Source organism: Aeromonas sp. R2-2, from assembly GCF_040908355.1.
In the GTDB taxonomy this organism is placed as follows: Bacteria; Pseudomonadota; Gammaproteobacteria; order Enterobacterales; family Aeromonadaceae; genus Aeromonas; species Aeromonas veronii.
The window spans coordinates 1-55,228 of record NZ_JBFODQ010000098.1; the positions used below are offsets into that span (position 1 = coordinate 1).

A 55,228-nucleotide genomic window follows, 5' to 3' on the forward strand; every position below is an offset into this window, starting at 1 on the left:
CTTCTTGGCGTTGCTGATGCGGCGCAGCTCGCGCCATACCCCGACCGGGGCGCCGCCGATCTGCTGGAAGGTGCGAATGCCCCACCAACTGGCCCAGGCCACGGCATGCAAGGCGCCCTCATCGGCGGCAGTGCCTGCCTCTTCGTCATCGTCCAGGTAGGCGCCGTCGATGTTCTTGGCAATGTATTTGGCGATATAGCCCGCGGAATCGCCCTTGGCCGGGTCTATCTCTTTCCAGTCGAAGCGGGGAGTAAAGTCGGTAAAGGGTGGGGCGCCCTTGATATCCCGCACCAGCTCTTCGTGGTCATCGGTCAGGGCATAGCGTTGCAGGATGCCGATCACCCGGTTGCGATCTTCCGGGCGCATAAATAGCAGCAGGTGCCAGTGCGGGGTGCCGTCGTGGTGAGCCTCGCACACGCGAAATCCATAAACGGGCGCGTTCCACCGTTTGAGGGCGGCTCTGGCGCGGCTCCAGAGTTTGGCCAGATAGGCGCAGGTCTCCCGCGGCGTGGCCCCTTGATAGCGCTTGTTCTCTACCGCTTTGCCGTTGTGCTTTTGTGTCCAGGCATGAAAGCGGCTCGGGGCGGTCCAGGTGAAGAAGACCCCCACATGACCCTGCTCCTCTGCATAGTCATTGAACCCCCGAGCACGCACCATCATTTCGTTGCGGCGGTTCACCGGGTTGGCGTTGCTGGCCTCCCAGCAATCCTTCATCGACACGACCAGATCATACTGCTCGTTGACCACTTCCGACTCGGCCAACCAGCGCATCATGGCCCGCTTGCGTTCGCGCACCACCTTCATGGTGGCGTTCGATACATATGCCGACACGCCCTTGCGTACCTTGCCGAGCAGAATGTTGATCTGCTCCTGCAGCCGATCCCAGCAGCGGTTGACGCGCTTCTCCCACCACTTGGCGGAGAGCAGGCGCACCAGCACGCTCAGGATCCAGTTATCCCGCACCTCATCGGATTTGAATTTGGGCATCTTGCCGATAAAGCCCCACTGGTCGGCTGGTTGGCGCATCAGCTCCCAGGTCTGCAGCAGATCCGGCTCGGCTCCGTCTTTGATGCCCTGCTCGATGTGCTTGTAAATGGCTGCAGTCTGGTTGGCGAACTGGTGGGCCACCTTCTTGCGGCCATCTTCATCGCGCATCTCCCTTGGGTTGACCGGTATGGAGTGGAGCAGCTGGCGCACCCAGCGGGTGCGCTCCCGCAGCCAGATATTGGCTGCCCGGCAATGGGTGAAGCTGCAATCCTTGCGGCGCCGTGCATACTGCTTGAACAGGTCGCGGGTTAACTCGGGGGAGAGGCCATCGAGCAGCTGGATAGCCCACAGCAGATCGTATTGGCCGCGTGGGCCGCCGAAAACGGCGTCAAAGTTGACGCCGGGCAGAGAGTTGCAAAGGGTGTTGATGCGCTGCAGCTGTGCCTTTCTCGACAGCGGCAGCCGGGTGGTGAGCTTGGTCATGCGTTAAGCGGATAACGTCTTGATGCGAAACAGGCATCCACTGATGCGCTGCTGGGCATGGGTTTTCATTCGCCGGGCGGCCGCGCACTGACGCAGCAACAGCTTGATGCTGACGCGGGGGCGGGCAGGTAGCCGGCGCGCATGGGCCAGCTCCCGTTGATAAAGACGCAGCCGCGCTGCGTCTTCCCGATAGGTCTCTTGCCAGCGATACATCTGGCTGGTCAGTTCCTGCTGCAGGTGATGAGTCACTTGATCACCTCACCTTGCCCATGAAGTGGCGCGCACTCCTGCCACCACTCGCCAATCTCTTTGGCCAGCGCGGTTTCGCCCTGGCCCAGCGCCAGCCAATAGACAGAGCGCACGGCACCGAGCGCCAGCAGCTCCCGGGGGATATCCCGATCGCCTCTGGCCTCACCGCCGGCGGCGATAAACTCGGCGCGGGCTGCCAGCCAGTGGGTGGTCAGCGGGTTGTGTGCGGGGAGTGGTGCCGCCTCTTCATCGTCCTCGTCGCCGTCATCATCGAGCAGATCAGCCGGGTTGCTGGTCGCAACCAGCTGCAGCTGGATGTACTGCTGGCCGGAGTAAACCCCGCCCAGGGCGATGCGGTTATCTTCGGCATTGGCGGCGAACATATCGGCCAGCAGCCCTTCGGCCACCTTGGGCGCCTGGCGGGCAATCTTGATGATGTCGCTCATTGGCAGGTCCTCCGGTTGATGCTGACAAACAGCTGGTGCCAGCGCAGGGCACGCTTGGCCTGGGCTAACAAGGTTTTCCCCTCAGTTCCTCTGAGGCATGAGGAGTGGCGGGCTTTGGCGGTGAGCCGCTGGCGCAGGCGCGGCAACTCGGCCAGCGCCTCCTGCTCGGATACGGGATGGAAGATCTTGGTCATGCCTGCACCTCCGGCGTGGCGATACCGGTCAGCACCCAATCGACATGGCGTTTCAGCTCCGGGTGGTTGGCGATCAGCAGGAACAGGCCGCCCCCGATCTCGCGGTATCCCAGCTCGTAGTTCTTGAGCGTGGTGGGCGGAATGCCGAGCTGGTCGGCAAACTTGGGGCGGCTCAGCTTCAACTGCTCCCGCAACTGACGCAGGCGCTTGGCGGCATGGTGGTTGAGCAGATTGATTTGGGTCGGTTGTGCGTTCATGGTCAGGCTCCTTGTTGAGTGGTGCAGGGGTTGAGGCGGCTGAACAGAGAAGCCCAAGCCAGTGCGGTTGACCGCTCCATAAGCGCAACCCCGTCCGGGTGTTGGCTAAGACGGGCGCCATAGCGGCCCGTCAGCTTGCGTTGTTGGATGCGAAGGTTGCGCAGTGCGCAGGGGATCGCTAAAGTTGCCATGTCGACTTCCTCATACGTTGTTGATAAGGCCCGCTTGGAGTTGCCGCTCCGTAATGCGGGCTTTTTTATTGCCCAATGGGACGTGGGCCTTGCCCGGTCATCTGGCTTGCTGCCAGCACCGCGCGTTTCATGCGCAGCTTTGCTGCTCTCTCTTTCTTCTCTCTTTCGATATCTCCGATGGGTCTGGTCTTTGGTGCCGGGTGCCATTCCCTGCGGTCACAGCCACCACGAAATTCGCTTTGATATTCCAGTGCGATCACGGCAAGGCGGATTGCCTCGCGCTGTGCATATGGAAGCGATGACAGGGTTGCGGTCATCAGTTCACTCCGTGACTGGCGGGCGATGGCGCAAATCGCAGCTTTCTTGGCGGAGCTGAGCGCCAGCCAGTCGGTATCGAGACTGGAGCGATACTTGCCGAGAATCTCACGCAGGTTTAAGAAGCCTGCTGTGTTGATGGCTGCCTGTTGCATTGGGGTCAGACCAGCCAAATTGATTTGCTCATAGTCGATGTGCTTGGTTTGCATGGGTTCCCCCTTACATGGTCATGGTTTGCATCAGGATGTCTGACGCACAGGCCAGGGTCGGGACCGCTTGAAAGCGAGCCTCAATGTCGTGGATCAGGATGGCGAGTGACCCCATGGCCGAGGTGGCCACACTCACCAGGGTGTTGCGCTCAGAGCGGGAGATCCGGCCGCGGTCTGTCAGCTCCAGCGCCCGCTGGCCGATGCTGGCGATCTTGGCGTTTAGATCGATGGCCTGGTGGGGCAGGGAAGGGGCTCGATCAGCCTTGGGAATAGCCACTGCAGTGAGGCCACACTCCAACAACAGACCATCGAACAGGGTCTCATCCCCCTCGGTGGCGTGATAAATGGCCACCAGTTCCCGGGCGGTGAGTTGGTGCGGTTGTGCCGGGTTCAGCTTGTTACGCAGTACCTGCTCACCGATACCTGCAGCGCGGGCAACCTCGGCCAATGAATGGCTGGCGGCAAAGCGCGAGCATGCAGAGTCAAAGTGATGATGTTTGCTGCAAGTTTGCTCAAACATGGCTTTCATCCCTCTGCTTGCGCGACACTCTGGGACGACGCACTGGCGCCGTTGCAGGTGCCAGGCCCGGCTGATTCATGGCTTGCTGGGTGTAGAGCACCAGGTTGATCAGCACTTTTTCCGCGCGGCCTTGTTTGGGCATGATGGGAATGCGCCCGGCACGCACGTAGTTCTCGATCGTGCGCTGGGTCAAACCGGTCCGTTCGGAGAAGCTCTCGACCGTGCAAACCGGGGTGTCTATGTGGATAGGGGCTATGATCATGAGTGCCTCCTGTTGCTTAAGTTACGCGCTTCCTTGCGCAGTTTGAGTCTGTTCGGCTTTCAATTTGCCGCCAGTCAGTACTTCGATTTGGTAGGCTCGGCCCTTCGGGATTTGTTCAGCCCACTTGCTGACAGCTACATGTGAAATTCCCAGTGCTTTCGCGGTTGCTGTTACCGTGCCGAAGTGCTCTATCACTTCAGATTTTTGCATTACTCACCTCTCTTTCCGTTCCATAAGTGTCGGGATGAGATGAATGTAACTTAAGGGTCGATTTGAGATCAAGCGGTTTCGTTGCTTTAGTTACGGTGCGGGGTGGTAACTTAGGTTTATGGAAACTATCAATGACCGGATATCTGCACGCAGACGCGCGCAGAAAATGAGCCAAGACGAACTTGCTAAGCGAATCGGGATTACCCGCGTTTCAATCAGTAAGTGGGAATCTGGCCTGAACCAGCCTAAAGGCCGTTATCTGAACGATTTGGCCGAAGCGCTGGGGGTAACTGTTGACTGGCTTTTGACAGGGAGTGGGGATACACCTGAGCTAGCTGAAGAACAGCCTATTCCTGGTTATCACAACGTCGAACCGGCGGTAATGCTGCCTGGCAAACGGATCCCGATACTAAGCTATGTCCAAGCGGGCAACTGGCGCGAGATGTGTGAGCAGGCCACTACCTTCGATGGCAATGTTGAGTTCGTATCTGCAAGCGGTGAGATCGGCCCCTTTGGCTTTGGTCTTTGGTTGCGTGGTGACTCCATGTTGCCGCAGTTCAAAGAAGGGGACTTGATCATCGTTGACCCCGACGAAGCGCCACAACCTGGGGACTACGTCGTGGCCAAGAACGGCAGCAACGAGGCCACTTTCAAAAAGTACCGACCCCGCGGCATCGACGAGAACGGGCAAGAGGTGTTTGAACTGGTCCCTCTCAACGACGATTACCCCACCATGCACTCCGATCGACAACACATCCAGATCATCGGCGTGATGGTAGAACACCGGATTTTTCGTAAACGACAAGGGCGCTAATGCGCCCTTTTTTTATATTTTTAATGGGATGTGTAGACGATCGGGGATAATAAATGAAAGTAAATAAAATAATAATCCATCTTTTAAAAAAAGAACAAGAAAGCAATGTGACCGAGATTGTTCCTGGGGAAACATTATTATCATCAAGTGATGAAAATACTATAAAGTTAGTTGATCGTCTTGATAAATTGTATAGCCGTCGTGGCAATGCTGCAATTTATGGTTCCTTTTCTGATTCAGGTGTTAACCCTTTTCCTAATGCAGTCTCAAAATATGTCGCAGATGAAAGTGTTGATAAACAGTTCATTGCTATGAGTCGGGTGGCTATGAGCCAAGTTGAAGAGTCTGCAAGTAAGATATCTCAAGCTACAGGTGGTTATATTGTTTTTTCTCATTATGAGGATGACAATGAAGTAGAGTATATTTTGATTGCAAGTATTAAGGCAACCAGTGGTCTAAATATAAGTAAAGATCTTAAGATAATCTCTGTACCTGAAATCGATTTATCAAAAATTCACCAAGCTGCACGTATCAATGTATCTGCTTTCAAAACATCAACGTTAGGGGCTGCTACTGAGGACGTTAATGATTTAGTTGAAGATGAAGATGAAGATGAAGATGAAGATGAAGATGAAGATGAAGATGAGTCTGCTGAAGACAACGCACCTTATTATCTGAGCTTTATTAGCCCTAGAACAACGGATGGTGTGTCAGGATATTTTTCTCGTGGCTTAGGTTGTAGTGATGGAGTTAAACCAATCAAAGCAACAAAAAATACATTCAAGTTAGTAGATAAAATAATGTCTCACCCTGAATTAAATCAATATAGGATTGATGTTGTTCGGTCTGTGACTGATTACTTGAAGGCAGTTAAAGATGATAAAACATCTGTGGCTAGTATTGATGGTATTGAAAATGCAATAAAACGGGCAATTCCTATTAATTTGCATAAACATACTGGTGATATATTTGCCTTAGCAAACTCCGAAGAATTCAAAATACCTGAGGAGTTTAATGTTCATAGTAAAAAGTTAGATGAGTTAACCCGTATATCAATCAAGTCTAGAAAGTGGGAAGTTAACTTTGATAAAAACATGCTAGGGTTCACTGAGAAAAGTGAGATATGGTATAATGAAGATGGAAATTCCCTTGTTATTCGCTGCAATAAAGAACTTAAAGCAGCCTTGGATAAGATAAAACAGGACAGTCTCAAGTGATGGATAAAGCACTTCGCATAGCAGTTGAAATATTTAGGCTTATTGATGAGCCTGAATTTAATGACTCATGCTATAGTGGGGTGCTACCTGTATCGCCGAGGCTTCTTTCATTGTTGAAAGAACTGCTAGATAACTGCGATGATAAGTATGTCATAGATCTTCATGATAAGTCTGCTATTCCTGCAGTGCCTGATTTTACCTCGGAGATTGACAAGAAAGGCAGACTGACAGAATTCTCTGGTTGTTCATCGATTTTGATTAAGGTTGTCTTGCCTCAAAATGAAAATGGTTATTTTTACAAAGACATTAATGAATGGCTTAGTTTTAATAATCATTGTCTTTCGATAGAAATGATAGACTCACCATTCTATATCATTCATGGTGATCGATTGTCAGAGCCTGGCTGTGAGTTAATAAATAATGCAGGTTTGCTGTATCAATTTATTGATAAGTTGAAAAAGCTGGCAAACTATCACGACCAAAAATCAAAGTCCGGTTCATCAGAAAAATTAGTTTTCGTTAAGCCTGGTAAGGATGATAGTAGCAGGGCAACACTTGTTGTAGATTCCTCTGTGACATCTAACCTGTTTATGACTCCATTACCTGACTTAAAGTTACTTGAGGAAATAGTTTCATCCCAAGTGAATGATTTTCACCAATCAGAAAAGATATCTGTATTTAAAACCTCATTGATAGAGGTAGCCGAGCAATTAGGCTCAATGAATAACGTTGCGCTAACATCTATAATCGAATCTTGGTCTGAAATAATAGATTCATTTAACGAGTCGTGGGATAACTATCTTAATAACTTTTCATTTCAAAAAATCCGCTCTGAATTGGCAGAGCAACAAGTTGTATTTACTCAAAAGCTAACGGATACTGTCATTAGTTTAAGTGGAAAGTTGCTGACAATTCCAGTGTCAATAGGCACTCTTACATTTCTTGATAAGTATGCTGATGTTACAACACTCAGCTTGTCTATATATTTTTTGGCTGCAATTGTACTTGTTTATTCTGTTCGAGTGTCTATCGTGGTTCAGTATGATTGTTTAAAAGAAATACAAAAAGCATATAAGAGAGTCTTTATTAAAAAACGCAAAGAAACCAAACAGCAGTTAAATTTTATAGATGTAGAAATAACTAATATTTCATCTGCTCTTGATGGTTTATTTAAAAAGTTGGAAAGAAGAATAAGGCGCTATTTAGAATTGTCGTGGTTGCCATTGTTGGCGCTAATATTATTCTACGCGTATTCGTCATTAGATAATTGGTTCCCTTTTTATCAAGGGTTATTAAATCTTAAATAATATTGGTGTCCTGTTCGTTACTCTACTTCGTTTTTGGTTGGTCTATTAAGTTCTATTATTTTTGTATATTGTATTCCTAGCTAAACATACCCCATCATTATTGATATGCTGTATATAGGTACAGTGTTTTTTGGGGGGGATATGGCAGTAAGAAAACAAACATCAGGTAAGTGGCTTGCCGAGATCTATCCGGAGGGAAGGCCAAGCAAGGCTAACCCCCACGTGCCGAGGCTACGAAAGCAGTTTGCCACCAAGGGCGAGGCACTGGCGTTCGAGCGCTTTGTGCTGGACCCAGACAAGGGCAAGCCTTGGCTGGAAGGGCAGGGAGAACCTACCGATGGTCGACATCTCTCCGATTTGGTCGAACTCTGGTTTGGTCGCCATGGACAAAGCCTGCGTGATGGTGAGGCTCGTAAGTCCAAGCTGCTGACAGTCTGTCATGCCCTCGGGAACCCGATGGCTGTGAACTTCACCGCTCGCGATTTTGCGGCATATCGTGAAGCTCGTCTCTCGGGCGATATCACTGACCGACGCGCCATCAACCAGGAGAAACAGGGCGTCACACCCAATACGGTGAACCGCGAACATGCCTACCTGCGTGCGGTCTTCAACGAACTGAAAAGACTAGGGGAGTGGCAGGGGGAAAACCCCCTTGATGGGCTGCGGGCCTACAAGGTGGCAGAGGCCGAGCTGGCCTTCCTCTACCCCGACGAACTCAAGCGCCTGCTGGCCGCCTGCGCCGATAGTCAAAACCCCGATCTGCTGCTGGTCGTGAAACTCTGCCTCGCCACCGGCGCTCGTTGGTCTGAGGTGGAGGAGCTGACCCAGTCTCAGGTATCCCCCAATCGCATCACTTTCACCCGTACCAAGAGCAAGAAAAGCCGCAGCGTACCCATCAGCCCCGAGCTCTATGCCCAGTTGCCCAGAAAGCGCGGCCGTCTGTTTGGTGACTGCTATCGTGCTTTCGAAATGGTGGTCGAACGGGCAGAGCTGGAGCTACCACCTGGGCAGAATACCCACGTTCTACGCCACACCTTCGCCAGTCACTTTATGATGAACGGCGGGAACATTCTGGTGCTGCAGAAGATTCTGGGTCACTCCACCATCGCCATGACCATGCGCTATGCCCACTTTGCCCCTGATCACTTGGAGGATGCTATTCGTCTAAATCCTCTTTCTGTTTGTGGTTTAGAATAATCTGGGTAGGGTGGAGGCTGAGGGGTTCTGATGAAGGGAACTAGGTCTGATATCGAGTTGTGTGAAGCCCTCTCAGGGTTTTTCGTGGATAACGAAGTGGACTATCGCTACATCGTCAAAGTAGCCAAGGCATTTCCCATAGAGCATGTGGAAAAAGCCCTGTTCGAATGGGTTGCCCCTGTCTGTTACACCAACATGTTGACTCCTGTCCCTGAGATTTGGAGCGGCTTTGAGAGGGATCGGCTTTGGCTTGATATCCAGGCCCTGCTGAAAGAAGAATCCGAAGCGGGTCTTCTTAAGAAAACCACCATCAACTTGCGGCAGTTTTATCTGCGTCGGGAGTATGCCGAGGAGTGGGGAAAGCTGCAGAGAATGCTGTCAGGTGGGGGCTGAAAGTGGCGACAAAGTGGCGACAAAATTTTAAATGGGTGGTCATTTTTGGTTGTCATTGGTTAACTAACTCTTTGATTTTTATGTAAGTACTTGTTTTTTCATGGGGCTGAATCAGATTTAAAATCCCTCGACGTTCGCGTCGTGCCGGTTCGATTCCGGCCTCGGGCACCAAACTATAGTTTCATACAGTCTCAAGACATACCATAAACCCGCATAGCTAAAGGCTTTGCGGGTTTTTTGTTGTCTCTCGTCGTATCATAAGGCCTCATGACATCCCCCCGAGTTTGGGGGTACTTTTGGGGGTACATGTTCCTACTGGGGTAAAAAGTACCCCCACATGCCCGCAATCCCGCGCCATTCCTGGCCTGTGAGGTAGAGGCTTATACCCCCAGCGTCTGTCATGTACCCCCAATTGAATCGGGAGATACCCCCATGCCGCTATCTGATACCGCAGCTCGACAAGCCAAGTTCACTGGTAAGCAGCAGAAGCTGTCTGATGAAAAGGGCCTCTTTTTACTTATAACTTCGTCGGGGAAGTACTGGCGCCTCAAGTTCCGCTTTGCTGGAAAGGAGAAGGTGCTAGCTCTAGGGGTCTACCCAGAGGTTTCCTTGAAAGAGGCGAGGGCTAAGCGAGAGGAGGCGCGCAGGCAACTGGCAGACGGTATCGACCCCAGTCTTGCCCGTAAGCAGAGCAAGGTGGCCAACCGACTCGCCAGCGAGAACAGCTTTGAGGTCATTGCCAGGGAGTGGCACCAGAGTCAGCTAGCTCGCTGGAGTCCAGGCCATGCCCAGCGGGTAATCGAGTCTTTGGAAGCTGTGTGTTGCTCGCAGAGTGAGGTTGAAAATCCCCTTGAGCATCAGGAAGGTTGCGATGGTCTGGTCAGTGTAAAGCTGGCTGTGGCCCCGCCGCCCATGATGGTCGTGGTGAAACCAGTTGCTCATGGCCTCGGCATCAACCCAGAAGGTGAGTGAACCACGATTAATCAAAGACTTGTTGTATTTAGGCCAGTTTGTGATGGGGTGAAGCGACGTGCCCATGATGCAGATTTGAAGAGGATGGTGGTGATCAGATCACCGAGTCCTCAGTTAGTTCCATTCAAGCTGCATCTATTTGGGGAACAACGCCGCTTGCAGGCTTTGCTGACATTATTGAGCTCTTTGGCGAGCTCTAGCAGGCTGAGTTTGCGAGGTGCTACTTTCTCGTTGGTGGTCATACGGTGACTCCAGATAACACGGTAGGAGTACCGTGTTGTTATCCGGTTTGAAGCCGTATGACCACTCCCTTTTGTGGGCAACTGTCAGGTGAATACCATTTCCATACAGGAAGCCTGATGGTTTCACACTCAGCTGGCTTAACATTCTGCCTGCTTAAAAATGGGTGGTTTAAAACAGCAGTTGCGTCAGGTAGCCCATCAGGATCGCCATGCCGAGGATCACGGTAAGGAAGGCCGCAATCATCGGGGTTCTGAACATCGATTTGAGCAGGATCACCTCGGTCAGGCTGGCACCTGCACTGCCGATGATCAGCGCCATGACGGCGCCCATCCCCATCCCTTTGCCCAGCAGTACCGACGCCAGCGGGATCACGGCCTCGGCGCGGATGTAGAGCGGGATCCCGACGATGGCGCTGAAGGGGATGGCCAGCGGGTTGTCGGCGCCGGCATGGGCGGCGATCCACTCGGCCGGAATAAAGCCGTAAATAAACGAGCCGATGAGCACCCCCAGCAGCAGGAAGGGCAATACCGCTTTGAACTGCTGCCAGGCATCGATGCGAGCTTTGACCCAGGCGGTGGGGAGCTGTGGCGCTCTGGTCAGGGTTGCCGTGCCATCGCCGCAGCAGGAGAGGGTGGCCTGCTCTGCCATCTCTGGTTGCTGAGCCGGGCAGCACGCTGCCCCGTTGAGGGGTTTGATTGCGCGAATGGCACTGCGTTGGTTGTCACTGCAATGTGCTTGAGTGGTGGCGCGGGTCGCCAGGCCACAGCCGCTACCGCAAGAGGGGGTGGCCTCTTTGGGGTCGATGACATGGCGCTCGAATCCCAATCTGTCGAGCAGCATGCTCGCCATGACGGAGACGCTAGCGGCGATCACGGCGTAGAGCAGGGTCACTTTCCAGCCGAAGGTGGCCCACATCAAGCCGACGATGATGGGGTTCAGCAGTGGCGAAATAAACAGGAAGGTGAGGGTGGGGCCAAAGCCAGCCTTGGCCGAGAGCAGCCCTCTCAGCATGGGGATGGTGGAGCAGCTGCAAAAGGGGGTGACGGCACCGAGCAGGGCCGAGAGCAGATAGCCCTTGCCATGGCGCGCCCCCAGCATCCGCTGGATCTTCTCGTCGGGGATCTTCTGGCGGATCAGGCTGACCCCGGCGCTAATGACCAGAAACAGCACCGACAGCTCGACAGCCAGAAACAGGAACATCTGGGCTGCATCGGTCAGCATGGTTAACCACTCATTCATTGTCGTATCCTCACTTGGTTTCTATATTTCCAAAATAATCGAAATGAATGGTCAGTCAAGATATTTCTGGTATTATCGAAATATCAAATTCGTGGAGGGCGCAGAGATGCAACTGGAAGAGGTCGCCAAAGCATTGAAAGAGCTGGGTCATCCGACCCGGCTGTTTATCTTCAAGCATCTGGTCAAGGCGGGAGAGCAGGGGCTGCCGGTGGGGGAGCTGCAAAAGCAGCTGGCGATCCCCGCTTCCACCCTCAGCCACCATATCGCGGCGCTGGTCTCGGTGGGGCTGGTGAAGCAAAACCGGGAGAGTCGCACCCTGCTTTGCGTCTCTCAATACGCGGTGTTGGAGGAGATCATCGCCTATTTCCGCGATGAGTGTTGCGTCAATAGCCCGGAGCATCGGCAAGATCAAAGGCAAGAGCTGCCTTCCTGAGGGCTATGGCTGCTAGTCGTGCGGTCAGTTGCGCTGCGCGCAATAAAAAACGCCGATCATCCGATCGGCGTTTTGCATTGTTTTTCTCAGCTGCGGGTATTAACCCAGATTGGCTGCGACCTTGCGTTGGGCTTGTCCTTTGCGCTTGATGACAAAGCCAATGCCCAGTACCACCAGCCAGGCGGGGATCAGTTCGACCGAGATGCGGAAATCGGGGGTCATGTACATGATCACCAGAATACCGGCCATGAACGCGAGGCAGAGATAGTTGCCGAAGGGATACCAGAACGCCTTGAACTTGGGCTGGACACCCTCTGCGACCTTGGCCTTGCGGAACTTGAGGTGCGCGAGGCTGATCATCGCCCAGTTGATCACCAGTGCGGAGACCACCAGCGCCATCAGCAGGCCGAACGCCTTGCCCGGCATCAGGTAGTTGATCAGCACGCAGAGCAGGGTGGCGATGGCCGAGACCGAGAGGGCAACCAGTGGCACGCCGCTCTTGTTGGTCTTGAGCAGGGCTTTCGGGCCGTTGCCCTGTTTGGCCAGACCGAACAGCATCCGGCTGTTGCAGTAGACGCAGCTGTTGTAGACCGACAGTGCCGCCGTCAGCACCACGATGTTGAGTACGGTGGCGACCAGATTGCTGTCCAGAGCGTGGAAAATCATCACGAACGGGCTGCCGCCTTCCACCACTTTACCCCAAGGGTAGAGGGACATCAGGATAGCCAGAGCACCGATGTAGAAGATGAGGATGCGGTAGATCACCTGATTGGTGGCCTTGGGAATGCTCTTCTCGGGGTTGTCCGCTTCGGCGGCGGTAATGCCCACCAGCTCCAGACCGCCGAAGGAGAACATGATCACCGCCATCGCCATCACCAGACCGCTGATGCCGTTGGGGAAGAAACCGCCCTGAGCCCACAGGTTGGTGACGCTCGCCTCGGGTCCGCCGGCACCGGAGATGAGCAGATAGCCGCCAAAGCCAATCATGCCGATGATGGCGACCACCTTGATGATGGCGAACCAGAACTCCATTTCGCCAAACGCTTTGACGTTGGAGAGGTTGATGGCGTTGATCAGCACGAAGAAGAAGGCGGCCGACATCCAGGTCGGGATCTCAGGCCACCAGTACTGGACATAGATGCCCACCGCGGTCAGCTCGGCCATGCTCACCAGCACGTAGAGCACCCAGTAGTTCCAGCCGGACGCGAAACCGGCAAACTCACCCCAGTATTTGTAGGCAAAGTGGCTGAAGGAGCCGGCTACCGGCTCTTCCACCACCATTTCACCGAGCTGGCGCATGATCAGGAAGGCGATAAAGCCGCCGATGGCATAACCCAGCAGGACTGAGGGGCCTGCCATCTTGATGGTTTGGGCAATGCCCAGAAAGAGGCCGGTGCCGATGGCGCCGCCCAAAGCAATCAACTGAATGTGGCGGTTTTTAAGGCCGCGCTTCAGCTCCTCACCGTCTTGTTTCAAATCCATGGGTCTGTCCTTACGTCTCTGTTGTCTCTGGTCGGTGTTGGGCTCATCCTGAGCAGGCCGCAGTGCGTAGCCAAAACCTGACGAAAGCTGTATTAATTTCGTTACGCAATGCCATTTTCAATTTTTGGTGTTGGCTGGTAACCGAAGCAGAATAGTGATAATTCGCCATGAATGCACCTGTTTTCCATCTCTAATGGCCGTGTTTTGTACCAAAGGCAGCTTTTTCATGATCTGAAGAGGCTTCTTGGTAGTTTTTGGTTGATGTTTGTGCAATCGAATTCTGTTTTATTGACATTTTGTCTTGTTGGTGTGCTTTTGTGGTGCCAAGCCACAAATGGATGCAAATGATGCCAAACAAGCGGGAGTGCAAGGAAGAGTGCAGGGAGTTGGAGCACAGGGAACGCGAAAGCGTGCTGCAACAAGGGGTTGCCCGGAGTGTGCTGGTGGCGCTCTGGTTAGGGATTGCCGCCAGTCCGCTGTTGTTGCTGGTGGCCGCGATTATGTTGCTGGGTTGGCTGTTACTCGGTGATCAGGAGTTGCTGCACTACTGGCAGCCGCTGTTGCTGGTGGGTGGTGTAACGGGGGCGCTCGTTGGCGGCTGGTTGGCGGAGCGGGTTCGCCTGCGCCACGGTTTGCTGGCCTTCTATGCCCGGTTGATGAACAACCCTGAGCTCAATCGTTAGTGAACGCTGGCTGTTTGCCGAGCGCAGCAGAACGGAATCGAATAGCGGCTAACTGGCAGCGGGTGACAAGGGCACAACGCCAAGGTCGACAAGAAGAGGGATAAGCATTTGTGGTGCTTATCCCTTTTTTACCCACGCTTTTCACTGTCATCTATGTGAATTGCAGTTCGCCACAGCTGACTTTCGCCGCGACACTGTAATTTTTATCTTTTGTTGATGCTGATAGCTGTCAAGCTGGCTTAACAGAGCTGGCGGCGCAGACCGGTTGCCTCGAGAACCTTGGCGCTGATCTCCTCCACCGAGTGGGAGCTGGTATCGAGGAAGCGTATCGCCTCCTGGCGAAACAGTCGCTCCACGCAGGCCAGCTCCTGCTCGCACTGTTCGATGGAGGAGTAGCGGCTGTTGGCACGGCGCTGGTTGCGGATCTCGTGCAGCCGCTGCGGCGCTATGGTGAGGCCAAACAGCTTGTGACGGTTGGCCTTGAGGGGGGCCGGCAGCTCCAGCATCCCCATGTCCTGCTCGATAAAGGGGTAGTTGGCGGCGCGAATGCCAAACTGCAGCGCCAGATAGAGGCTGGTGGGGGTCTTGCCGCAGCGGGAGACCCCGATCAGGATGATGTCCGCCTCATCGTACTCTTTGGTGGTGATGCCATCGTCGTTGGCCAGTGCGAAGTTGACCGCCTCGATGCGATCGTCATAGAGCTTGCGGTTCTCCATACCGTGGGTGCGGTGGAGGCGGGGCTCGGCTTTTACCCCCAGCTCCTGCTCCAGCGGGCTGACGAAGGTGTTGAGAAAGTCGTGGCCGCACGCTTCCGATTTGAGCACCTCTTCCCGTACCTGCGGGTCGACGATGGTGTGAAACAGGATGGGGCGTACCCCGGTCTGGCGGAACTGCTCGTCGATCCGCATCCGTACCTGACGGGCTTTCTCCAGTGTCTCCACAAAGGGGATAGTGATCTGCTCGAAGGCCAGCGGAAACTGGCTCAGTACCGCGTGGCCGAACACTTCGGCGGTGATGGCGGTGCCGTCTGAAACATAAAATACGGTGTGCACGTAGGGCTCCTGTGATACCGCGGGTGGGGTCGCATGGGGTAAAGGGTGAGAAGTATCTCCCGAAACCATACCAGTTTTGTCAACCGGTCTGCTGTGCCCAAGTTGTGAAGTGGCTTGCAAACCTGAATCGTTATCTTTTTGTGTCGCCATTGTAGAATGTTCCGGTCATTCGACCATCCCCAACGCTTGCTCGGGGATTTTTTTGAAAACCAATAGAAAACGTTTTCATGGTCGTTGGCAACAAAAGAAACAGACAATAACGCACCTGACTTACCCATAACCTCATCGATTAAATCGGGCGCACGAGGTGCTATGGCATCGGTGCCCACCAACCTGGAGACATCCAAGTGCAACAGTACGTGCTCTGGTACGAACAACTCGGAATGCAGGACGTAGAACGAGTTGGCGGCAAGAACGCATCCCTTGGCGAGATGATCAGCAACCTCTCTGGCGCCGGCGTATCCGTGCCGGGAGGCTTTGCTACCACCGCCTTTGCGTTTAACGAGTTTCTGGAGTCAAGCGGCCTCAACGGCAAGATCCACCATCTGCTCGACAATCTGGACGTGGACGATATCGCCGCCCTCAACCGGGCAGGTCAGCAGATCCGCGACTGGGTGATCGAAGCCCCGTTCCAGCCCGAGCTGGAGCAGGCTATCCGGGTTGCCTATGAAAAGTTGAGTACCGGTGTCGAGGCCTCGTTTGCGGTGCGCTCCTCCGCCACTGCCGAGGATATGCCGGACGCCTCCTTTGCCGGTCAGCAGGAGACCTTCCTCAACGTACGTGGCATCGATGCCGTCATGACGGCGGTCAAGCATGTGTTTGCCTCCCTGTTCAACGATCGCGCCATCTCCTATCGGGTGCATCAGGGCTATGACCACAAGGGTGTTGCCCTCTCGGCCGGGGTGCAGCGGATGGTGCGCTCGGATCTCGCCGCCTCCGGCGTCATGTTTACTCTGGATACCGAGTCCGGCTTCAACGACGTGGTCTTTATCACCGGGGCCCATGGTCTTGGCGAGATGGTGGTGCAGGGCGCGGTCAACCCGGATGAATTCTATGTGCACAAGCCGACTCTCAAGGGGGACCGCCCGGCGGTGGTGCGCAAGACCCTCGGCTCCAAGCTTATCAAGATGACCTACTCGGACGATGCTGGTCACGGCCGTCAGGTGAAAATTGTCGATACCAATGAGGCCGAGCGTAGCCGCTTCTGCATCAGCGATGAGGAGGTGATGGCGCTGGCGAAACAGGCCCTCATCATCGAGCAGCATTATGGCCGCCCGATGGATATCGAGTGGGCCAAGGATGGTCAGGATGGCCAGCTCTATATCGTGCAGGCGCGCCCGGAAACCGTGCGCAGCCGCCAGGAGGCTAACACCCTCGAGCGTTTTGCCCTCAAGCAAGCGGGCAAGGTGTTGATCGAGGGGCGGGCCATCGGCCACAAGATTGGCGCGGGCCCGGCGCGGGTCATCTCATCCATCAGCCAGATGGACGAAGTACAACCCGGCGATGTGCTGGTCACCGACATGACCGACCCGGACTGGGAGCCCATCATGAAGCGGGCCTCCGCCATCGTCACCAACCGGGGTGGCCGCACCTGTCACGCCGCCATTATCGCCCGCGAGCTGGGCATTCCGGCAGTGGTGGGCTGTGGCAACGCTACCGATCATATTCAGCCGGGCCAGCGGATCACCGTCTCCTGCGCGGAAGGGGATACCGGTTTTATCTATGACGGCGAGCTGGACTTCGACGTGGCGGTGACCGAGGTGGGCAATATGCCGCGCCTGCCCATCAAGATCATGATGAACGTCGGCAACCCGGACCGCGCTTTCGACTTTGCCCAGTTGCCCAATGCCGGGGTAGGACTGGCACGCCTTGAATTCATCATCAACCGGATGATCGGGGTGCACCCCAAGGCCTTGCTGGAGTTTGACCAGCAAACCCCAGAGCTCAAGGCCACCATCGGCAAGATGATCGCCGGTTACGACAGCCCGCGGGAGTTCTACGTGGCCAAGCTGACCGAGGGGATCGCCACTCTGGGCGCTGCATTCTGGCCGGAGCGGGTGATCGTGCGGATGTCGGACTTCAAGTCCAACGAGTACGCCAATCTGGTGGGCGGTCGTGGCTACGAGCCCCACGAGGAGAACCCGATGATCGGTTTTCGTGGCGCATCCCGCTACATCGCCGACAGCTTCCGCTCCTGCTTTGCCCTCGAGTGCGAGGCGATCAAGCGGGTGCGTGATGTGATGGGGCTGACCAACGTCGAGGTGATGATCCCCTTCGTGCGCACCGTGGGCGAGGCGGAGCAGGTGATCGACATCCTGGCCGAGAACGGTCTGCGCCGCGGCGAGCGGGGGCTCAAGGTGATCATGATGTGCGAGATCCCGAGCAATGCCCTGTTGGCAGACAAGTTCCTCGAGCACGTGGACGGTTTCTCCATCGGTTCCAACGACATGACCCAGCTTACTCTTGGGCTGGATCGGGATTCTGGGCTCATCGCCCATCTGTTCGACGAGCGTAACGAGGCGGTCAAGGCGCTGCTGGCGATGGCGATCCAGGCCGCGCGCAAGGCGGGCAAGTACGTGGGGATCTGCGGTCAGGGCCCATCTGATCATCCGGACTTCGCCGCCTGGCTGGTGGAGCAGGGGATCGACTCGGTGTCGCTAAACCCCGATACCGTGGTCGATACCTGGCTCTATCTGGCGGAGCAGCATGGTGCCAAGTAAGCCACTATCAAAATGAGCAGTACAGAAAGGGGGCCATAATGGCCCCCTTTGTTATCTGCGTGTCGCGACCTATTTCGGCTGCTGTTCGGCCCCCGACAGCTCGATCTGTACCTTCACCCCCTCGCTCTGGAGTTTGGTGGCGATGGCATTGAGATCGGTGCCCGGTTTGGCCTCCAGCAGGGCGATACCACCACTGCTCTGTTTGAAGTTCAGGCCGTGGCGAGTCGCCAGCGCCTTGGCGCTGGCATCGTCAGCTTCCACCAGCAGGGTGCCGCTTACCGTCAGCTCCGGGCTGGCGGCCCCTTGCATCAACACGTCACCGCGGCGCAGGGTCTGTTGCGGGACCTTGCTGTCAAGGCTGCGGGCGACCCGCTTCTTGCTGCCGTTGTCAGGAATGAGGTAGGTCTGGCCGTTCACCTCTATGGTGCTGTACTGCTTGCCATCCATGGTGATGGACTCCTGGGCGCAGAGCTGTCCCGAGAGGGGGGCCAGCAGGGTTGCCAGAAGCAAGGTAACAGGTTTGTTCATGGTAATACTCCTAGCGTGTTAGCTGCGGTTGGCATCGTGACCCAGGACCCGCAGGGACCATGAGATCAGCTTGCCCGGTTGGCGATTGTTTCGCTCGGTCAGGGTGGTACGCTCACGGGTCTCGCGATTGAGCAGAGAGACCTGACGGGTACCGTTGGCAACGTCGGTCACTTCCAGTCGCCATGTGCCTTGCGCCGATTCGCCGTAGAACTTGTTGGATAGCATCCGCATGTCACGCAATCCCTTGGTTCGTACAAAGCCCAGCTGCTGCTGGTCGAGAGATTGGCCGACCAGGCTGTTGAAGGGGCTCAGCAGGATGCTGCGGGTGCCGGCGGGGGAGACCAGTTCGATCAGCAGATCGGGCAGGCGCTGGTGATCCAGGCTCACCATCACCTGAACCGCTTCCACCGTCAATGGTGTGGCAATGCGGGTTGTCGAGCTGGTCGGGCTGTTGCCCACATCCGCAATGGCGGCGGCACTGCCGCTGACATTGATCTTCTGCCACGGCAGTTGCACCAGCGGGGGCAGGGGCTGGTGATTGGCTGCCAGCTCAAGGGCCTTGTTGACGTCGATCAGACCAAAACCGTAAGTCGGGCTGAACCACATACCGGCGGCATTGCGCTCCCACCCTTCCAGCCCTTTCACATCACGCACCTTGCCGGTGCTGCTGGTGTAGCTGACCATCACAGGTTTCTGTGTGGCATCGACCCGGGTTGCGCTGCGCGCCAGCAGATCCCGCAGGTCACGTACCGCCAGATCCGGGTAGGCGGACATTAGCAGCGCCATGGCGCCGGAGGTGCTGGGGGTGGCGGAGGAGGTGCCGTTCATCACGCCGTTGTAGTCGCAACTTGCATCCAGCTGCGGGTTGCCGTGCAGCCGGTTGGTGCTGGGATCGTCGGTGCGGTTGTAACCCATGTCGCAGCCGGGCAGATCCGTGGTCACCATCGCCGGAGAGTCGGTGCCGTATTCGCCGCCGGTCGCGCTCAGGAAGATGTTGCTGCCGACGCTGGAGTAGGAGGATCTGACGCCATCGGCGTTGAGCGCGCTCACCACCAGGTTCCAGAAGTTGCTGTTGGAGGGATCGAGGTTGCTGTTTTCAAACGGCAATTTGGGACCATTGCCGGTGCGGTTAAGCACATAGCCGCCCGCCGCTATCTTGTTGAAGCCGTTGCCGGCGGCCTTGATATAGGCCGCGCCCTGCGCCTTGAGGGTCTGCTGTTCAAACAGGCGATCAAGCTGGGATTGATCCAGAGAGTTGGCAGAGCGGGGATCCACCACACTCATGCCGTAGCTCTGGTTGAACACCCGGTTGTCGCGGCTGGCATCGCTGTCGCCAAGGGCGTAGAGCCAATCTTTCTGCAACTGCTGGCTGTTGTCATCCAGCAGGTTGAACCCCTGCAACTGGGCTCGCGGGGCAATCCCCTTGGTACCGATGGCGTTGTCTACCGCCGCAATGATGCCGGAGACCGAGGTGCCGTGGGCCGTATCCGCATCAGTCGGGGTCGGGTCATCGCTGCCGGTTACCACGTTTTTCGAACCCGGACGCACGTTTTCCGCCAGATCCGGGTGAGCGATGGCCAGACCATCATCCACCACGGCCACATTGACTCCCTGGCCCAGCACACTGGTGCGATGAGCCCACCAGAGGTTGAGATCATTGCCCGCTATACCGCCACGGGCGCTGAATCCATCCTGGCCGCTGTTGAGCAGATACCACTGCTGATCCTGCAGGGGATTGGCACCTGGCAGGCAGCGCTCGGTGCTGCTGCGTCCGATATCCATGCCGCTCTCCTTGCCGGTGAGCGGCGCACAACCTTCATTTGCCTGAACGAGCGCACTAGGCAGGGTCGACAGCAGTGCTGTGATCGCCAGTGCTAACGATGTTTGCTTCATTATTTTTTTAACTCCATCTTGGATCGCACTCATCCTGAGTGCGACGGAAATCTATACACGGGTGAAAGGGGTTCAAAAAGAGCCATTTTCAAAAAACGCAATGAGGTTCAAAGAAATCCGATCTGGTTTGTGGTAGGTATTCCAATGACGCTGGTTATGTGTTTTATTGAGAATGGTTCTCACCGCTCGCTACTGATCTTTTTATCTGTAATTCACTCCTCTCGCGACTCTCCTTCGCCGCAGCCATCTCGATTCGGGGCAATCCCGAGGGGAGCTCGTGCGCTCTTGAACGTGAGCGGCATGGTTGTGTGTGCCAACGTGAGTACAGCTATGCATTCGGGGGGACAGCAAGGGTGATGAGGTGGAACCAGCGGTTTATTGCTTGGCGGCGGTGGATGGCTCTGTTATGGTAAATGAAATAGCCGTTTGGATGGCTAGATTGCTGCGGCTTGAGGGGCTTAATCTCTGAGAGCCACCCCGCCGTAGTCCCATAGCTTGATGCGTACCTGACAGGGAGTCCCTATGCCGTTTCGTTCCTTCTTATCTTCTCCTTTGACTGCTTCCTTGCGCGCCACTGCTGGCGCCAGCACCTTTATTGCCGCGATAGCGGTCGGGAGCCTCTCTTTTTCCGCGGTTGCCGCCGATGCGTCCTTGCCGACCAAACAGGAGATCGTGATTGGTACCACGGTGGGGGATTTTGCCGACATGGTGACCGATTCCATCAAGCCGCAGCTGGAAGCCAAGGGGTACAAGGTCAAGCTGGTGGAGTTCACCGACTATGTGACTCCCAATATTGCTCTGGCTGACGGATCACTGGATGTGAACTGCTTCCAGCACAAACCTTATCTGGAGAGTTTTGCCAAAGATCGCGGCTTGTCGCTGGCACCCATTACCCAAGTGCCAACTGGCCCGATGGGGCTCTACTCCGGCAAGCTGGCGGCACTCGACAAGGTGAAAAAGGGGAGCACGGTGGCCATTCCCAACGATCCCACCAATCAGGCGCGGGCTCTGCTGATGTTGCAGGATCTCGGTTGGCTGACCCTCAAGGAGGGGATCAACCCGCTCAAGGCGAGCGAGTTTGATGTGGTGAACAATCCGCACAATCTCAAGCTGGTGTTGCTGGAGGCGGCGCAACTGCCCCGCTCGCGCGAGGATGTGGACTTCTCGGTGATCAACGGTAATTTTGCCGCCTCCAGCGGAATCCCGTTCAGTGAAGGACTGTTTCTGGAGCGCAGCTACGATTTTATCAACTGGGTGGTGGTGAAAAGCGCAGATGCGGATCAACCTTTTGCCAAAGATGTGGCGGCGGCCTACAACTCGGCGGCTTTCAAAGCCTATGCAGCCAAGCGTTTCGTCGGCTACAAGTACCCGCAAGGGTGGGGTGGCTAACTGTCGTGAACGTGGCCCGGCTATACAACGAAAAACGCCCCGAATTCGGGGCGTTTTTTATGGTATCAAGCCATCAAAGGGCGCTTCACTGGTTGCGATATTCACTGGTTGCGATAGAAGCGGTTCAGCTCGTTCATCACCTGGATCATGGCGCCCATATCCGGGGTGCCGTGCTTGATCGGGCGATAGCTGTTGCGTTCCAGCAGTTCGAAGTCACCCTGCTTGTTGAAGTGGGTGATGGTCTCCCCTTCATAGATGGCGAAGTCATTCTGATCCCCGGCCAGCAGCCAGTTGCGCGGGCTGGTATCAAACAGCGAGCGGCCAATGCTGTAATCGCGCGCCGGATTGCGCACGCCCAGCATCCCCTGCATCAGGGTCGGCGCCAGATCGAAATGGCTGCTCGGTTGTTCCCGAACGTCACTGCCGCGCCCCGGCCAGGCCAGTACCAGCGGTACCTGCACCTGATAGGGTGAGTAGTTGCTGCCTGCGCCCCAGCTGTTGCTGCGGGTGTCGTTGAACTCCTGACCGTGGTTGGAGGTGATGACGACGATGGTGTTGCTGTCCATCCCCTGCGACTGCAATTTGGTCAGCATCTGCTCAAGCAACTGGTCGGTATAGAAGACCGAGTTCTTGTAGCGGTTTTCCAGTTTTTGCAGGTTCTCCGCCCGATAGGCGGTCGCCGGATTGAAGTTGGCAAGCTCCGGTTGGAACGGCCCCTTCATGGTGGCGGGCAACTGGTAGTCGCCGGGACTCGAGAGATAGACCAGCGAGAACCAGGGGCGCTCGGGAGAGCGCTTCTCCAGCCACTGTTGCCAGTCGGTCAGCAGCTTGCCATCGTCACTCTGTTCGGAGACAAACACCTGTTTGCGCAGACCGGCGAGGATGCTCTTGCGATACTTCTGGGCATCTTCCATCGCGCCGAACAGCCCGAACTGGTAATCCTGGCGCAGCATCTCGTCGAACAGTACCGGCGGACGCTTGTCGCTGCTGATCTCCTTGTAGTAGTGACCGGGCAACCCGTAGAAGAGGCTGAACATGCCCATCAGGTCGTCGTTGCCGCCACTCAGGTGATTGCGGAACGTCAGATGCTGATCCGCATAGCGCTGCAGATTGGGCATGTTGATGTTGTTGAGCATGTCAAAGCGCAGAGAATCGACCACCACAATCAGCAGATTGTTGTGAGTCAGGGGGGCGTTGACGTTGAGCGGGCGCAGCGGATAGTGCATCCGGCTGTCGCTGTTATCCCCCTGGGAAGCAGCCTGCTTCTCGTACTGATCCAGATCCAGCCAGCCATGTTTGGCCAGGAAGGAGCGGGCCGTCATGGGGTAGGAGAGGGGGAAGTTGGCTCTCTGCATGGTGATCGGCTGATAGAGGGTCGCATCCGCCCAGCTGTTGACCACGTGGGTCAGAATAAAGCAGATCAGCAGGGCCAGCCCCACCTGATTGCCGTACTGGCGGCGCTTGCGCTTGTTGATCTTGCGCCAGACATAGGCCGACAGCAGCAGTTGCAGCAGGAAGATGGTGGGCACGGCAACGAAGATGATGCTCCAGATTGAGCCCTCTTCGGTTTGCGCCTGATCCAGCAGCAACTGCCATACCTGACTGTTGAGGTGGAACTTGAACAGCCGGAATACCTGGGTGTCGATCAGCAGCAGCACCAGCGCCAGGGTAGCGATGATGGCCGAGATGAACCGCAACGACTTCTCCTTGGGCAGCACGAAGCTGAGCGGGAAGATCGTCAACAGGTAGGTGACAAAACTCAGAAACGAGAAGTGGCCAATCCAGCTTACAACGAGATAGATCACGCCAAGCGTGGTCGATGGCCAGCTGATGGCACCCAGATAACGGGTGGCGATGAGCATGGCCAGAATAATGTTGAAGAAGGAGAACCAATGCCCCCAGGTGATCAGGCGAGAGACATTATCACGATAGGGGTTACCGGTTTCGACCATAGTGATCCATCTGCGTTGAGAAACGTCAAATCAACAGAGTCGGGGACTCAGTGTGCGTCGTGGCGATTATCGACCGATGCGGTCAGGGCCTGGACAAACTTTTCAGTGATGGCCTGGCGCTGGGCCGGTGCCATACCGTTGATGATATTGGTGGTCAGATTGCCAAGCACCATAAGGCTGAGATCCACCGGCGCTTTATGCTTTTCCAGCGCGGTGATCAGGTCGTTCATCAGGGCGTCAAATTGCTCGTTATTGTACTTTGATACGATAGGCATAATCTTCAGTTCATCTCGGTTCAAAGCGCCTTATAATACTTCACCCTTTCGGCTAACACTATGGCTTTGTGACATGAGTCTCGATATCGACAAGATCATTCTTCACTCCTTGCGCCAGGGCGGCGATGGTCAACCCCACGCCGATACCCGCAGCCAGACCCTGCCCCCTGATGAGGCGGTACAGGGACTGATGGCGGAACTGCATCGGATCTACAACGGCAAGGGCGGCAAGGGCTTTGGCTTCTTTGCTGACCCCGAGGCCGCCGTCGCCGAGCTGGCCGACGGTGAAGAGGCTCCCAAGCAGCCTTCACCCGCGTTTCGTATCGCCCTCGAACAGCTGCTCGACGAGCAGACCGAATTCGTTCCCTTCTCGGTCACCGTGACCCAGATGCTGGTCAAGCAGCTGGTGGAGCATGCCCTCGATGAGCAGGGGGTGCTGCTGTTTGCCAAATATAACTACGTCGGGGTCGATTATCTGCTGATTGCTCTGCTGGAGGGCAAGGAGAGCGTCACCGTCAGCGAAGCGCTGGAATTACGCCATATCCAGTATCTGGATATCGGCAAACTCAATCTGGTGGCCCGCATTGATTTGACCGAATGGAAAACCCAACCTGATTCGCGCCGCTATATCACCTTCAGCAAGGGGCGCATTGGTCGCAAACTGGGCGACTTCTTTATGGATCTGCTGGGTGCCCGCGAGGGCATGGATGCCAAGGTACAAAATAAAGGCTTGCTGCAGGCGGTCGAAGATTATTGCGACAGTCGTCAGCTCGAACCGACCGAGCGCAATGACTATAAAAAGCAGGTCTTCAAATATTGCACCGAACAGGCGAGTGCCGGTGAAGAGATCGAAATCAAGGAGCTGTCTGCAGAATTGCCTGGCGACGGTGACCTCGATTTTTACAGCTTTATCGGTCAGGAGTATGAGCTGGAAGAGCGTTTCCCGGCGGATCGCTCTACCCTGCGTGGTTTGACCAAGTTTGTTGGCTCCGGCGGCGGTCTGACTCTGAGCTTTGAGCAGAAGCTGTTGAACAGCCGGATCTTTTACGACCCTCAGACCGACACCCTGACCATCAAGGGTGTGCCGCCCAATCTTAAGGATCAGCTGCTGCGCCAGTCGTAGTCATGCTCCCGAGTGTGATCAACTCGTCATTTCTGGCAAAAAGAGACTCCGCCCCGGCGGGGTCTCTTTTTTTATTGCGCCAGGGCAGACCTCGAAACTGGCGCGGTACTTTGTTAACAAATCAAACAAAATAAACCATCTGAAAGGGTTTTCATTGAGGTGAAAACCCTTTCACTCATGAAATTTTATTTCATTTTGGTAATTATTATTCTGTGGTTGTCTGGAATTAAGCCGATAAATGGCCGTAATTCCCTGAAATAAGAAAATGTTTTCAAAACTTTCTGGAAGGAAATACGTAATTGCATTTCAAAAATGCGAGTTGCGTCATGTGAGCCGTTTGCCGCTTGGGATAATATTCATCTCGCACACAATGCTCTTACAGCGCGGAACTAATACAAGGAAAGGCTCATGAAAAAGAAATTGCTGTCATCCCTGATCGGTCTGGCCACTCTTGGCGTCGCTTGCTCTGCTACTGCTGCCATCGATGAAGGCCAGCTGACCATCTGGATCAACGGTGACAAGGGATACAACGGTCTGGCTGAAGTGGGTAAGAAGTTTGAAGCAGAAACCGGCATCAAGGTTACTGTGGCTCACCCGGATCAGGTTGAAGTGAAATTCCAGCAAGCCGCCGCCACTGGCAACGGCCCGGACATCTTCTTCTGGGCTCACGACCGTTACGGTGAGTGGGTCAAAGCCGGTTTGCTGGTTCCGGTAACGCCGAACGCTGCCACCAAAGGCAAATTTGAACAGCTGGCATGGGATGCCATGACTGTTGATGGCAAAACCTATGGCTACCCGGTTGCCATGGAAGCAGTCAGCCTGATTTATAACAAGGACCTGTTGCCCGAGCCGCCGAAAACCTTCGAAGAGATCGCCAAGATTGACGAGACTCTGAAGAAAAACGGCAAGCGCGCCATCATGTGGGCTTATGACACCCCGTACTTCAGCTATCCGCTGGTGGCTGCCAACGGTGGTTACGCCTTCAAGAAAACCGCTACCGGTTATGACGTTAAAGATACCGGCGTGAACAACGCAGGTGCCAAGATGGGCGTGGGCTACATCTCCGAGATGATCAAGTCCGGTCACCTGGAAAAAGGCATCGACTACGGTGTGATGGACGCCAAGTTCAACAAGGGCGAAGTGGCCATGATGATCAACGGTCCCTGGGCCTGGAGCAACCTGGACAAGAGCGGCATCAAGTACGGCGTAGCGCCGCTGCCGACCCTGAACGGCAAGCCGGCCAAAGCCTTCGTTGGCGTACTGGGTGCCACCATCAACGCCGCCAGCCCGAACAAGGATCTGGCTATCGAGTTCCTGGAAAACTACCTGCTGACTGATGCCGGTCTGGCGCCGGTTAACGCCGACAAGCCGCTGGGTGCCGTTGCGCTGAAATCCTTCCAGAAGACCCTGGAATCCGATCCGCACATCAAGGCCACCATGCTGAACGCCCAAGCTGGCGAGCCGATGCCATCCGTTCCCGAGATGAGCCGTTTCTGGTCTTCCTTCGAAACTGCCCTCAAGAACGTGACCTCCGGTCGTCAGGGTGTTGACGAAGCTCTGGATACCGCTGCCAAGCGTATCGTTCAGTAAGCACGCACTACCCGGGAGGCCGTCATGGCCTCCCACTCTCTCAAATCTCTCTTGGCGTTATAAAGGTTAATTGGCATGGAAGTAGTACCTTCTGTTGAGTCCTATGCCGGTCCGAAGGATAAGCACACCTGGCTTAAGTGGACCATAGCGGCCCTGGTTGCCATCCTCAACGGCTACGCAGCCGTGATGATGTACGCCAGTGGCGAGTGGGTATTCGCGCTGCTGGATCTGGTGGTGGTTTCCGTCGGTCTGTATGTCTTCATGAACAAGAAGACCTATGCCCATCGCTACATCTTTCCGGGTGTTGCGGGCATGGTTGTGTTTATCATCTTCCCTCTTGCCTACACCATTGGCATTGCCTTCACCAACTATTCGGGGTCCAACTTGCTCTCCGTGGAGCAGGCGCGGGACTACCACCTGAAGAAAACCTACAAGGTGGCGGGCGGTGAATTCGATTTTACCCTGCTGGGTGGCGACAACGGCCAGTTCCAGCTGCTGCTGACACAGGATGATCAATCCTTTATCAGCCAACCTGTTTCCCTGATGACCAACAAGGCCCGTGAGCTGGCGTCCCGCGAGGGCCGTGTGCAGAACACCCAGCAAGTGGTCGAGCTGCAGCCCTTCACCGGCGAAGCGGCCAGCAAGGCCGCACCGATCCGCGCCATTGTTGAGCATCGTACTCACCTGAGTGACCTTGATCTGGTGCTGCCGGATGGCGGTACCCACCTGACCCTGAGCAGTCTGCGCAAGTTTGCCGCCCAGAAGCAGCACTACACCCGTCTGATGGATGGTGCCGTGCTCAAGTCCGGCGTGGTGATCAAAGACAGCAACCTGCTGCGTGATACCCAGAATGGCGAGCTGATGCTGCCCAATGGCGAGACCGGCTTCTATCAGTACATCGACGAACAGGGTCAGTTTGTCGGCAAGGGTATTGCTCCGGGCTTTGTGGTGAGCGTCGGTTGGAAGAACTTCGCGCGCATCGTCACCGATCCGGGCATCCAGTCACCCTTCCTGCAGATCTTCATCTGGACCGTGATCTTCTCAACCTGTTCTGTCGCCTTCACCCTGGCTATCGGCATGGTGCTGGCCTGTCTGGTGCAGTGGGAAGAGCTCAAGGGGCGCGGTTTCTATCGGGTCATGTTGATCCTGCCCTATGCGATCCCGGCGTTTATCTCCATCCTGGTGTTCAAGGGGTTGTTCAACCAGAACTTCGGTGAGATCAACATGTTCCTGGAAGCGGCGTTTGGCATCAAGCCGGACTGGTATACCAACCCCTTCCTGGCCAAGGTGATGATCCTGATTGTCAACACCTGGCTCGGCTACCCCTACATGATGATCCTCTGCATGGGCCTGCTCAAAGCCATTCCGGAAGATCTCTATGAAGCGTCCGCCATGGATGGTGCCGGTCCGGTACAGAATTTCTTCAAGATCACCGTGCCGCTGCTGATGAAGCCGCTGACACCGCTGTTGATTGCCTCGTTCGCGTTCAACTTCAACAACTTCGTGCTTATCCAGTTGTTGACCAACGGTGCGCCCGACATCATCGGCGCCAGCACCCCGGCCGGTACCACCGACCTGCTGGTGAGTTATACCTACCGGATTGCGTTCCAGGGATCGGGTGGTCAGGACTACGGTCTGGCCAGTGCCATCGCCACAGCCATCTTCCTCATCGTGGGTGCACTGGCGCTGCTCAACCTGAAATTGTCCAAAGCCGACAAGCAGCTGTAAGGAGGCTTCAACATGGCAATCGTACAACCCAAATCAGTCAAATACCGGGTGTGGGCAACCCACCTGGTCATGTGGGGCTTCCTGGCGCTGATCATCTTCCCGTTGATCATGGTTATCGCCATCTCGTTCCGTAACGGTAACTTCGCGGTAGGGGAGATCATCCCCTCCAATCCGACGCTGGATCACTGGAAGCTGGCGCTGGGCATGTCCATCACCAACGCCGACGGCAGCATCACGCCGCCGCCGTTCCCGGTGCTGACCTGGTTGTGGAACTCCATCAAGATCGCCGGCATCACTGCCCTGATGATCGTGACGCTCTCCACCACCTGTGCTTACGCCTTTGCCCGCCTGCGTTTTCGTGGCAAGTCCACCATCCTGCAGGGCATGCTGATTTTCCAGATGTTCCCGGCGGTGTTGGCGCTGGTAGCCATCTACGCGCTCTTTAACAAGATTGGTGACTACATCCCTTGGCTCGGTCTCAACACCCACGGTGGCCTGATCCTGGCGTACATGGGGGGGATTGCCCTCCACGTCTGGACCATCAAGGGCTACTTCGAGACCATCGACTCCTCCCTGGAGGAGGCTGCGGCCATCGACGGGGCGACCCCGTGGCAGGCATTCCGTCTGATCCTGTTGCCTCTGTCGGTGCCCATCCTGGCGGTAGTGTTTATTCTGGCCTTTATCGGTTCCATTACCGAGGTGCCCATGGCCTCCATCCTGTTGCAGGATGTGAACAATCTGACCCTGGCGGTCGGGGCCCAGCAGTACCTCTATCCGCAGAACTATCTGTGGGGTGATTTCGCGGCGGCCGCAGTGCTCTCCGGTTTCCCCATCACAGTGGTCTTCCTGCTGGCACAGCGCTGGTTGGTTGGTGGTCTGACTGCTGGTGGTGTGAAAGGTTAAGTTTATGGCCGGGGGAGCTGACTCCCCCCGCTATCACGATTTGCAAAGATTCAAGAGCGGAGCTCGTCATGGCTGAAGTAGTACTCAACAACGTTCGCAAAAATTACGATCCGGCTGTTCACAAGGACACCCTGCGCAACATCAACCTCTCCATCAAGGAGGGCGAATTCATCGTCTTCGTCGGCCCGTCCGGCTGCGGTAAATCCACCCTGCTGCGGATGATCGCGGGTCTGGAAGACATCACCAGCGGTGAGCTGACCATCGGCGGTCGCTACATGAACGACGTGCCGCCGGTAGAGCGCAACGTCGGCATGGTGTTCCAGTCCTACGCCCTCTATCCGCACATGAACATCTACGAGAACATGGCCTTTGGTCTGAAGCTCAAGAAAATGGACAAGGAGAACATCCACAAGCGGGTGATGCGCGCTGCCGAGATCCTGGGTCTTGAGCCGCTGCTGGACAGAAAGCCCAAGGCGCTCTCCGGTGGTCAGCGTCAGCGGGTCGCCATCGGTCGCTCCATCGTGCAGCAGCCGCAGGTGTTCCTGTTTGACGAACCGCTCTCCAACCTGGATGCCGCGCTGCGGGTCAAGATGCGGATCGAGATCGCCAAGCTGCACAAAGAGCTTAACTCCACCATCATCTACGTGACCCACGATCAGGTGGAAGCGATGACCCTGGCCGACAAGATTGTGGTGCTGAGCCCGCTCAAGGCCGAGGCTGCCACCAACCTGGAACAGTTCGGTTCACCGCTGGATCTCTACCACAACCCGGACAACAAGTTCGTGGCGGGCTTTATCGGCTCTCCCAAGATGAACTTCCTGGCGGGCGAGTTGCTGGAGATTGGCGAGCAGGAGTGCCTGGTCAAGTTGACCTCTGGCGATACCGTGCGGGCTCGGGTCGATGCCCGCAGTGGCGCTGTGGGTGACAAGGTGGAGCTGGGTATTCGCCCCGAGCACCTGATGCCGCTGGATCACCCCCATGCGCACAGCAAGGTGAGCGGGATCGTGCAGGTGGCCGAGCACCTGGGCGCCGAGTCCTTCGTTTATATGGATGTGGATGGTCACGACTTTACCGTCAAGGCCACCTCGGATGTTGATGTGGCGACCGGTCAGACCTACAGCGTGGGTATCCCGGCCGAAGCCTGCTACCTGTTCGATGCCAAGGAGCAGGCGTTCCCCCGTACCGCCAAATATATCCGTACCTGATTTTTTGTTGTGCTGGTTTTCCTTTCTTAATAATCAATGCCTTTTTGCCGGTCGTCAGACCGGCTTTTTATTGCCTGCGATTTGAACATGCAGATAGGCAAGGTAACCCGGTTCAAGCCTCGAGTTCGGCGGTAATATCGGGCACAAAGGTCTGGCTGGCCAGCGGCGGGCGCTCATACCCTTCGGTCTTGATGGGGGGGAGCTTGATGGGCTCGTAGTGGATCGCCTCGTAGGGCACCTTGCTCAGCAGATGGGCGATGCAGTTGAGGCGGGCACGGCGCTTGTCGTCCGCCTCCACCACGAACCAGGGGCAATCCTCGGTGTCGGTGTAGGTGAACATGTCATCCTTGGCGCGGGAGTACTCCACCCAGCGCGAGCGGGACTGCAAATCCATCGGGCTGAATTTCCAGCGCTTGATGGGGGTGTTGATCCGCTCTTTAAAGCGCTTCTCCTGCTCCTCGTCACTGACCGAGAACCAGTATTTGATCAAGGTGATGCCGGAGCGGATCAGCATCCGCTCAAACTCGGGGCAGGCGCGCAGAAACTCGCGATACTCGGCGTCGCTGCAAAATCCCATCACCCGCTCGACTCCGGCCCGGTTGTACCAGGAGCGGTCAAACAGCACCATCTCGCCAGCGGCGGGCAGGTGGGCCACATAACGCTGAAAGTACCACTGGGAGCGCTCCCGATCGGAGGGGGCGGGCAGCGCCGTGACCCGGCAGACCCGGGGGTTGAGCGGTTCGGTAATCGCCTTGATGACGCCCCCTTTACCGGCGGCGTCCCGTCCCTCGAACAGCACCACCACCTTCAGTCCCTCCTGTTTGACCCACTCCTGCAGCTTGACCAGCTCCTCCTGCAGATGGGCAAGGTGGTGCTCGTAGCACTTCTTGTCCAGACGTGGCCGCTTCTTGCTCTTCTCCTTCGCCATAGGCTTCTCCTTTTGGCATCCTTTCATGGGTGACTTCTTTGAGTCACTGCCAGCTTGCACCAGGGAGGCGTCACCTGCCAAGGGGGACGTGATACACTGCCCGCCCATCGCTGGCAACAGGAGATAACATGAAGCATTTTATGGAGATAGCAGGCCGCCGGATGGCCTATCTGGATGAAGGGCAAGGGCCGGTACTGCTGTTTGGCCACAGCTATCTGTGGGACAGCGCCATGTGGGCGCCGCAAATCGAGGCGCTCAAGGGCAGCTATCGCTGCATCGTTCCCGAGCTGTGGGGCCACGGCGATTCCGACCTGCTCCCCGAAGGTGGCTGCACCCTGGCGACGCTGGCGCGGGATCACCTGGCGCTGCTCGATGCCCTCGGCATTGAGGAGTTCGTGTTGGTGGGCCTCTCCATCGGCGGCATGTGGGGTGTGGAGCTGGCGCGCATGGTGCCAAACCGCCTTAAGGGTCTGGTGCTGATGGATAGTTTTGTCGGCCTGGAACCGCAGATCACCTGCGAGCGCTACCTCGGCATGCTGGCGATGATCGAGCAGCTCGGCACCGTGCCGGCGCCCATCATCGAACAGGTGGCGCCTATCTTCTTTGCGAACCAGCCCGATGCCGACTTGCTGGCCGATTTCAAGGCGCGTCTAGCCGCCTGGCCAAACGAGAAGATTGTCGCCATGGTGGCGGTGGGCCGCAGCTTTGTGACCCGCGAAGATCGTATCGAGTGGCTGGAGGAGATCACCACTCCCGCACTGGTGATGACAGGCTGCGAAGACAAGGCCCGTCCGGTGCTGGAGGGCTATCTGATGGCCGAGGTGCTGGGTTGCCCGTTCAGGGAGATCCCGATGGCTGGCCACATCTCATCGCTGGAAAATCCGTCCTTCGTCAATCAGCACCTGGCCGATTTTCTGGCGACGCTGTAAGCCTGAATAGGCAGCTTGAGCAGGCTGTGCTACCAGCCTGATGATGGCCGTGAAAAAGGGAGCCGAGGGCTCCCTTTTGTTTGGTCGTGTCTCACGGTTCAAGACTCATAACTGTTACCAGATATAGCCCAGCGCAAAACCCGCATAGAGCTCGCCATCGTGCTGGACGATGGGGCTGTTTTTGATGTCCCGATCATACCATTCGTAGTTCATGGCAAACATGCCAATCCAGTTGGGGCTGAAGCGGTAACTGGTGATGAGGGCCGCCATCGGGGATAGGGTGGTGCCGGTATCCCAAGCAGGCCGCTGGGCGGTTGCCTCGCTCTCGGAGATGCCGCCGAAGTAGTAGTTGGCCATCTTGTCGCTGCGCAGCATCAGCCCCATCCCCGGCATGATCAGCAGGTTGTCGCGCAGGATGGGGAAATCGGCCCACAGCAGCAGCTCCTGCCCCTTGCTGCGGCCGGTGACATCGCTGTTAGCACGCACGGTCAGCAGGGCGTAGGGGGTGATGATGTTGCCACCGATCCCGCCTTCCAGCTGCCATTTTCGCTGCTCCATGCCAGTAAAGGCCGGAGAATCCTCGGGATCCAGATTGCCAAAACGGACCCGGCCATAGCCGTAGAGGGCCACGTTCTCATCCTTGTGGAAGTAGTAGCGGGCCCGATCCCCCAGAAACATAAAGTCGTCGCCGAAGTAGATAAAGCCCGGGATGGCGTAGAGGGCGTTGTCCTGCGCTTCATAACGGGCCTGTCCCCCGATGAGCGCCGCTCCGGCGACAAAGCCCTGTGGCACCGGGCTGGTAGGGCTGTCGTTGGTGAGCAGGTCCATGGCGCCAAGATCGATATCGGCACGCGCTGGCATGGCGGCAGCGAGGAGCAGGGCCGTCAGCCCTGCCGCTCTGATTTGACGAAAAAAGGTCATGGACACTCCGTTGTCACGATTGCAGGGGAAGCAGGTTATTTTGCGGCACTGGGCATCTCTTCACGTTTTGGCCAGGCATTGATCACCGCCTTGACCAGGGTGGCGAGGGGAATGGCGAAGAAGACTCCCCAGAATCCCCACAAGCCGCCGAAGACCAGCACGGCGATGATGATGGCCACCGGATGGAGGTTGACCGCTTCCGAGAAAAGCACCGGCACCAGCAGGTTGCCATCGAGAGCCTGAATGACCAGATAGGCCACCATCAGCCAGGCGAACTCGGGGGTGAGCCCCCACTGGAACAGGGCCACCATGGCGACCGGCACGGTCACCACGGCGGCGCCGATATAGGGGATCAGCACCGAAAAGCCGACCGCGACCGCCAGCAGCACCGAGTAGCGCAGTCCCATCAGGGCGAAGGGGACATAGGTGGCGATGCCGACGATCAGGATCTCGATCACCTTGCCGCGGATGTAGTTGATGATCTGGTTGTTCATCTCCACCCACACCCGGTTGACCAGGGTGCGGTTGCGCGGCAGGAAGCGGCGCAGGCTGCCCATCAGTACCCGCTTGTCTTTGAGCATAAAGAAGACCATCAGCGGTACCAGAATGAGGTAGATCATGATGGCGACCACGTTGACCAGCGAACTGAGGGAGGCGCTTACCAGATGCTCGCCGCCACTGAGGATGCGCTGGCGAATATTGTCGATGACGGTCTCCACCAGACTGACATCAATCAGCTCGGGGTATTTGTCAGGCAGGGTGCGCACATAATCCTGAGCGTGAGTCAGCATAGCGGGCGCCTCTTTGGCCAGATTGATCCCCTGACTCACCAGCGTCGGGATAAGACCCAGCAAGGAGGCCACCGCCACTGCAATAAAGAGGATCAGAATGACGCTGGTGGCCAGGGTGCGCGACAGCCCCGCTTTTTGCAGCCGGGCGACCGGCCACTCCAGCAGATAGGCCATTACCAGCGCCACCAGCAGGGGGGCCAGCAGATCACCAAACAGCCAGATGATGGTGAAGCAGAACACCAGCAACAGGAAAAGGGTAACGGCATCGGGATCGGAAAAACGGGTCTGATACCAGCGCTTCAATACTTCTAACATGACTGCATCCTTACATCACTGGGGCTCAAGATGGCTGTTTCGCCCCGACAACCAACTGCAAAGAGAGGGTATTGTCCGGTTGTTGCTGCATCTCGACATGGTGGCCCTGACGGTGCAGATAGGCCGGAATATCCTGCCGGGAGCCCGCATCGGCCAGCCGGATGGTGACGGTTTGACCGCTTTTGGCCCCCCTTAACCAGAGCTTGAGCCGGATCAGCGGCTCGGGGCAGCGCCAGGGGGTCAGGTCGAGAATTTCCATGGGGGCTCCATCAGGCAGGTGGCCGCTATTATGGCCGTGATAAGAGCATGAAACAACGCTTGTAGCCCTTGATGGGCAAGGGTATTCTGCCGAGGCCCTTTCTGATGGAGATAGAGATAACGTGGCACGTTTTTCCCCCCTGATGGCATCGCTTCCCCTGCTGGCTTCCCTGATGGGCGCCACGTTTCATGCCGAGGCCAACAATCAGCTTCCCGACATCGGCACGGCCGGGGTTGCTGCCCTGCCCATCGAGCAGGAAGTGCGTTACGGCAACGCTTTTATGCGCTTTGCCCGTGCGGGTCTGCCGATCATCGATGATCCGGTGCTGAGCCAGTACATTGACGATCTGGGTCAGCGATTGCTGACCAACGCCGATGGGGTACGTTTCCCGTTTACCTTCTTCCTCATCAATGATCCCAGCATCAACGCGGCCGCCTTCCTCGGTGGGCGAGTCAAGGTGCACACCGGCCTCTTCCTCTACGCCGACAGCGAGAGTGAGCTGGCCTCGGTACTGGCCCACGAAATCACCCACGTGACCCAGCGCCATATCGCCCGTTATATGGAAGCGCAGGCGAGCAGCTCGGCAGTGACCCTGGCTGGTCTGGTGGGCTCCATCGCGCTGGCAGTGATCAATCCGACTGCCGGTATCGCCGCGCTGCAGACCACGCTGGGCCTCTCCATGCAGTCGGCCATCAACTACACCCGCGACAACGAATATGAAGCGGATCGCATCGGCATGAAGACGCTTTATGATGCCGGTTTCGACCCCATGGGGATGGCCAACTTCTTCCAGAAACTGGCTGCCGAATACCGTTACGCAAGCAAGCCGCCGGAGATGCTGCTCACTCACCCGCTGCCGGAGACCCGGATCAGCGAGGCCCGCGCTCGGGCGGGCAGCTATGGCCGCCGTGACTTGCCGCCCAGCCTCGACTTCTGGCTGGCCAAGGTGCGGATTCAGGTGCGTTTTGGTACCGATACCCCTCAGGGGCTGCTGAGCTACTTCGATAGCCGGATCCAGAAGGGGGATTACCCGCTCAAGGATGCCGCCATCTATGGCAAGGCGCTGGCGCTGATCCAGCTCAAGCGCACCGACGAGGCTGATACCCTGATGCAGGAGCTGGCGGCCCGTCATCCGGAAGATCTCTTTATCGTCGATGCCCAGACCGACATCGATCTGGCCAAGGGGCGCAGTGCCCAGGCCATCGCGCGCCTCGAGAAGTTCCGCAGCCGGATGCCGGATAACGAAGTGGTGGTGGTCAACCTCGGCAACGCCTACCTCGAGAGCGGCAACTACAAGAAGTCCATCGCCATCCTTGACCCCTATGCCCGTGCCCATGAGGAGAACAATCTGGCCTGGAACCTGCTGGCCGATGCCTATCGCAAGGCGGGCAGAATGACCGAGCTGCATATGGCGCGGGCCGAGATGCTCGCACTGCGCGGGGATTATCAGGCGGCCATCGACGAGCTGATCGTGGCACGCGGTACCACCAGCGATCGGATGACCCTGGCTCGTCTGGAGGCGCGCATCACCGAGCTGGAGCGGGCCAAGAAGGATCTCGATAGCCTCAAGGGCTAACGAAACCTGGCATTGACCTATCAAACAAGGGCGCACCACGGTGCGCCCTTGTTGTTTATGGCGGTGGCGTTGATGTGGGGGACGGTGATAGCAGCGATGGGCTAGTGACTCATGCTGCTGGCGGTCGCTTTGAGCATCTCGATCTGCTGCTGGTCGAGCTCGCCGACCAGCGTCTGCTTGAGCTTGCCCTCGCTATCGAGCAGATAGCTGGTGGGCAGGCCGCCTGGGCGAGGGAAGGGGAGCCTGGCATCTTCATTGGCAATAAGGAGCGGCACCTTGATGTGATACTGCGCAGCCAGCTTGTCCAGCTCTGCTGGCGTGGTCGGGTCGTAGTTGATGGCCACCACTGTGATCCGGCCCTCCGCTGCCAGCCTGTTGAGGCGCGGCATCTCGCGCAGGCAGGGGGCACACCAGGGGGCGAAGTAGTTGACCAGCAGCGGCTTGCCGGCAAAGTTGCGCAGGCTGACCGACTGCCCTGTTGCATCGGTAAATTCGGGGGCGGGTGTGCACGCGCCCAGCAGGCCAGCCACAATCAGCCAACAAATTCGTTTCAATTCCTTTCCACTGCCGCTTACCCTGACCATCACTTTCCCCTACAATAGCGCCGTTTCTAGTCCCATCTTGCGATTAATCAGGGAGTTACCATGAGCGAGACCCAAATCTACCACAATCCGCGCTGCTCCAAGAGTCGCGAAACCCTGGCTCTGCTGGAACAGTACGGGATCGCCCCTGATGTGGTGCTCTATCTGGAGCAGGCCCCGAGCGAAGATGAGATCCGCAACCTGCTCTCTCTGCTTGGTTTTGACGATCCCCGCCAGCTGATGCGCACCAAGGAGGATCTCTACAAGGAGCTGGGATTAGCCGATGTCAGCGGTGATGCCCTCATCCGCACCATGCACCAGCATCCCAAGCTGATCGAGCGCCCCATCGTCATCAAGAACGGCCAGGCCCGTATTGGTCGCCCGCCGGAGCAGGTGCTGGAGATCCTCAAGTGAGCACCCGCTTCGCACGTTGGCTGACTCTGGTCGGCTTCTTCGGCCTGCTGGGCTGGGTCATCCTCTGGCATCTGTGGCTGTCACCCCACCCGGACCTCAACCCCTGGCTGCTGCCGGTGATCTGGACGGTGCCGCTGCTCTTCCCCCTCAAGGGGATAGTGCAGGGCAACCCCTACACCCACGCCTGGGGCAACTTCGTGTTGATGCCCTATTTCCTCCACGCCCTCACCCTGATCACCACGGATGAGGGGGAGCGGTGGCTGGCGGTGGTGGAGCTGGTCTTCACCACTCTCGCTTTTGTCGGCACCATCTACTACGCCCGACTGCGTGGTCGCGAACTTGGCTTAAGCATTCGCAAAAAGAAAGACGAAGCCAACTGATGACAAACGCCCCGCAAGGGGCGTTTTTTATGGGGAAGCAGCTCTATCCAGAGGGATCACTGTGCCCCTTGGGCTGCCCGATATTCGGCCAGCTGCTGCTGGCTAAAGGCCATCAGCTGGGGATAGAAGCGCAGAAACCCCGCCTCGCATGTTTGCCACTGCGATTCATCGAGGGTCAGCAGCGCCTCTCCCAGTTGTACCGGGCGGCGCAGTCGGCGACCGATGCCATTCAGAGCTTGCCCCAGCCCCTCCCTGTGGCGGTAGGAGGCGATCCAGTTCTGCTCGGCCATCCGTTTGAGGGGGGGTGGCAGTCCGTCCGGCAGGCGTGGGTGATCCGCCAATAGCTGCTCATAACTGCGTTGCAGGAAGCGGGGCAGGGGCTCGGTGCTGAACAGTCCCCAGTGCAGGCTCAGCCAGTGGTCGTAGATCATATCAACCACTATGCCGCCAAAGCGGCGCCAGGGGGCCTCGAAACAGGCGACGGCCGCCTTGTGCTCGGGGTGGCCGTCGGTGAAAGCGTCAATTTTGCGGTGTAGCCAGATCCCCTCATCGAAGTGGGCGGCAAGCCCCGTGGGCAGCGTGCCTTTGACGAAATCGCCGAGCAGATTGCCGGTGAGAGAGCTTCGGGTGTGGGCAGCCAGATGGAGATGGGCCAGAAAATTCATCGGTCGCTGTGGGTCTGTTATGGGATGGCAAGGTGCTTCGAGCCTAACGGATCCCGCTCGCCTTGACCATGATCGGGATTTTGCTACTGCCCTGCGGCTGCCTCTTGCCGGGCAAAATTCGGGCGTGCTAAGGTGATGCTATCTTTGTCACAGGACGCGACAAACCACCATGATGCGCAAAGCCAGAGGCTTTTTTCTGGCCTTCTACTTCAAGCCTTTCTATCTCTCCGAGTGGTTCGACGAATAGATCGAACCCCTGGAGCAGTTCACTGACGCCCGCTCGGGCGTGATCTCGCTCATCCAGATTTTGCCGCTTTTGGTCATCGCATGCATTCGCCTGCGGTGCCTTGTCCGCGCCTGTGCGCTTTTTATGTAATGGAGTACTCAAGATGAAGATCAGACTGACCCTCTCAGCCCTGTTTGTTGCTAGTCTGCTGGCCACCCCCGCCATGGCCAAGGAGTGGAAAACCGTGCGTTTCGGGGTGGAGGGGGCCTACCCGCCCTTCTCCTGGACCGATGCGTCGGGCGAGATCAAGGGGTTTGATATCGATCTCGCCAACGCCCTGTGTCAGCAGATGGCGGTCAAGTGCGAGCTGGTGGCGCAGGATTGGGACGGCATGATCCCGGCCCTGCTGTCGCGCAAATACGACGCCATCATCGCCGCCATGTCGATCACCGACGAGCGGCGCCAGAAGGTCGATTTCACCGAGAAATATGCCCATATTCCCAATCGCTTTGTAGCGGCCAAAGGGACCGAGCTGACATTGACCCCGGAAGGCATGGCGGGCAAGCGCATCGGGGTGCAGCGGGCCACCACCCACGACAAGTACCTGACCGACAATTTTGGCTCGAATGTCACCATAGTCCGCTACGGCAATGCCGATGAGGCCTATCTCGATCTGAAAGCGGGTCGGGTGCTGGCCCTGCTGGCCGATGCCTCTGCCATCGAGCAGGGGCTGCTTGGCAAAGAGGGGGGCGACAAGTTCGACTATGTGGGGCCCGCCCTGACCGCTCGTCAGTGGTTTGGTGATGGCATGGGGATCGCCGTGCGCAAGAGTGATAAGGAGCTCAAGGGCAAGCTGGACGAGGCGATCAAGGCCCTGCGTGCCAATGGCACCTATCAGCAGATCAACCAGAAGTACTTCAAGTACGATATATATGGTGGTTGACGGGGGGAGGGAGCTTGCTCCCTCTCTTTTCATCGGGCAAGCGACAATCGTGCAAGGAGGATCGCCATGTTGACCCTGATCGAGGGGGCCGAGATCTTCAGCCCCACCCAACTTGGCCAGCAGGATCTGCTGGTGGCTGATGGCCGCATTGCCTGGATGGGCAAGGGGTTGACGGTGCCCGCAAACTGGCCGTTGCACAGGGTCGATGGTCGAGGCCGCTATCTGGTGCCCGGGCTGGTGGATCCGCTGGCCCATATCACCGGCGGTGGCGGTGAGGGGGGCTTTGCTTTTCGCACCCCTGAACTGGCGGCGAGCGAGGCGCTCAAGGCCGGCGTCACCACCCTGGTGGCGGCGCTTGGCACCGACAGCCTGACCCGCACTCCCGCGCAGGTGCTCGGCAAGGTGCGCGAGTTTCGCGCCGCCGGGGTGAGCGCCTTTATGTATACCGGCTCCTACCATCTGCCGGTCAAGACCCTGACCGGCACGGTGGAGTCGGACATCATCCTGATCCCCGAGGTATTGGGGGTGGGGGAGGTGGCCATCAGCGACCACAGATCCAGTGCGCCGACCCACGACGAGCTGGCCAGGCTTGCCAGCGAGGCGCGGGTGGCCGGGCTGCTTGCGGGCAAGAGCGGGGTCAGCTTCTTCCATGTCGGGGATGGCAAGGGGGCATTGGCGCCCCTGCGGGCCCTGCGCGATGAGACTGACATTCCGCTGCGCCAGCTCTATCCCACCCACTGCAACCGCAACCCCTGGCTCTTTGCCGAGGCCATCGAGTGGGGCAAGGCGGGAGGTTGGGTCGACCTCACCACCTCGAGCTTTCCCGATCTGCTGGAGGATGGCGAGCGGCTTGCTGCCGATGCGCTCCTCGAGCTGCTGGCCGCCAATGTGCCTGCCGAGCGCATCACCTTCAGCTCGGATGCCAACGCCAGCCTGCCGCGCTTTGATGGCGAGGGGCGGCTAATCGAGATGCGCTGCGGCCAGATTGCCAGCCTGTGGCAGCAGTGCGTGCGCGCGACCCGGCTCGGTGTCTCGCTGGAGAGGGCGTTGGCCGCGGTGACGAGCAATCCGGCACAGGCGCTGGGGCTCGGCAGCAAGGGGCGTATCGGGGTCGGACAGGATGCGGATCTGCTGCTGGTGCACGACCGGACGTTTGCTATCGAACGGGTGATGAGTGGCGGCCAGTGGCGCGAATAAGGCTGCGGGCAATATCGTAGTCAGTGCGAGAGCGTGGTTGCTCCAAACAGCAAAAGCCCGACAACAAGGTCGGGCTTTTTGATCTGCAGTGTGGGAATAAGGCTTAGAGCGCCAGAAACCCGAGGATCAGGATGGGGCCGAGCAGGCTCAGGATAAAGCCGGAGACAATGGCCACCGGCACCACCTGAATGCCCCCTGATTTCTGGATAACCGGCAGGGTGAAGTCCAGCGCCGTGGCGCCGCCGTAACCGATGGCCGCCGAGGGGTGGCGTCGCATCAGGACCGGGATGATCAGGATGGCGATAAGCTCGCGCCCAAGATCGTTGATAAAGGCAGCAGAACCGAGCACCGGCCCCAGTTTGTCGGCCACCAGGATGCCGGAGAGCGAATACCAGCCGAAGCTCGAGCTCATCGCCAGACCATGGGCAAAGGGCATGCCCAGCAATTGGGCCGCCAGCAGGCTACCCAGCCAGCTGCTGAGGATGACGGTGGCGGCTATCTTCATCCCCCAGGGGTTGAGCAGGATCTGGCGCAGCCGCATGCCGGAGTTGCGCATCTGCACCCCGATGAGAAACAGCAGCAGCATCAGGGCCCACTCGCTCCACTTGTCGATGGGCAGGGCGCGCAGATCCACCAGTAGACCCAGCAGCACGCCGCCGAGCACCACAAAGCAGAGCTGTAGGGATTCCCACAGCAGGTGCAACTTGCCCGGCATCTTGGCATCGCTCGCCTCGTGGGTCGGCGGCGTGCGCTTGTCGAGCCACCAGAGGGCCAGCAGGTTGCAGACCGTGATCGCGGTGAGCATCACCCCGGCGACCTTGAAGATCACCGCCAGATTGCTGCCCAGGTTCTCCACATAGGCAAGCCCGAGCCCCATCAGAAACAGAATGAGGTAGACCATCTTGCCCAGACTCTGGTTGACCAGCTTGATCAGTCGGGCAGAGGAGAGGGGAATCAGATAGCCGATTGCCAGTGGCAACAGGATCAGCAACACATTGAGCAGCATCGAGGCCTCGATCACAAAAACTGATAAAAACACCACCTTATCATTACTTATTGGCTCTGTGTCACATATCTCTCGCTTTCATGGCCGCAAACAGCCCTTTTGGGGGCAGATTGTTACTTTTTTGCCACAACCTCTCTGTTTGATAAGGTTCTGTGCGAGCCCGTGTGCACCAATGAAATCAAGTTGATCCGATCGGGGGGTCGATATTTCGCTCGGCAAGGGGGTGCATAAAGCCATTTTGGTGCCGGTTTGGCACACATCACGCTTTTCTCTTGCCACTGATATGATTGGGGTATAAAAAGGCGGTATCGGAATAGCCATTGAAACGGCTGTTTATGCAAACAAAGTGCTGAAAAATACGCAAAGAGCGAATAAAAATAGAGCGAATCCCCTGAAGACCCTCGTTCTGTATTGTTTTTTCACTATCCGGGTGATATTTTCGCTGAAGGTTGCCATCGGTTAACTTTTTGTTAAATGGACGATGGTTGAGTCACGCCCCCTGCGGCGTCTAGGGACAGACAAGGTTGTAATGGATGAGCGACGTTGCCGCACTGGAAGTACGTGATCTGCACAAATATTTTGGCACCCACGAAGTGCTCAAGGGCATCGACATGACAGCCCACAAGGGGGATGTGATCTCCCTTATCGGCTCCTCCGGCTCGGGGAAGTCGACCTTTCTTCGCTGTATCAATCTGCTCGAAACCCCCTCATCCGGCACTGTCTCGCTCCATGGCGAGCTGATCCGGATGAAAACCAGCCGCGCCGGCGAGCGGTTGCCCGAGGATATGCGTCAGGTGGAGCGGATCCGCAGCCGACTGGCCATGGTGTTTCAAAGTTTCAATCTCTGGTCACACATGACCATCATGCAGAACATCATCGAAGTGCCAATCCAGGTGCTCAAGGTACCTCGCGCCGAAGCACTGGCCAAGGCAGAGCAACTGCTCAACCGGGTTGGACTCTGGGAGCGGCGCGACTACTATCCCGGCCACCTCTCCGGTGGTCAGCAGCAGCGGGCTGCCATTGCCCGTGCGCTGGCGGTAGAGCCCGAGGTGATGCTGTTTGACGAACCCACCTCGGCGCTGGATCCCGAGCTGGTGGGGGAGGTGCTCGGCCTGATGCGCGAGCTGGCCGAAGAGGGGCGCACCATGCTGGTGGTGACCCACGAGATGTCGTTTGCCCGGGATGTATCGAACAAGGTGATGTTTCTGCATCAGGGGCGGGTGGAAGAGGAGGGCAACCCCAAGGAGATTTTCGCCCATCCCAAATCCGAGCGGTTCAAGCAATTCATCTCCTCCATCTACTGATGGCGGGATGCCTGGTTACCCAATCAACTGTTTTATCAAGGAGAGATACATGAACAAGCTGATGCTGGCGACAGCCGTAGTTACTGCCCTTGCGTCCGGTAGCCTGATGGCCAAGGAGTGGAAAGAGGTCCGGATCGGGGTTGAGGGTGCCTATCCCCCCTTCTCCTGGACCGAGCCCAGTGGCGAGGTGAAAGGTTTTGATATCGACATCGCCAACGCCCTGTGCGAAGAGATGAAAGTGAAGTGCACCCTGGTCAAGCAGGACTGGGACGGCATCATTCCGGCGCTGCTGTCACGCAAGTTTGACGCCATCATCGCCACCATGGACATCACAGAAGAGCGCAAGAAGAAAGTGGACTTCACCCAGAAGTACCAGCACATTCCGGCCCGCTTCGCCGCCAAGAAGGGCACTGATGTGCAGCTCGACAAGGCCTTTATGGAAGGCAAGTCCGTCGCGGTGCAGCGTGCGACCTCCATGGATACCTTTATTACCGACAACTTCCCCAACGCCACCATCAAGCGTTACGGCACCGCCGATGAAGCCTATCTCGATCTGAAATCCGGTCGTGTGGACTATGTGCTGGCCGACTCTGCCGCCATCACCGACGGTCTGCTGAAGAAAGAGGGCGGTGATGCCTTTGAATTCGTCGGCCCGAAACTGACCGATCCCAAGTGGTTTGGCGAGGGTGCCGGTATTGCGGTGCGCAAGGCTGACAAGGATCTGAAAGAGAAATTCAACGCCGCCATTCTGGCGCTGCGTGCCAACGGCAAGTACAAGGAAATCAACGACAAGTACTTCGAGTTTGACGTTTACGGAGAGTAAAACAAAGAGACGTTTACGGCGAGTAAGTCCAAAGACGTCTACGGCAAGTAACGACAGGTTGATCCTGTCAGTAGTCATCGGGCCCGTCACCTCCCTGAGGGAGTTTACGGGCCCGCATTGATTGCAATGGAGCTGCACATATTTCATTCGGACTGCTATGGAGCCTTCTGGTTAGCAGGTGCGTGAAGATTCAGTGGCGATGGAGCTGCATATGTTTGATTTGAAAGGATACGAAGCCTCGCTGCTGGAGGGCGCCTGGGTCACCCTGGAAGTGGCGCTGGCCTCCCTGCTGCTGGCGTTGCTGCTGGGGATGCTGGGGGCGCTGGCCAAACTCTCTCCCTACAAGTGGGCCCGGGCCATCGCCACCGGCTACACCACCATCATTCGCGGCATCCCTGATCTGGTGCTAATGATGCTGCTCTTCTTTGGCGGCCAGGTGCTGATCAACGGCATCTGCACCTGGGTCAACGAGACTTACAACAGCTGGTTACTGGAGAGTAATCCCAATCAGGAGTGGGTCTCCCTGCTTCCGGACTATATCGACATCAGCCCCTTTGTGGCCGGTGTCGCGACCATCGGTTTTATCTTCGGCGCCTACATGACCGAGACCTTTCGCGGCGCCATTCTGGCGGTGGACAAAGGGGAGCTGGAGGCCGCACGGGCCTTTGGCATGCGGGCAACCCAGGTGTTTGTGCGGATCCTCTTCCCCCAAATGATGCGCCACGCCCTGCCGGGCTTTGGCAACAACTGGCTGGTACTGCTGAAAACCACCGCGCTGGTCTCCATCATCGGCCTCGATGACATGGTGCGCAAAGCCTCGCTGGCAGCGGGCTCGACCCAGCAACCCTTCACCTTCTACATGGCGGTGGCGTTGATCTTCCTGATCTTCACCGCAGTCTCTACCTCGGCGCTCAAGTGGGCCGAGCGTCACTATGCCATCAAGACGAGGTAAGCCATGTCGTACTCAATGCAGTCATCCGTTTACTGTGAGCGTCGCGGTGCCAGTGCCGAGCGTCACTACATCACGATGAAGACGAGGTAAGCCATGGATTTCTCAATCATTCTCAAAGAGTGGCCCACCTATTGGGAGGGGCTCTATACCACCGTCTGGCTGGTGGCCCTCTCTCTGATCCTCGGCCTGATGCTGGCGGTGCCCATGGGCATCCTGCGCAATAGCCGCAACTGGCTGATCAAGGGGCCGATCTGGGCCTATATCTACTTCTTTCGCGGCACCCCGCTGCTGGTGCAGCTCTTCATCATCTACTACGGCGCCGCCCAGTGGGAGTGGCTGAAGAACAGTGCCGCCTGGTCGCTCTTCTCCGAAGCCTGGTTCTGCGCTCTGCTGGCCTTTACCCTCAATACCGCCGCCTATACCGCCGAGATCGTGCGTGGGGCGGTACACAATATGCCGCGCGGCCAGATTGAGGCTGCCAACGCCTTTGGCATGACCCGCTGGCAGACCCTGGCCCGGATCATTTTGCCCAACTCGTTTCGTCGGGCGCTGCCGGCTTACAGCAACGAGGTGATTTTCATGCTGCAAGGCTCGGCGGTGGCGGGCATCATCACCATCGTCGATCTGACCGGCGCGGCGCGGATCATCAACTCCCGCTACTACAGTCCGTTCGAGGCGTTTTTGACCGCAGGGCTGCTCTATATGCTGCTCACCTTTGTCATCGTCTGGCTGTTCAAGAAGTGGGAAGCGCGCTGGCACGCCCACCTGCGCCCGCGCAATGTGTAAGGTGTGATCTGCCAAGATGAGTGAAAATGGCCCCGCCTGTTGCAGGCGGGGCCATTTTTTATCTTTATCCTCCGCCCGTCCGGTTTGCCAAATGGCGGACGAGCAGGGAGAATGCAGCACTCCCGAGCGCCGCCAGCCGTTGGCTGCATGCCTTATTCCCCAGTTCCCGAGGTTTTATGTACCGGATATTGTTTGAGCATTCCGCTTTCCTGGTTATCGACAAGCAGCCCGGCATCGGCATGCACGACGAGAAGGGCGACGGTGAGTCGGTCAATCCGGGGCTGGTCAATCGCGTGAAGGCCGATACCGGGCTCACTCTCTATCCGGTGCACCGGCTCGACAAGATGACCTCCGGGCTGGTGCTGCTGGCTCGCACCACGGAGGCGAACCGCGCGCTGAGCATGGCCTTTGCGGCCCGTGAGGTGAGCAAGCAGTATCTGGCGCTCTCCGATCGCAAACCCAAGAAGAAGCAGGGTTGGGTGAAGGGGGATATGCAAAAGGGGCGTGGCGGCAGCTGGATGCTGGTGCGTACTCTGGATAATCCTGCCATCAGCTGGTTTGATTCGGTGTCGGTGCGCGAGGGGCTGCGGCTCTATCGCATCAAGCCCCAGACCGGCAAAACCCACCAGATCCGGGTTGCCCTCAAAAGTATCGGCGCCCCCATTCTCGGGGATGAGCGCTATGGCGGTACGCCAGCCGATCGCGGCTATCTGCACGCCTGGCGACTGAGTTTTACGCTGGCGGGCGAGCCGTTCGACTTTGTCTGCCCGCCCGATGTGGGGAGTGAATTTGTCACTCCCGAGCTCACGGCCGCCATCGCAGCCCTTGCGCCCTGATGCTTATGCGCCCAGCGTCTGACACAATGATCCATTCAGCGAAAGAGCGTGATCCTGACGGACGTGCACCGCGCTGGATCCTGGCCGACTTTGACGACACCCTGGCCCCCGGCGACAGCCACGCCGGTCTGCTGCGCTATATCTTGCGCCGCCGGATCTGGCCGTTGTTGCTGTTGCCAGTAATCGCGCTCGGTGGCTTGGTCTATCTTGCTCCCAGCCAGCGGCGGCGCGGTATCTCCCTTATCTGGTGGGCCATCACCTTGGGGCTTTCCTCTTTGGGCTGGCGCAAGCTGGTGCGTGCCTATTGCCGCACCAGGCCGGGGCTGTATCGTCAGGCTCGCGAATTGCTGCAAAGCGAGTGCGCGCGCTGCTGGGTGATCTCCGCCAGTCCCTGCGCGCTGGTGCGAGCCCAGCTCTATCAACAACTGCCCGGCCAGTTGCCCCACCGGATCATTGGCTCGCAGATGCACTACCGTTTTGGCGGCCTGATGCCGCGCTTCTATTGCCACGGCCAGCACAAGCTGCTGCCGGAGATCTGCGCCCTCGATGCCGAATTGGCCTTGAGTGACAGCCTGCACGATCTGCCGCTGCTGGGGTTGGGGAAAGAGGCGTGGTTGATCAATCCGACGCCCACGCGACTGCAAAAGGCCCGGGCCTGCTTGCCCCATCTGATGGTCAAAAACTGGCAACTGTAAGGCAAAGCTGACAGTCCTGCGGGTCGTTACCGTTTGATCCGCAAGGCTGCGGCTTGAATGTCACAATCAATTTACATCTTTTGCTGCCAGCTGCGAAAAACTATCTGCAACCTGCCTCTTCTCTTCCTGCTACGCCCTATCTCTAATGAAACAAGTTGTTAACACTTGCTGCGCCGCTGCGTGCTGCAATCCGTTTTAACCGAATCAAGAGCAAGGAGCGCCCGATGAATGCCACCTCTTCCGCCACTCACACCATCAATCCGTTAGGCACCGACGGTTTCGAGTTTGTCGAGTACACGGCCCCCGATGCCAAGGGGATTGCCGCTCTCAAGAGCCTGTTTGTGTCGCTCGGGTTTGCCGAGGTCGCCAAGCACAAACACAAGCAGTGCTGGCTTTACCGGCAGGGGGATATCAACTTCGTGGTCAATGCCGAGCCCCACTCCCAGGCGGAGCAGTTTGCCAGCCTGCACGGGCCGAGCGTTTGCGGCATGGCATTTCGGGTGAGCGATGCGGGCAAGGCCCAGCAGTTCGCCATCGCCAAGGGGGCCAAGCCCTTTGTCGGCAAGATTGGCCCGATGGAGCTCAATATTCCCGCCATCTACGGTATCGGCGAGAGTACTCTCTCCTTTGTCGACCGTTATGGCGACAAGGGCTCCATCTATGACGTGGATTTTGTCTTCTACCCCGACTGGCAGTCCCGGATGGCAGAGGTAGATGCCGGTCTTATGGAGATCGATCACCTGACCCATAACGTGCATCGCGGCAATATGGATGTCTGGTCCAACTTCTATGAGCGGATCGGCAACTTCCGCGAAATTCGCTACTTCGATATCGAGGGCAAGCTGACCGGGCTGCATTCACGCGCCATGACCGCTCCCTGCGGCAAGATCCGCATCCCCATCAACGAGTCGGCGGATGACAAGTCCCAGATCGAGGAGTACCTGCGCCAGTACAAGGGGGAGGGGATCCAGCACATTGCGCTCTCCTCGGCCGATATCTACCACACCATCCGCACCCTGCGCAGCCGCGGTACCGGTTTTATGCCGACCCCGGATACCTACTACGAGAAGGTGAACAGCCGGGTCGAGGGGCATCAGGAGGATCTGGCGGCCCTCAAAGAGCTGCGCATCCTCATCGACGGCTCCCCTACCAAGGATGGCATCCTGTTGCAGATCTTCACCGATACCGTGATAGGCCCGGTCTTCTTCGAGATCATCCAGCGCAAGGGTAACGAAGGGTTTGGCGAGGGCAATTTCAAGGCGCTGTTTGAATCTATCGAGCTGGACCAGATCCGCCGCGGCGTGCTGGATGGCGGCGAGGATGAGAAGGGTGCCCGCAAAGAGGGAGCGAGCGATGCGTAACTGGATTAACTTCCCCCATCGGGAGGGGACCCACTCCCGGCAAGCCCATGCCGACCTGCCGGAACAGGCCATCTATGAGCGCGAGCTGGGGCGCAGCGGCTTTTTTGGCCCCGCCACCCACATGCACCACAAGCATGCCCCCACCGACTGGAGCAGTTGGGAAGGGCCGCTGCGGCCACGGCTGTTTGACCTCAATGCCCTGCAGGAGGAAGTAAGCTCGCTCTCTCCCTGGGTGGCTCCCGACATTCTCAGCAACCCCCACTGCCGCTACCGAGTCTGGCGGCTATCCGAGGCGATGCCGTTTCTGGTGCGCAATGCCGATGGCGACGAGCTGCTCTTTATCCACGAAGGGGGCGGCGAGTTCTTCTGCGACTACGGCCACCTGAGCCTGCGGGACGGCGACTATGTGGTGATCCCCCGTGGCACCATGTGGCGCATCGAGCCGACAGCGCCCCTGTTCATCCTGATGATCGAGGCGACCAACGACAGCTATCAGCTGCCGGACAAGGGGCTGGTGGGCAATCACGCCATCTTCGACCCGGCGGCGCTGGATGTGCCCGCCATCAACGAGCGCTTTTTGGCCCAGCAGGATGAGAATCCCTGGTCGCTGCAGGTGAAACGCCACGATCAGGTATCGGTCATCACCTGGCCCTTCAACCCGCTGGATGCGCAGGGGTGGCACGGGGATTTGTGCGTGGTGCGCCTCAACTGGCGGGATATCCGCCCGCTGATGAGCCACCGCTACCATCTGCCGCCGTCAGCTCATTCGACCTTTGTGGCGAGCCGCTTCGTGATTTGTACCTTCGTGCCGCGCCCCATCGAGAGCGATCCCGGCGCCCTCAAGGTGCCCTTCTATCACAGCAATGACGATTATGACGAGGTGCTCTTTTACCACGCCGGGGACTTCTTCAGCCGGGACAATATCGAGCGGGGCATGGTCACCTTCCATCCCGCCGGTTTCACCCACGGCCCCCATCCCAAGGCGTTTGCGGCAGGGCAGGCCTATGTCAAGAAGTTCACCGACGAGGTGGCGGTCATGCTCGATACCCGCGATGCGCTGAACGTTGGCAGTCTGTGCGAAGGGATCGAGAACACCCGGTATGTCTCCAGCTGGCAGCGCCCGGACGCTGCTGCCGGCAAATAAGGAATCGCTTATGAAATTGGCAACATTGAACAATGGCAAGCGCGATGGCGCTTTGGTGGTGGTGAGCCGGGATCTGACCCGTGCGGTACGGGTGAGCGAGATTGCCCCGACTTTGCAGGCCGCTCTCGACGAGTGGGCCGAGGTTGCCCCCAGGCTGGAGGTTGTCTATCAGCAGCTTAACGAGGGCCGTGTGGCCGAGGCGTTCCCCTTTGACGAAGCGTCTTGCCTCTCTCCGCTGCCGCGTGCCTATCAGTGGGCCGATGGCAGTGCCTACGTCAACCACGTGGAGCTGGTGCGCAAGGCGCGCGGCGCCGAGATGCCGGAGAGCTTCTGGCACGATCCGCTGATGTATCAGGGGGGCTCCGACAGCTTTCTCGCCCCCCGTGGCCCCATCGTGATGGGTTCTGAGGAGTGGGGGATCGATTTCGAGTCGGAAGTCGCCATCATCACCGACGACGTGCCGATGGGGGTGAGCCCGCAGGGGGCCGTTAGCCACGTCAAGCTGCTGATGCTGGTCAACGATGTGAGCCTGCGCAACCTCATTCCGGGCGAGCTGGCCAAGGGATTTGGTTTCTTCCAGTCCAAACCGTCCAGCGCCTTCTCGCCGGTGGCCATCACCCCGGATGAGCTGGGCGATGACTGGCACGATGGCAAGGTGATGCTGCCCCTGCGCACCCATCTGAACGGCGCCCTGTTTGGCGCACCGGATGCCGGGGTGGATATGACATTCAGCTTCTTCGAACTGATTGCCCATGCGGCCAAGACCCGTCCCCTTGGTGCCGGTTGCATCATCGGCTCGGGCACCGTCTCAAATTACGATCGCAGCGCCGGTTCATCCTGCATCGCCGAGCGCCGCATGCTGGAAATTCTTGATTGTGATCAAGCTATAACCCCCTATTTGCAGTTTGGTGATAGAGTGTCGATCGCGATGGAAGATCGCTCTGGCCAAAACCTGTTTGGCACCATCTCTCAACAGGTGGTGCCCGCGAGCGGTCAGGGAGGTTGATGGCCAGCGCCGGTTGGCGGCAAGGATATTCGGGATATGTCCGGATCACGACGAGCCCTCAACCGGTGCCGGGTACACAAGGAGGCAGGTGGCGAGCACCTGCCGGGCTTCGGGCCCAGATAAGATGCAGGGACAGATTATGTTGCAGTTGTTTGGCTATTGGCGTTCGTCGGCAAGTTTTCGGGTGCGGATCGTGTTGCAGCTCAAGGGGCTCGCCTACGAGCAGCATCCCATCAATTTGCGGCAAGGCGAGCAGAGCGAGAAGGCCTATCGCCGGATAAACCCCCAAGGGCTGGTGCCGTTTCTGGTGGATGGCGATGTGCAGATCGGTCAGTCGGTCGCCATCATGGAGTACCTTGACGAGACCTATCCCGCCTATTCTCTGATGCCCTCTTCCCCCGATGCGCGGGCCCGGGTGCGCCAGATCGTCAACATGATCGCCTGTGATATTCACCCGCTCAACAATCTGCGGGTACTCAACTATCTGGAAGAGCACTTCAGGGCCAACAACGAGCAGGAGGCCCGCTGGTATCGCCACTGGATTGACGAGACTTTCACTGCCCTCGAACAGCTGTTGATGACCACCGCCGGTGTCTACTGCGTCGGCAACGAAGTGACCCTGGCCGACTGCATGTTGGTGCCCCAGGTCTACAACGCCCGCCGCTACGACATGACCCTGGACGATTACCCCACCATCCGCCGCATCGTCGCCAACTGCGAACAGTTGCAGGCCTTTATCAAGGCGGCCCCTGCCAACCAGCCGGATGCGCAGTGACAAGCTCATTTGACGAAAAGCGCAGGATGGCATCAACACGCCATTCATAAACAAGGGCCCCACTGTGTGGGGCCCTTGTTCGTTAACGGCACTCCAGTTTGCTGGCGTGCCTCTTTCTGTTCAGAGGGGATCAGGCTCCCTGCTCCGGGCGGGCGTCCGGGATCAGCGGATCGGCTTTGCGGCGGCGCAGCAGGCGTACCAGCGGGGGTAGGGTGATTACTACGATGGCCAGTACCAGCAGGGTCTGGCTGATGCCGCTGCTCCACAGGATGGCGGTGTCGCCATTGCTGATGGAGAGGGCGCGGCGCAGGTTCTGCTCCAGCATTTCACCCAGCACGAAGCCCAGAATGAGCGGTGACATGGGGAAGTGCATCTTGCGCAGCAGGTAGCCAAAGACCCCGAGGGCCACCATCAGCAACAGGTCGAAGGTGGTGCTGTGCACCGCATAGACTCCCACTGCCGAGACGCTGGCGATGGCGGGTACCAGAAACCAGAGCGGGATGGAGAGCATGCGGGTAAAGAGCCCCACCATGGGGATGTTCATCACCAGCAACATGACGTTGGCCAGCAAGAGGGCGGCGATCAGTCCCCACACCACATCGGGTTGTTCGGTGAACATGGTGGGGCCGGGGGTGATGTTGTAGAGGGTCAGCGCCCCCATCATCACCGCCGTGGTACCCGACCCCGGCACTCCCAGTGTCAGCATGGGGATAAAGGAGCCGCAGGCTGAGGCGTTGTTGGCCGCCTCTGGCGCTGCCACGCCGCGAATGTCCCCTTCGCCGAATTTGGCATTCGGCCCCGCCAGTCGCTTCTCGGTCATGTAGGTGATGGCACTGGCGATGGTGGCACCGGCGCCGGGCAGAATGCCGACGAAGAAGCCGATGGTGGAGGAGCGCAGCATGGTGCCGGTGCAATGGACCAGCTCCTTGAAGTTGAACAGCATCCGCCCGGTGGTGCGCACCAGCTTGCCGCCGCCGCTGGTGTGTTCCAGCATCAGCAGGATCTCGCTCACCGAGAAGAGGCCGATCACCACCACGATAAACTGCACCCCGTCCGAGAGGTGAACGCTGTCGAAGGTGAAGCGATAGACGCCGGTGTTGGCATCCACCCCGACGGTGGCGAGTCCCAGCCCAATCAGCGCCGCCATAAAGGACTTGAGCGGGTTCTGGCTCATCATGCTGCCAAGGCAGGCGATGGCGAACACCATCAGGGCGAAATACTCCGCTGGGCCGAAGGCCAGTGACCAGCGCGCCAGCGCCGGGGCGAACAGGATGATCCCCCCGATGGCGAGCATGGAGCCGACAAAGGAGCTGACCGCCGAGATGGAGAGAGCCACGCCCGCCTTGCCCTGCTGGGCCATGGGGTAGCCATCCAGCGCGGTCATGATGGCGGCGGCATCCCCCGGCACGTTGAGCAGGATCGAGGAGATCCGCCCGCCATACTCGCAACCTATGTAGACGGTAGCGAGCAGAATGAGCGCCGATTCGGGGGGGAGCTTGAGGGCAAAGGCCAGCGGCAAAAGAATGGCGACCCCGTTGATGGGGCCAAGGCCCGGCAGCAGGCCGACCACGGTGCCGACAAAGCAGCCGATCAGGGCAATAACCAGATTCTCCGGGGTGAGTGCCACCGCAAAGCCCTGGGAGAGGTACATCCAGGTATCCATATTGACTCCTTAAGAGAACCAGACGCCGAGGGGCAGGGTGACATCCAGCAGCCGGTCGAAGGCGAGATAGAGCACCAGACCGCCGACGACGCCGGAGAGCAGGGCAGCTTTGGCAGAGGCGCCAAACAGGCGCCCCAGTACAAAGGTGAGCAGGGTGGTGGCCAGCGGAAAGCCCAACCACTCGAAGCTGGCACCGTACCCGGCCAGCGCCACCACCATAATGGCGAGGTGGCGCAGGGTACGCAGCGGCGGCCAGGTGACGGTGTCCGGCTGGCGGCGCAGCAGCAACAGGGCACACAGCGCCATCAGGCCGATGATGCCGAGCGGGAAGGGGCGCGGCCCCAGCGGCTCATAGCTGTATTCGCTCTGGATCTGCCAGGCGATGGCGGCGCCTGCCAGACAGAGCAGCAGCCAGATGGCGGCGAAGATGCGATCGCTCATGGCTGCGGCTCCTATTTGGCCAGACCGAAGGCTTTGGCCTGCTCGCGATATTGCGCCACCTGCTCCTTGACGTAGCTGTCGAGCGCCTCGCCGGTGAGGTCAAACTCGAACAGGCCGCGCAGATCCCGCTGCGCCTTGAAGGTGTCGGTCTTCACCAACTGATCGAAGGTCTGCTTCCACCACTGGTATTCGCTGTCGCTTACCTTGGGGCCGACATAGAAGCCGCGGATCACCGGCCACACCAGGTCATAACCCTGTTCCTTGGCGGTGGGGATGGTGGCCAGCTTGCCGGGCAGCCGCTCGGCAGAGAACACCGCCAGCACCCGCAGTTTGTCGCCGCCGATATAGGGCACCATCTCGCTCAAATCGCCGGAGACCGCCTGCACATGGTTGCCCAGCAGCGCGGTGACCGGCTCGCCGCCCCCTTCAAAGGCGACGTAGCGCATCTTGTGGGGGTCAACCCCGGCCTGTTTGGCCAGCAGCGCCGTCTTCATCCAGTCCTGACTGCCGATGGAGGCACCCGCGCCGATCACCACGCTGTTGGGATCGCGCGCCATGGCGCTCACCAGCTCCTTGAGGTTCTGATAGGGGGCATCGTGGCGCACCGCGATCATGCCGTAATCGGTGCCCACCGCCGCCAGCCAGCGCACATCGTCCACCCCGTAACGGCCAAATTTCCCCTGTGAGAGGTTGAGCAGGGAGCCACCGGAGAAGGCGACCACAGTCCCCGCCTCGGCGGGGCGCTGGGCCACGATGGCGTTGTAGGCCACGGCGCCGACCCCGCCCGGCATGTAGGTGACCCGCATCGGCTTGTCGATGGTGCCGGTTTCCTGCAGGCTCACCTGCAGCAGCTTGCAGGTGAGATCGAAACCACCGCCCGGTTTGGCCGGTGCGATGCATTCGGTACGGCTCGGGGTCGCGGCACTTTCGGCCGCCTGCAGTGGCAGGGCGCCGAGCAGGGTCAGCAGGGCGAGGGCATGACGTGTGCGTTGCTTCATGGTTGTGTGCTCCATCTTGTCGTTGTTTTTCCTGGGTGTGACTCCGTCGATGGACGAAGTGATGCGAAATTGTTAAAACAACAACCTTTCATTCACCTTTCAATCGCTGACCAAGAGCCGGGAGTGTGACCCTGATCGCACCTTCTCCCGCAATAGCAGTGACGAAGGGATGCAGTTGAAGCAGTGCGGCTGAATGCCGTGGTTAGGAACAAGGGGAGAGGGATGCGCTTGCTGTTGGCAGAAGATAATCACGAACTGGCCCACTGGCTGTCGCGGGCACTCACCAGCGCCGGTTTCGCGGTGGATTGGGTGGCTGACGGGGCTCAGGCTGACCACCTGCTGCGCCACGAACAGTACGCGCTGGCGGTGCTCGATATCGAGATGCCCAAGCTCGACGGGCTGGTGGTACTCGGCCGATTGCGCAGTAGGGGGCAGGGGGTGCCGGTGCTGCTGCTCACCGCCCGCGGCGCGGTGGAGGAGCGGATCTGCGGCCTCAATGCGGGAGCCGATGACTATCTAGCCAAGCCGTTCGATCTGGGGGAGCTGGATGCCCGGCTGCGGGCCCTGCTGCGACGCAGCGAAAGCGGTGGTGCCGAGCTGCGGCTGGGGCGCCTGACCCTGCACCCCGATGGCTATTTTCTGCTGGCCGATG

Annotated in this window: 58 protein-coding genes and 2 pseudogenes (1 of these 60 cut by a window edge); 32 read left to right on the forward strand and 28 right to left on the reverse strand. The window is 58.0% G+C overall.

Annotation, left to right across the window (positions count from 1 at the left end):
* The 10 genes from AB5Z09_RS21030 to AB5Z09_RS21075 form a co-directional block, all read right to left on the reverse strand.
* A partial coding sequence (locus tag AB5Z09_RS21030; RefSeq protein ID WP_368196154.1) for a replication endonuclease occupies positions 1-1,470 on the reverse strand: 1,470 nt, incomplete at its 3' end.
* Positions 1,471-1,473: 3 nt separating this feature from the next.
* Positions 1,474-1,719: a hypothetical protein gene (locus AB5Z09_RS21035; protein ID WP_202004195.1), complete on the reverse strand. Its 246-nt coding sequence runs from the start codon at positions 1,717-1,719 to the stop codon at positions 1,474-1,476.
* Positions 1,716-2,165: a hypothetical protein gene (locus tag AB5Z09_RS21040; protein WP_368196155.1), complete on the reverse strand. Its 450-nt coding sequence runs from the start codon at positions 2,163-2,165 to the stop codon at positions 1,716-1,718. Before AB5Z09_RS21040 ends, AB5Z09_RS21035 begins: the two co-directional genes overlap by 4 nt.
* A complete protein-coding gene (locus AB5Z09_RS21045; RefSeq protein ID WP_368196156.1) occupies positions 2,162-2,359 on the reverse strand; it encodes a hypothetical protein in 198 nt (65 codons plus the stop codon). The genes AB5Z09_RS21040 and AB5Z09_RS21045 overlap by 4 nt, the downstream gene beginning before the upstream one ends.
* A complete protein-coding gene (locus AB5Z09_RS21050; protein WP_368196157.1) occupies positions 2,356-2,616 on the reverse strand; it encodes a helix-turn-helix domain-containing protein in 261 nt (86 codons plus the stop codon). Before AB5Z09_RS21050 ends, AB5Z09_RS21045 begins: the two co-directional genes overlap by 4 nt.
* Before the next feature lie 2 nt (positions 2,617-2,618).
* Complete coding sequence (locus AB5Z09_RS21055) at positions 2,619-2,807, reverse strand: hypothetical protein (protein ID WP_124928296.1); 189 nt, start codon at positions 2,805-2,807, stop codon at positions 2,619-2,621.
* Between the two features lie 65 nt (positions 2,808-2,872).
* Entirely contained in the window at positions 2,873-3,331 is a 459-nt protein-coding gene (locus tag AB5Z09_RS21060) for a hypothetical protein (protein WP_368196158.1), read from the reverse strand.
* A 10-nt stretch (positions 3,332-3,341) separates the two neighbouring features.
* Positions 3,342-3,851: a phage regulatory CII family protein gene (locus tag AB5Z09_RS21065; protein ID WP_368196159.1), complete on the reverse strand. Its 510-nt coding sequence runs from the start codon at positions 3,849-3,851 to the stop codon at positions 3,342-3,344.
* Positions 3,844-4,113 carry a hypothetical protein gene (locus AB5Z09_RS21070; protein ID WP_058056134.1) on the reverse strand — a complete coding sequence of 90 codons (270 nt, stop codon included), beginning with the start codon at positions 4,111-4,113 and terminating at the stop codon, positions 3,844-3,846. The genes AB5Z09_RS21065 and AB5Z09_RS21070 overlap by 8 nt, the downstream gene beginning before the upstream one ends.
* A 21-nt stretch (positions 4,114-4,134) precedes the next feature.
* Positions 4,135-4,323 carry a Cro/CI family transcriptional regulator gene (locus tag AB5Z09_RS21075; RefSeq protein WP_323951406.1) on the reverse strand — a complete coding sequence of 63 codons (189 nt, stop codon included), beginning with the start codon at positions 4,321-4,323 and terminating at the stop codon, positions 4,135-4,137.
* Between the two features lie 118 nt (positions 4,324-4,441).
* Here AB5Z09_RS21075 and AB5Z09_RS21080 point away from each other — a divergent pair, with 118 nt between their 5' ends.
* The 6 genes and pseudogenes from AB5Z09_RS21080 to AB5Z09_RS21105 all read left to right on the forward strand — a co-directional run.
* Positions 4,442-5,137, forward strand: a complete 696-nt coding sequence (locus AB5Z09_RS21080) for a S24 family peptidase (protein ID WP_323951404.1) — start codon at positions 4,442-4,444, stop codon at positions 5,135-5,137.
* 53 nt (positions 5,138-5,190) lie between these two features.
* The gene (locus tag AB5Z09_RS21085; protein ID WP_368196160.1) at positions 5,191-6,354 is read left to right on the forward strand and encodes a nucleoid-associated protein; all 1,164 of its coding nucleotides are present in this window, start codon (positions 5,191-5,193) and stop codon (positions 6,352-6,354) included.
* Positions 6,354-7,661 carry a hypothetical protein gene (locus AB5Z09_RS21090; RefSeq protein WP_368196161.1) on the forward strand — a complete coding sequence of 436 codons (1,308 nt, stop codon included), beginning with the start codon at positions 6,354-6,356 and terminating at the stop codon, positions 7,659-7,661. The genes AB5Z09_RS21085 and AB5Z09_RS21090 overlap by 1 nt, the downstream gene beginning before the upstream one ends.
* A 141-nt stretch (positions 7,662-7,802) precedes the next feature.
* Positions 7,803-8,858 carry a site-specific integrase gene (locus tag AB5Z09_RS21095; RefSeq protein WP_368196162.1) on the forward strand — a complete coding sequence of 352 codons (1,056 nt, stop codon included), beginning with the start codon at positions 7,803-7,805 and terminating at the stop codon, positions 8,856-8,858.
* A gap of 84 nt (positions 8,859-8,942) precedes the next feature.
* A complete protein-coding gene (locus tag AB5Z09_RS21100) occupies positions 8,943-9,251 on the forward strand; it encodes a hypothetical protein (RefSeq protein WP_368196163.1) in 309 nt (102 codons plus the stop codon).
* Positions 9,252-9,683: 432 nt separating this feature from the next.
* Positions 9,684-9,929 (forward strand): annotated as a pseudogene (locus tag AB5Z09_RS21105) (Arm DNA-binding domain-containing protein); the annotation flags it as partial.
* A gap of 141 nt (positions 9,930-10,070) precedes the next feature.
* On the opposite strand, the pseudogene AB5Z09_RS21110 reads toward AB5Z09_RS21105, so the two are convergent.
* Positions 10,071-10,289 (reverse strand): annotated as a pseudogene (locus AB5Z09_RS21110) (transposase); the annotation flags it as partial.
* A gap of 345 nt (positions 10,290-10,634) precedes the next feature.
* Entirely contained in the window at positions 10,635-11,705 is a 1,071-nt protein-coding gene (locus AB5Z09_RS21115) for a permease (protein ID WP_159157135.1), read from the reverse strand.
* A gap of 106 nt (positions 11,706-11,811) precedes the next feature.
* Between AB5Z09_RS21115 and AB5Z09_RS21120 the strand changes: the two genes are divergently transcribed.
* Positions 11,812-12,138, forward strand: a complete 327-nt coding sequence (locus AB5Z09_RS21120) for an ArsR/SmtB family transcription factor (RefSeq protein WP_368196164.1) — start codon at positions 11,812-11,814, stop codon at positions 12,136-12,138.
* 99 nt (positions 12,139-12,237) lie between these two features.
* Here AB5Z09_RS21120 and AB5Z09_RS21125 read toward each other — a convergent pair whose 3' ends face one another.
* Complete coding sequence (locus AB5Z09_RS21125) at positions 12,238-13,620, reverse strand: amino acid permease (protein WP_368196165.1); 1,383 nt, start codon at positions 13,618-13,620, stop codon at positions 12,238-12,240.
* A gap of 347 nt (positions 13,621-13,967) precedes the next feature.
* On the opposite strand from AB5Z09_RS21125, the gene AB5Z09_RS21130 reads away from it, so the two are divergent.
* Positions 13,968-14,303, forward strand: coding sequence for a hypothetical protein (locus AB5Z09_RS21130; RefSeq protein WP_139462205.1), 336 nt, complete (start codon positions 13,968-13,970; stop codon positions 14,301-14,303).
* Positions 14,304-14,542: 239 nt separating this feature from the next.
* On the opposite strand, the gene AB5Z09_RS21135 is transcribed toward AB5Z09_RS21130, so the two are convergent.
* On the reverse strand, positions 14,543-15,355 hold the full coding sequence (locus tag AB5Z09_RS21135; RefSeq protein ID WP_064336694.1) for a pyruvate, water dikinase regulatory protein: 813 nt from the start codon (positions 15,353-15,355) through the stop codon (positions 14,543-14,545).
* A gap of 347 nt (positions 15,356-15,702) precedes the next feature.
* Between AB5Z09_RS21135 and ppsA the strand changes: the two genes are divergently transcribed.
* On the forward strand, positions 15,703-18,075 hold the full coding sequence (gene ppsA, locus AB5Z09_RS21140; protein WP_368196166.1) for a phosphoenolpyruvate synthase: 2,373 nt from the start codon (positions 15,703-15,705) through the stop codon (positions 18,073-18,075).
* A 69-nt stretch (positions 18,076-18,144) separates the two neighbouring features.
* On the opposite strand, the gene AB5Z09_RS21145 is transcribed toward ppsA, so the two are convergent.
* Positions 18,145-18,603, reverse strand: a complete 459-nt coding sequence (locus AB5Z09_RS21145) for a hypothetical protein (RefSeq protein WP_236354552.1) — start codon at positions 18,601-18,603, stop codon at positions 18,145-18,147.
* 18 nt (positions 18,604-18,621) lie between these two features.
* Positions 18,622-20,496, reverse strand: a complete 1,875-nt coding sequence (locus tag AB5Z09_RS21150; protein WP_368196167.1) for a S8 family serine peptidase — start codon at positions 20,494-20,496, stop codon at positions 18,622-18,624.
* Positions 20,497-21,018: 522 nt separating this feature from the next.
* On the opposite strand from AB5Z09_RS21150, the gene AB5Z09_RS21155 reads away from it, so the two are divergent.
* Positions 21,019-21,885 carry a MetQ/NlpA family ABC transporter substrate-binding protein gene (locus AB5Z09_RS21155; protein ID WP_368196168.1) on the forward strand — a complete coding sequence of 289 codons (867 nt, stop codon included), beginning with the start codon at positions 21,019-21,021 and terminating at the stop codon, positions 21,883-21,885.
* A gap of 101 nt (positions 21,886-21,986) precedes the next feature.
* Here the strand turns inward: AB5Z09_RS21155 and AB5Z09_RS21160 are convergent, their stop codons facing one another.
* Positions 21,987-23,837, reverse strand: a complete 1,851-nt coding sequence (locus AB5Z09_RS21160; RefSeq protein ID WP_368196170.1) for a DUF3413 domain-containing protein — start codon at positions 23,835-23,837, stop codon at positions 21,987-21,989.
* A 47-nt stretch (positions 23,838-23,884) separates the two neighbouring features.
* Positions 23,885-24,112 (reverse strand): YejL family protein, encoded by a 228-nt coding sequence (locus AB5Z09_RS21165; RefSeq protein ID WP_005333874.1) that lies wholly within the window; start codon positions 24,110-24,112, stop codon positions 23,885-23,887.
* Between the two features lie 73 nt (positions 24,113-24,185).
* Here AB5Z09_RS21165 and yejK point away from each other — a divergent pair, with 73 nt between their 5' ends.
* From yejK to AB5Z09_RS21190, 5 genes are all read left to right on the forward strand, one after another.
* Positions 24,186-25,235 (forward strand): nucleoid-associated protein YejK, encoded by a 1,050-nt coding sequence (gene yejK, locus AB5Z09_RS21170; protein WP_005333872.1) that lies wholly within the window; start codon positions 24,186-24,188, stop codon positions 25,233-25,235.
* A gap of 408 nt (positions 25,236-25,643) precedes the next feature.
* Positions 25,644-26,825 carry a maltose/maltodextrin ABC transporter substrate-binding protein MalE gene (gene malE, locus AB5Z09_RS21175; protein ID WP_005333871.1) on the forward strand — a complete coding sequence of 394 codons (1,182 nt, stop codon included), beginning with the start codon at positions 25,644-25,646 and terminating at the stop codon, positions 26,823-26,825.
* A 75-nt stretch (positions 26,826-26,900) separates the two neighbouring features.
* Positions 26,901-28,553 carry a maltose ABC transporter permease MalF gene (gene malF / locus AB5Z09_RS21180; RefSeq protein ID WP_005333870.1) on the forward strand — a complete coding sequence of 551 codons (1,653 nt, stop codon included), beginning with the start codon at positions 26,901-26,903 and terminating at the stop codon, positions 28,551-28,553.
* Between the two features lie 12 nt (positions 28,554-28,565).
* Complete coding sequence (malG, locus tag AB5Z09_RS21185) at positions 28,566-29,456, forward strand: maltose ABC transporter permease MalG (RefSeq protein WP_005333868.1); 891 nt, start codon at positions 28,566-28,568, stop codon at positions 29,454-29,456.
* A 68-nt stretch (positions 29,457-29,524) separates the two neighbouring features.
* Positions 29,525-30,661 (forward strand): ABC transporter ATP-binding protein, encoded by a 1,137-nt coding sequence (locus AB5Z09_RS21190; RefSeq protein ID WP_005333867.1) that lies wholly within the window; start codon positions 29,525-29,527, stop codon positions 30,659-30,661.
* Between the two features lie 112 nt (positions 30,662-30,773).
* On the opposite strand, the gene ppk2 is transcribed toward AB5Z09_RS21190, so the two are convergent.
* The gene (gene ppk2, locus AB5Z09_RS21195) at positions 30,774-31,589 is read right to left on the reverse strand and encodes a polyphosphate kinase 2 (protein WP_005361444.1); all 816 of its coding nucleotides are present in this window, start codon (positions 31,587-31,589) and stop codon (positions 30,774-30,776) included.
* 128 nt (positions 31,590-31,717) lie between these two features.
* On the opposite strand from ppk2, the gene AB5Z09_RS21200 reads away from it, so the two are divergent.
* Positions 31,718-32,518, forward strand: a complete 801-nt coding sequence (locus AB5Z09_RS21200; protein WP_368196171.1) for an alpha/beta fold hydrolase — start codon at positions 31,718-31,720, stop codon at positions 32,516-32,518.
* Positions 32,519-32,632: 114 nt separating this feature from the next.
* On the opposite strand, the gene AB5Z09_RS21205 is transcribed toward AB5Z09_RS21200, so the two are convergent.
* The 3 genes from AB5Z09_RS21205 to AB5Z09_RS21215 are packed head-to-tail and all read right to left on the reverse strand — an operon-like array spanning position 32,633 to position 34,804.
* The gene (locus AB5Z09_RS21205; RefSeq protein WP_139405323.1) at positions 32,633-33,439 is read right to left on the reverse strand and encodes a MipA/OmpV family protein; all 807 of its coding nucleotides are present in this window, start codon (positions 33,437-33,439) and stop codon (positions 32,633-32,635) included.
* A gap of 35 nt (positions 33,440-33,474) precedes the next feature.
* Positions 33,475-34,545: an AI-2E family transporter gene (locus tag AB5Z09_RS21210; RefSeq protein ID WP_005352935.1), complete on the reverse strand. Its 1,071-nt coding sequence runs from the start codon at positions 34,543-34,545 to the stop codon at positions 33,475-33,477.
* Positions 34,546-34,570: 25 nt separating this feature from the next.
* Positions 34,571-34,804: a sulfurtransferase TusA family protein gene (locus AB5Z09_RS21215; protein ID WP_005361432.1), complete on the reverse strand. Its 234-nt coding sequence runs from the start codon at positions 34,802-34,804 to the stop codon at positions 34,571-34,573.
* A 121-nt stretch (positions 34,805-34,925) separates the two neighbouring features.
* On the opposite strand from AB5Z09_RS21215, the gene AB5Z09_RS21220 reads away from it, so the two are divergent.
* A complete protein-coding gene (locus tag AB5Z09_RS21220) occupies positions 34,926-36,380 on the forward strand; it encodes a M48 family metalloprotease (RefSeq protein WP_005333848.1) in 1,455 nt (484 codons plus the stop codon).
* A 101-nt stretch (positions 36,381-36,481) separates the two neighbouring features.
* Here AB5Z09_RS21220 and AB5Z09_RS21225 read toward each other — a convergent pair whose 3' ends face one another.
* Complete coding sequence (locus AB5Z09_RS21225; protein ID WP_368196173.1) at positions 36,482-36,964, reverse strand: TlpA family protein disulfide reductase; 483 nt, start codon at positions 36,962-36,964, stop codon at positions 36,482-36,484.
* A gap of 60 nt (positions 36,965-37,024) precedes the next feature.
* On the opposite strand from AB5Z09_RS21225, the gene arsC reads away from it, so the two are divergent.
* Both arsC and AB5Z09_RS21235 read left to right on the forward strand, forming a co-directional pair.
* Complete coding sequence (gene arsC / locus AB5Z09_RS21230) at positions 37,025-37,375, forward strand: arsenate reductase (glutaredoxin) (protein ID WP_368196175.1); 351 nt, start codon at positions 37,025-37,027, stop codon at positions 37,373-37,375.
* Positions 37,372-37,755 carry a DUF2069 domain-containing protein gene (locus AB5Z09_RS21235; RefSeq protein ID WP_005333836.1) on the forward strand — a complete coding sequence of 128 codons (384 nt, stop codon included), beginning with the start codon at positions 37,372-37,374 and terminating at the stop codon, positions 37,753-37,755. The genes arsC and AB5Z09_RS21235 overlap by 4 nt, the downstream gene beginning before the upstream one ends.
* Before the next feature lie 56 nt (positions 37,756-37,811).
* On the opposite strand, the gene AB5Z09_RS21240 is transcribed toward AB5Z09_RS21235, so the two are convergent.
* Complete coding sequence (locus AB5Z09_RS21240; RefSeq protein ID WP_368196176.1) at positions 37,812-38,420, reverse strand: ACP phosphodiesterase; 609 nt, start codon at positions 38,418-38,420, stop codon at positions 37,812-37,814.
* A gap of 389 nt (positions 38,421-38,809) precedes the next feature.
* Between AB5Z09_RS21240 and AB5Z09_RS21245 the strand changes: the two genes are divergently transcribed.
* Together AB5Z09_RS21245 and iadA are read left to right on the forward strand one after the other, a co-directional pair.
* On the forward strand, positions 38,810-39,589 hold the full coding sequence (locus AB5Z09_RS21245; RefSeq protein WP_368196178.1) for an ABC transporter substrate-binding protein: 780 nt from the start codon (positions 38,810-38,812) through the stop codon (positions 39,587-39,589).
* 66 nt (positions 39,590-39,655) lie between these two features.
* Complete coding sequence (gene iadA / locus AB5Z09_RS21250) at positions 39,656-40,786, forward strand: beta-aspartyl-peptidase (protein ID WP_368196180.1); 1,131 nt, start codon at positions 39,656-39,658, stop codon at positions 40,784-40,786.
* 103 nt (positions 40,787-40,889) lie between these two features.
* Here iadA and AB5Z09_RS21255 read toward each other — a convergent pair whose 3' ends face one another.
* Complete coding sequence (locus AB5Z09_RS21255; protein WP_019445359.1) at positions 40,890-41,792, reverse strand: lysine exporter LysO family protein; 903 nt, start codon at positions 41,790-41,792, stop codon at positions 40,890-40,892.
* A 533-nt stretch (positions 41,793-42,325) separates the two neighbouring features.
* Here AB5Z09_RS21255 and AB5Z09_RS21260 point away from each other — a divergent pair.
* From AB5Z09_RS21260 to maiA, 10 genes are all read left to right on the forward strand, one after another.
* Entirely contained in the window at positions 42,326-43,096 is a 771-nt protein-coding gene (locus tag AB5Z09_RS21260) for an ABC transporter ATP-binding protein (RefSeq protein WP_005337310.1), read from the forward strand.
* 49 nt (positions 43,097-43,145) lie between these two features.
* Entirely contained in the window at positions 43,146-43,919 is a 774-nt protein-coding gene (locus AB5Z09_RS21265) for an ABC transporter substrate-binding protein (protein ID WP_005337307.1), read from the forward strand.
* A 211-nt stretch (positions 43,920-44,130) separates the two neighbouring features.
* Entirely contained in the window at positions 44,131-44,871 is a 741-nt protein-coding gene (locus AB5Z09_RS21270) for an ABC transporter permease (RefSeq protein ID WP_005352911.1), read from the forward strand.
* Between the two features lie 93 nt (positions 44,872-44,964).
* On the forward strand, positions 44,965-45,657 hold the full coding sequence (locus AB5Z09_RS21275; RefSeq protein ID WP_368196182.1) for an ABC transporter permease: 693 nt from the start codon (positions 44,965-44,967) through the stop codon (positions 45,655-45,657).
* Positions 45,658-45,833: 176 nt separating this feature from the next.
* Entirely contained in the window at positions 45,834-46,493 is a 660-nt protein-coding gene (locus AB5Z09_RS21280; RefSeq protein WP_368196184.1) for a TIGR01621 family pseudouridine synthase, read from the forward strand.
* Between the two features lie 26 nt (positions 46,494-46,519).
* Positions 46,520-47,188: an HAD family hydrolase gene (locus tag AB5Z09_RS21285; protein WP_368196186.1), complete on the forward strand. Its 669-nt coding sequence runs from the start codon at positions 46,520-46,522 to the stop codon at positions 47,186-47,188.
* Positions 47,189-47,412: 224 nt separating this feature from the next.
* On the forward strand, positions 47,413-48,549 hold the full coding sequence (gene hppD / locus AB5Z09_RS21290; RefSeq protein ID WP_368196188.1) for a 4-hydroxyphenylpyruvate dioxygenase: 1,137 nt from the start codon (positions 47,413-47,415) through the stop codon (positions 48,547-48,549).
* Positions 48,542-49,693 carry a homogentisate 1,2-dioxygenase gene (locus AB5Z09_RS21295; protein ID WP_368196190.1) on the forward strand — a complete coding sequence of 384 codons (1,152 nt, stop codon included), beginning with the start codon at positions 48,542-48,544 and terminating at the stop codon, positions 49,691-49,693. The genes hppD and AB5Z09_RS21295 overlap by 8 nt, the downstream gene beginning before the upstream one ends.
* Before the next feature lie 10 nt (positions 49,694-49,703).
* On the forward strand, positions 49,704-50,699 hold the full coding sequence (locus AB5Z09_RS21300) for a fumarylacetoacetate hydrolase family protein (RefSeq protein ID WP_245132399.1): 996 nt from the start codon (positions 49,704-49,706) through the stop codon (positions 50,697-50,699).
* A gap of 139 nt (positions 50,700-50,838) precedes the next feature.
* Positions 50,839-51,474, forward strand: a complete 636-nt coding sequence (maiA, locus tag AB5Z09_RS21305; protein WP_005361400.1) for a maleylacetoacetate isomerase — start codon at positions 50,839-50,841, stop codon at positions 51,472-51,474.
* A 130-nt stretch (positions 51,475-51,604) separates the two neighbouring features.
* Here maiA and AB5Z09_RS21310 read toward each other — a convergent pair whose 3' ends face one another.
* Genes AB5Z09_RS21310 through AB5Z09_RS21320 form a run of 3 tightly spaced genes read right to left on the reverse strand, consistent with a single transcriptional unit; the run spans position 51,605 to position 54,576 of the window.
* Positions 51,605-53,137, reverse strand: coding sequence for a tripartite tricarboxylate transporter permease (locus AB5Z09_RS21310; RefSeq protein ID WP_088869256.1), 1,533 nt, complete (start codon positions 53,135-53,137; stop codon positions 51,605-51,607).
* Between the two features lie 9 nt (positions 53,138-53,146).
* The gene (locus tag AB5Z09_RS21315) at positions 53,147-53,578 is read right to left on the reverse strand and encodes a tripartite tricarboxylate transporter TctB family protein (protein WP_042082375.1); all 432 of its coding nucleotides are present in this window, start codon (positions 53,576-53,578) and stop codon (positions 53,147-53,149) included.
* A gap of 11 nt (positions 53,579-53,589) precedes the next feature.
* Positions 53,590-54,576 (reverse strand): Bug family tripartite tricarboxylate transporter substrate binding protein, encoded by a 987-nt coding sequence (locus AB5Z09_RS21320; protein ID WP_368196193.1) that lies wholly within the window; start codon positions 54,574-54,576, stop codon positions 53,590-53,592.
* Positions 54,577-54,798: 222 nt separating this feature from the next.
* On the opposite strand from AB5Z09_RS21320, the gene tctD reads away from it, so the two are divergent.
* On the forward strand, positions 54,799-55,228 hold the 5' portion of the coding sequence (tctD, locus tag AB5Z09_RS21325) for a transcriptional regulator TctD (RefSeq protein WP_323917300.1). It continues 245 nt past the right edge of the window; 430 of the gene's 675 nt are visible here — the first part of the coding sequence; its start codon is at positions 54,799-54,801; its stop codon lies beyond the right edge, outside the window.

Bases quoted from the DNA above. Each gene is read 5' to 3' on its own strand.
- AB5Z09_RS21040 (WP_368196155.1), bottom strand. From the start codon at position 2,165: ATGAGCGACATCATCAAGATTGCCCGCCAGGCGCCCAAGGTGGCCGAA.
- AB5Z09_RS21045 (WP_368196156.1), bottom strand. From the start codon at position 2,359: ATGACCAAGATCTTCCATCCCGTATCCGAGCAGGAGGCGCTGGCCGAG.
- AB5Z09_RS21050 (WP_368196157.1), bottom strand. From the start codon at position 2,616: ATGAACGCACAACCGACCCAAATCAATCTGCTCAACCACCATGCCGCC.
- AB5Z09_RS21055 (WP_124928296.1), bottom strand. From the start codon at position 2,807: ATGGCAACTTTAGCGATCCCCTGCGCACTGCGCAACCTTCGCATCCAA.
- AB5Z09_RS21060 (WP_368196158.1), bottom strand. From the start codon at position 3,331: ATGCAAACCAAGCACATCGACTATGAGCAAATCAATTTGGCTGGTCTG.
- AB5Z09_RS21065 (WP_368196159.1), bottom strand. From the start codon at position 3,851: ATGTTTGAGCAAACTTGCAGCAAACATCATCACTTTGACTCTGCATGC.
- AB5Z09_RS21070 (WP_058056134.1), bottom strand. From the start codon at position 4,113: ATGATCATAGCCCCTATCCACATAGACACCCCGGTTTGCACGGTCGAG.
- AB5Z09_RS21075 (WP_323951406.1), bottom strand. From the start codon at position 4,323: ATGCAAAAATCTGAAGTGATAGAGCACTTCGGCACGGTAACAGCAACC.
- AB5Z09_RS21080 (WP_323951404.1), top strand. From the start codon at position 4,442: ATGGAAACTATCAATGACCGGATATCTGCACGCAGACGCGCGCAGAAA.
- AB5Z09_RS21085 (WP_368196160.1), top strand. From the start codon at position 5,191: ATGAAAGTAAATAAAATAATAATCCATCTTTTAAAAAAAGAACAAGAA.
- AB5Z09_RS21090 (WP_368196161.1), top strand. From the start codon at position 6,354: ATGGATAAAGCACTTCGCATAGCAGTTGAAATATTTAGGCTTATTGAT.
- AB5Z09_RS21095 (WP_368196162.1), top strand. From the start codon at position 7,803: ATGGCAGTAAGAAAACAAACATCAGGTAAGTGGCTTGCCGAGATCTAT.
- AB5Z09_RS21115 (WP_159157135.1), bottom strand. From the start codon at position 11,705: ATGAATGAGTGGTTAACCATGCTGACCGATGCAGCCCAGATGTTCCTG.
- AB5Z09_RS21120 (WP_368196164.1), top strand. From the start codon at position 11,812: ATGCAACTGGAAGAGGTCGCCAAAGCATTGAAAGAGCTGGGTCATCCG.
- AB5Z09_RS21125 (WP_368196165.1), bottom strand. From the start codon at position 13,620: ATGGATTTGAAACAAGACGGTGAGGAGCTGAAGCGCGGCCTTAAAAAC.
- AB5Z09_RS21130 (WP_139462205.1), top strand. From the start codon at position 13,968: ATGCCAAACAAGCGGGAGTGCAAGGAAGAGTGCAGGGAGTTGGAGCAC.
- AB5Z09_RS21145 (WP_236354552.1), bottom strand. From the start codon at position 18,603: ATGAACAAACCTGTTACCTTGCTTCTGGCAACCCTGCTGGCCCCCCTC.
- AB5Z09_RS21150 (WP_368196167.1), bottom strand. From the start codon at position 20,496: ATGAAGCAAACATCGTTAGCACTGGCGATCACAGCACTGCTGTCGACC.
- AB5Z09_RS21155 (WP_368196168.1), top strand. From the start codon at position 21,019: ATGCCGTTTCGTTCCTTCTTATCTTCTCCTTTGACTGCTTCCTTGCGC.
- AB5Z09_RS21160 (WP_368196170.1), bottom strand. From the start codon at position 23,837: ATGGTCGAAACCGGTAACCCCTATCGTGATAATGTCTCTCGCCTGATC.
- AB5Z09_RS21165 (WP_005333874.1), bottom strand. From the start codon at position 24,112: ATGCCTATCGTATCAAAGTACAATAACGAGCAATTTGACGCCCTGATG.
- yejK (WP_005333872.1), top strand. From the start codon at position 24,186: ATGAGTCTCGATATCGACAAGATCATTCTTCACTCCTTGCGCCAGGGC.
- malE (WP_005333871.1), top strand. From the start codon at position 25,644: ATGAAAAAGAAATTGCTGTCATCCCTGATCGGTCTGGCCACTCTTGGC.
- malF (WP_005333870.1), top strand. From the start codon at position 26,901: ATGGAAGTAGTACCTTCTGTTGAGTCCTATGCCGGTCCGAAGGATAAG.
- malG (WP_005333868.1), top strand. From the start codon at position 28,566: ATGGCAATCGTACAACCCAAATCAGTCAAATACCGGGTGTGGGCAACC.
- AB5Z09_RS21190 (WP_005333867.1), top strand. From the start codon at position 29,525: ATGGCTGAAGTAGTACTCAACAACGTTCGCAAAAATTACGATCCGGCT.
- ppk2 (WP_005361444.1), bottom strand. From the start codon at position 31,589: ATGGCGAAGGAGAAGAGCAAGAAGCGGCCACGTCTGGACAAGAAGTGC.
- AB5Z09_RS21200 (WP_368196171.1), top strand. From the start codon at position 31,718: ATGAAGCATTTTATGGAGATAGCAGGCCGCCGGATGGCCTATCTGGAT.
- AB5Z09_RS21205 (WP_139405323.1), bottom strand. From the start codon at position 33,439: ATGACCTTTTTTCGTCAAATCAGAGCGGCAGGGCTGACGGCCCTGCTC.
- AB5Z09_RS21210 (WP_005352935.1), bottom strand. From the start codon at position 34,545: ATGTTAGAAGTATTGAAGCGCTGGTATCAGACCCGTTTTTCCGATCCC.
- AB5Z09_RS21215 (WP_005361432.1), bottom strand. From the start codon at position 34,804: ATGGAAATTCTCGACCTGACCCCCTGGCGCTGCCCCGAGCCGCTGATC.
- AB5Z09_RS21225 (WP_368196173.1), bottom strand. From the start codon at position 36,964: ATGGTCAGGGTAAGCGGCAGTGGAAAGGAATTGAAACGAATTTGTTGG.
- arsC (WP_368196175.1), top strand. From the start codon at position 37,025: ATGAGCGAGACCCAAATCTACCACAATCCGCGCTGCTCCAAGAGTCGC.
- AB5Z09_RS21240 (WP_368196176.1), bottom strand. From the start codon at position 38,420: ATGAATTTTCTGGCCCATCTCCATCTGGCTGCCCACACCCGAAGCTCT.
- AB5Z09_RS21245 (WP_368196178.1), top strand. From the start codon at position 38,810: ATGAAGATCAGACTGACCCTCTCAGCCCTGTTTGTTGCTAGTCTGCTG.
- iadA (WP_368196180.1), top strand. From the start codon at position 39,656: ATGTTGACCCTGATCGAGGGGGCCGAGATCTTCAGCCCCACCCAACTT.
- AB5Z09_RS21255 (WP_019445359.1), bottom strand. From the start codon at position 41,792: ATGCTGCTCAATGTGTTGCTGATCCTGTTGCCACTGGCAATCGGCTAT.
- AB5Z09_RS21260 (WP_005337310.1), top strand. From the start codon at position 42,326: ATGAGCGACGTTGCCGCACTGGAAGTACGTGATCTGCACAAATATTTT.
- AB5Z09_RS21265 (WP_005337307.1), top strand. From the start codon at position 43,146: ATGAACAAGCTGATGCTGGCGACAGCCGTAGTTACTGCCCTTGCGTCC.
- AB5Z09_RS21270 (WP_005352911.1), top strand. From the start codon at position 44,131: ATGTTTGATTTGAAAGGATACGAAGCCTCGCTGCTGGAGGGCGCCTGG.
- AB5Z09_RS21275 (WP_368196182.1), top strand. From the start codon at position 44,965: ATGGATTTCTCAATCATTCTCAAAGAGTGGCCCACCTATTGGGAGGGG.
- AB5Z09_RS21280 (WP_368196184.1), top strand. From the start codon at position 45,834: ATGTACCGGATATTGTTTGAGCATTCCGCTTTCCTGGTTATCGACAAG.
- AB5Z09_RS21285 (WP_368196186.1), top strand. From the start codon at position 46,520: ATGATCCATTCAGCGAAAGAGCGTGATCCTGACGGACGTGCACCGCGC.
- hppD (WP_368196188.1), top strand. From the start codon at position 47,413: ATGAATGCCACCTCTTCCGCCACTCACACCATCAATCCGTTAGGCACC.
- AB5Z09_RS21295 (WP_368196190.1), top strand. From the start codon at position 48,542: ATGCGTAACTGGATTAACTTCCCCCATCGGGAGGGGACCCACTCCCGG.
- AB5Z09_RS21300 (WP_245132399.1), top strand. From the start codon at position 49,704: ATGAAATTGGCAACATTGAACAATGGCAAGCGCGATGGCGCTTTGGTG.
- maiA (WP_005361400.1), top strand. From the start codon at position 50,839: ATGTTGCAGTTGTTTGGCTATTGGCGTTCGTCGGCAAGTTTTCGGGTG.
- AB5Z09_RS21310 (WP_088869256.1), bottom strand. From the start codon at position 53,137: ATGGATACCTGGATGTACCTCTCCCAGGGCTTTGCGGTGGCACTCACC.
- AB5Z09_RS21315 (WP_042082375.1), bottom strand. From the start codon at position 53,578: ATGAGCGATCGCATCTTCGCCGCCATCTGGCTGCTGCTCTGTCTGGCA.
- AB5Z09_RS21320 (WP_368196193.1), bottom strand. From the start codon at position 54,576: ATGAAGCAACGCACACGTCATGCCCTCGCCCTGCTGACCCTGCTCGGC.